65 protein-coding genes, 1 tRNA gene and 3 pseudogenes (2 of these 69 only partly in view) are annotated in these 53,358 nt (G+C 63.7%); 30 read left to right on the forward strand and 39 right to left on the reverse strand.

Translation table 11 applies throughout. The features are described 5' to 3' along the window. Positions 1-1,286 carry the 5' portion of a preprotein translocase subunit SecD gene (locus SVXhr_RS09500; protein WP_275736971.1) on the reverse strand. The gene continues 253 nt to the left of window position 1, outside the view, so only the first 1,286 of its 1,539 coding nucleotides appear in the window; it begins with the start codon at positions 1,284-1,286; its stop codon lies off the left edge, out of view. Beyond that, positions 1,283-2,146 (reverse strand): protein translocase subunit SecF, encoded by an 864-nt coding sequence (secF, locus tag SVXhr_RS09505; protein WP_275736972.1) that lies wholly within the window; start codon positions 2,144-2,146, stop codon positions 1,283-1,285. Before secF ends, SVXhr_RS09500 begins: the two co-directional genes overlap by 4 nt. 122 nt (positions 2,147-2,268) lie before the next feature. Here secF and SVXhr_RS09510 point away from each other — a divergent pair, with 122 nt between their 5' ends. Continuing rightward, positions 2,269-3,333 carry a guanosine monophosphate reductase gene (locus tag SVXhr_RS09510; protein WP_275736973.1) on the forward strand — a complete coding sequence of 355 codons (1,065 nt, stop codon included), beginning with the start codon at positions 2,269-2,271 and terminating at the stop codon, positions 3,331-3,333. 36 nt (positions 3,334-3,369) lie between these two features. On the opposite strand, the gene SVXhr_RS09515 is transcribed toward SVXhr_RS09510, so the two are convergent. Next, positions 3,370-3,834 carry a DUF5812 family protein gene (locus SVXhr_RS09515; protein WP_275736974.1) on the reverse strand — a complete coding sequence of 155 codons (465 nt, stop codon included), beginning with the start codon at positions 3,832-3,834 and terminating at the stop codon, positions 3,370-3,372. A gap of 31 nt (positions 3,835-3,865) precedes the next feature. Then, positions 3,866-4,411 (reverse strand): hypothetical protein, encoded by a 546-nt coding sequence (locus SVXhr_RS09520; RefSeq protein WP_275736975.1) that lies wholly within the window; start codon positions 4,409-4,411, stop codon positions 3,866-3,868. 77 nt (positions 4,412-4,488) lie between these two features. Here SVXhr_RS09520 and SVXhr_RS09525 point away from each other — a divergent pair, with 77 nt between their 5' ends. Both SVXhr_RS09525 and SVXhr_RS09530 read left to right on the forward strand, forming a co-directional pair. Further along, positions 4,489-5,289 (forward strand): type II CAAX endopeptidase family protein, encoded by an 801-nt coding sequence (locus tag SVXhr_RS09525; RefSeq protein WP_275736976.1) that lies wholly within the window; start codon positions 4,489-4,491, stop codon positions 5,287-5,289. Between the two features lie 107 nt (positions 5,290-5,396). After that, positions 5,397-5,594, forward strand: a complete 198-nt coding sequence (locus SVXhr_RS09530; protein WP_275740973.1) for a hypothetical protein — start codon at positions 5,397-5,399, stop codon at positions 5,592-5,594. Here the strand turns inward: SVXhr_RS09530 and SVXhr_RS09535 are convergent. Together SVXhr_RS09535 and SVXhr_RS09540 are read right to left on the reverse strand one after the other, a co-directional pair. Beyond that, positions 5,591-6,055 carry an NOB1 family endonuclease gene (locus SVXhr_RS09535; protein WP_275736977.1) on the reverse strand — a complete coding sequence of 155 codons (465 nt, stop codon included), beginning with the start codon at positions 6,053-6,055 and terminating at the stop codon, positions 5,591-5,593. The two genes, SVXhr_RS09530 and SVXhr_RS09535, sit on opposite strands and share 4 nt — an antisense overlap. Positions 6,056-6,064: 9 nt before the next feature. Further along, on the reverse strand, positions 6,065-6,304 hold the full coding sequence (locus tag SVXhr_RS09540) for a PRC-barrel domain-containing protein (protein WP_275736978.1): 240 nt from the start codon (positions 6,302-6,304) through the stop codon (positions 6,065-6,067). Between the two features lie 170 nt (positions 6,305-6,474). Between SVXhr_RS09540 and infB the strand changes: the two genes are divergently transcribed. Next, a complete protein-coding gene (infB, locus tag SVXhr_RS09545) occupies positions 6,475-8,283 on the forward strand; it encodes a translation initiation factor IF-2 (protein WP_275736979.1) in 1,809 nt (602 codons plus the stop codon). A 310-nt stretch (positions 8,284-8,593) separates the two neighbouring features. Here the strand turns inward: infB and SVXhr_RS09550 are convergent, their stop codons facing one another. After that, complete coding sequence (locus SVXhr_RS09550) at positions 8,594-9,004, reverse strand: winged helix-turn-helix domain-containing protein (protein ID WP_275736980.1); 411 nt, start codon at positions 9,002-9,004, stop codon at positions 8,594-8,596. Positions 9,005-9,151: 147 nt separating this feature from the next. On the opposite strand from SVXhr_RS09550, the gene SVXhr_RS09555 reads away from it, so the two are divergent. Beyond that, positions 9,152-9,403: a hypothetical protein gene (locus tag SVXhr_RS09555; protein ID WP_275736981.1), complete on the forward strand. Its 252-nt coding sequence runs from the start codon at positions 9,152-9,154 to the stop codon at positions 9,401-9,403. 33 nt (positions 9,404-9,436) lie between these two features. Here the strand turns inward: SVXhr_RS09555 and SVXhr_RS09560 are convergent, their stop codons facing one another. From SVXhr_RS09560 to SVXhr_RS09595, 8 genes are all read right to left on the reverse strand, one after another. Continuing rightward, positions 9,437-9,709: a DUF3194 domain-containing protein gene (locus SVXhr_RS09560; RefSeq protein WP_275736982.1), complete on the reverse strand. Its 273-nt coding sequence runs from the start codon at positions 9,707-9,709 to the stop codon at positions 9,437-9,439. After that, on the reverse strand, positions 9,706-10,104 hold the full coding sequence (locus SVXhr_RS09565) for a prefoldin subunit beta (RefSeq protein WP_275736983.1): 399 nt from the start codon (positions 10,102-10,104) through the stop codon (positions 9,706-9,708). Before SVXhr_RS09565 ends, SVXhr_RS09560 begins: the two co-directional genes overlap by 4 nt. A 124-nt stretch (positions 10,105-10,228) precedes the next feature. After that, positions 10,229-10,858, reverse strand: coding sequence for a hypothetical protein (locus SVXhr_RS09570; RefSeq protein ID WP_275736984.1), 630 nt, complete (start codon positions 10,856-10,858; stop codon positions 10,229-10,231). 45 nt (positions 10,859-10,903) lie between these two features. Further along, positions 10,904-11,143 carry a KEOPS complex subunit Pcc1 gene (locus SVXhr_RS09575; RefSeq protein ID WP_275736985.1) on the reverse strand — a complete coding sequence of 80 codons (240 nt, stop codon included), beginning with the start codon at positions 11,141-11,143 and terminating at the stop codon, positions 10,904-10,906. Then, positions 11,144-11,278, reverse strand: coding sequence for a DNA-directed RNA polymerase subunit P (locus SVXhr_RS09580; RefSeq protein ID WP_015790396.1), 135 nt, complete (start codon positions 11,276-11,278; stop codon positions 11,144-11,146). Between the two features lies 1 nt (position 11,279). Further along, positions 11,280-11,564, reverse strand: a complete 285-nt coding sequence (locus tag SVXhr_RS09585) for a 50S ribosomal protein L37ae (RefSeq protein ID WP_275736986.1) — start codon at positions 11,562-11,564, stop codon at positions 11,280-11,282. Between the two features lie 83 nt (positions 11,565-11,647). After that, positions 11,648-12,367: a DUF2103 domain-containing protein gene (locus SVXhr_RS09590; RefSeq protein ID WP_275736987.1), complete on the reverse strand. Its 720-nt coding sequence runs from the start codon at positions 12,365-12,367 to the stop codon at positions 11,648-11,650. Between the two features lie 65 nt (positions 12,368-12,432). Beyond that, positions 12,433-13,806, reverse strand: a complete 1,374-nt coding sequence (locus SVXhr_RS09595; RefSeq protein ID WP_275736988.1) for an MFS transporter — start codon at positions 13,804-13,806, stop codon at positions 12,433-12,435. 125 nt (positions 13,807-13,931) lie between these two features. Between SVXhr_RS09595 and SVXhr_RS09600 the strand changes: the two genes are divergently transcribed. Together SVXhr_RS09600 and SVXhr_RS14650 are read left to right on the forward strand one after the other, a co-directional pair. Next, entirely contained in the window at positions 13,932-14,198 is a 267-nt protein-coding gene (locus SVXhr_RS09600; protein ID WP_275736989.1) for a hypothetical protein, read from the forward strand. Between the two features lie 48 nt (positions 14,199-14,246). Next, positions 14,247-14,602, forward strand: a pseudogene (locus SVXhr_RS14650) (ThuA domain-containing protein); the annotation flags it as partial. Positions 14,603-14,647: 45 nt separating this feature from the next. Here SVXhr_RS14650 and SVXhr_RS09610 read toward each other — a convergent pair. Beyond that, positions 14,648-15,058, reverse strand: a complete 411-nt coding sequence (locus tag SVXhr_RS09610) for a helix-turn-helix domain-containing protein (protein ID WP_275736991.1) — start codon at positions 15,056-15,058, stop codon at positions 14,648-14,650. 136 nt (positions 15,059-15,194) lie between these two features. Between SVXhr_RS09610 and SVXhr_RS09615 the strand changes: the two genes are divergently transcribed. After that, positions 15,195-15,779, forward strand: coding sequence for a hypothetical protein (locus SVXhr_RS09615; RefSeq protein WP_275736992.1), 585 nt, complete (start codon positions 15,195-15,197; stop codon positions 15,777-15,779). Between the two features lie 9 nt (positions 15,780-15,788). Here the strand turns inward: SVXhr_RS09615 and truD are convergent, their stop codons facing one another. From truD to pth2, 4 genes are all read right to left on the reverse strand, one after another. After that, the gene (truD, locus tag SVXhr_RS09620; protein WP_275736993.1) at positions 15,789-17,147 is read right to left on the reverse strand and encodes a tRNA pseudouridine(13) synthase TruD; all 1,359 of its coding nucleotides are present in this window, start codon (positions 17,145-17,147) and stop codon (positions 15,789-15,791) included. Between the two features lie 91 nt (positions 17,148-17,238). Then, positions 17,239-17,925, reverse strand: coding sequence for an archaeal proteasome endopeptidase complex subunit beta (gene psmB / locus SVXhr_RS09625; protein ID WP_275740920.1), 687 nt, complete (start codon positions 17,923-17,925; stop codon positions 17,239-17,241). 14 nt (positions 17,926-17,939) lie between these two features. Then, a complete protein-coding gene (gene psmA / locus SVXhr_RS09630; protein ID WP_275736994.1) occupies positions 17,940-18,677 on the reverse strand; it encodes an archaeal proteasome endopeptidase complex subunit alpha in 738 nt (245 codons plus the stop codon). A gap of 123 nt (positions 18,678-18,800) precedes the next feature. Further along, positions 18,801-19,139 (reverse strand): peptidyl-tRNA hydrolase Pth2, encoded by a 339-nt coding sequence (gene pth2 / locus SVXhr_RS09635; protein ID WP_275736995.1) that lies wholly within the window; start codon positions 19,137-19,139, stop codon positions 18,801-18,803. A 98-nt stretch (positions 19,140-19,237) separates the two neighbouring features. On the opposite strand from pth2, the gene SVXhr_RS09640 reads away from it, so the two are divergent. Next, entirely contained in the window at positions 19,238-19,519 is a 282-nt protein-coding gene (locus SVXhr_RS09640) for a transcriptional regulator (RefSeq protein ID WP_275736996.1), read from the forward strand. Between the two features lie 11 nt (positions 19,520-19,530). Here the strand turns inward: SVXhr_RS09640 and SVXhr_RS09645 are convergent, their stop codons facing one another. Both SVXhr_RS09645 and SVXhr_RS09650 read right to left on the reverse strand, forming a co-directional pair. After that, positions 19,531-20,079: a hypothetical protein gene (locus SVXhr_RS09645; RefSeq protein WP_275736997.1), complete on the reverse strand. Its 549-nt coding sequence runs from the start codon at positions 20,077-20,079 to the stop codon at positions 19,531-19,533. Next, entirely contained in the window at positions 20,072-20,701 is a 630-nt protein-coding gene (locus tag SVXhr_RS09650) for a hypothetical protein (RefSeq protein ID WP_275736998.1), read from the reverse strand. The genes SVXhr_RS09645 and SVXhr_RS09650 overlap by 8 nt, the downstream gene beginning before the upstream one ends. A gap of 344 nt (positions 20,702-21,045) precedes the next feature. Here SVXhr_RS09650 and SVXhr_RS09655 point away from each other — a divergent pair, with 344 nt between their 5' ends. After that, the gene (locus SVXhr_RS09655) at positions 21,046-22,473 is read left to right on the forward strand and encodes a class II fumarate hydratase (protein ID WP_275736999.1); all 1,428 of its coding nucleotides are present in this window, start codon (positions 21,046-21,048) and stop codon (positions 22,471-22,473) included. Positions 22,474-22,538: 65 nt separating this feature from the next. On the opposite strand, the gene SVXhr_RS09660 is transcribed toward SVXhr_RS09655, so the two are convergent. Continuing rightward, positions 22,539-23,390, reverse strand: coding sequence for a hypothetical protein (locus SVXhr_RS09660; RefSeq protein ID WP_275737000.1), 852 nt, complete (start codon positions 23,388-23,390; stop codon positions 22,539-22,541). A gap of 115 nt (positions 23,391-23,505) precedes the next feature. On the opposite strand from SVXhr_RS09660, the gene gatE reads away from it, so the two are divergent. Further along, entirely contained in the window at positions 23,506-25,401 is a 1,896-nt protein-coding gene (gene gatE, locus SVXhr_RS09665; RefSeq protein WP_275737001.1) for a Glu-tRNA(Gln) amidotransferase subunit GatE, read from the forward strand. Between the two features lie 26 nt (positions 25,402-25,427). Further along, positions 25,428-25,859, forward strand: coding sequence for a hypothetical protein (locus SVXhr_RS09670; RefSeq protein ID WP_275737002.1), 432 nt, complete (start codon positions 25,428-25,430; stop codon positions 25,857-25,859). Here SVXhr_RS09670 and SVXhr_RS09675 read toward each other — a convergent pair. Continuing rightward, positions 25,856-26,569: an RNA methyltransferase gene (locus SVXhr_RS09675; protein WP_275737003.1), complete on the reverse strand. Its 714-nt coding sequence runs from the start codon at positions 26,567-26,569 to the stop codon at positions 25,856-25,858. The two genes, SVXhr_RS09670 and SVXhr_RS09675, sit on opposite strands and share 4 nt — an antisense overlap. Then, entirely contained in the window at positions 26,566-27,099 is a 534-nt protein-coding gene (locus tag SVXhr_RS09680; RefSeq protein ID WP_275737004.1) for a hypothetical protein, read from the reverse strand. Before SVXhr_RS09680 ends, SVXhr_RS09675 begins: the two co-directional genes overlap by 4 nt. A 107-nt stretch (positions 27,100-27,206) precedes the next feature. Between SVXhr_RS09680 and folP the strand changes: the two are divergent. Then, a pseudogene (gene folP / locus SVXhr_RS09685) lies at positions 27,207-28,046 on the forward strand (dihydropteroate synthase); the annotation flags it as partial. A gap of 35 nt (positions 28,047-28,081) precedes the next feature. Next, positions 28,082-28,780 carry a 6-hydroxymethylpterin diphosphokinase MptE-like protein gene (locus tag SVXhr_RS09690; protein WP_275737006.1) on the forward strand — a complete coding sequence of 233 codons (699 nt, stop codon included), beginning with the start codon at positions 28,082-28,084 and terminating at the stop codon, positions 28,778-28,780. On the opposite strand, the gene SVXhr_RS09695 is transcribed toward SVXhr_RS09690, so the two are convergent. From SVXhr_RS09695 to SVXhr_RS09715, 5 genes are all read right to left on the reverse strand, one after another. Next, entirely contained in the window at positions 28,777-29,400 is a 624-nt protein-coding gene (locus SVXhr_RS09695; protein WP_275737007.1) for a hypothetical protein, read from the reverse strand. The genes SVXhr_RS09690 and SVXhr_RS09695 overlap by 4 nt on opposite strands. Positions 29,401-29,444: 44 nt before the next feature. Beyond that, on the reverse strand, positions 29,445-29,858 hold the full coding sequence (msrB, locus tag SVXhr_RS09700) for a peptide-methionine (R)-S-oxide reductase MsrB (protein ID WP_275737008.1): 414 nt from the start codon (positions 29,856-29,858) through the stop codon (positions 29,445-29,447). 93 nt (positions 29,859-29,951) lie between these two features. Next, complete coding sequence (locus tag SVXhr_RS09705; protein ID WP_275737009.1) at positions 29,952-30,077, reverse strand: hypothetical protein; 126 nt, start codon at positions 30,075-30,077, stop codon at positions 29,952-29,954. A gap of 83 nt (positions 30,078-30,160) precedes the next feature. After that, positions 30,161-31,900 (reverse strand): excinuclease ABC subunit C, encoded by a 1,740-nt coding sequence (locus SVXhr_RS09710; protein WP_275737010.1) that lies wholly within the window; start codon positions 31,898-31,900, stop codon positions 30,161-30,163. A 74-nt stretch (positions 31,901-31,974) separates the two neighbouring features. Beyond that, positions 31,975-32,610, reverse strand: coding sequence for a hypothetical protein (locus tag SVXhr_RS09715; protein ID WP_275737011.1), 636 nt, complete (start codon positions 32,608-32,610; stop codon positions 31,975-31,977). A 109-nt stretch (positions 32,611-32,719) separates the two neighbouring features. Between SVXhr_RS09715 and SVXhr_RS09720 the strand changes: the two genes are divergently transcribed. The 7 genes from SVXhr_RS09720 (at position 32,720) to SVXhr_RS09750 (ending at position 35,555) form a co-directional block, all read left to right on the forward strand. Then, positions 32,720-32,983, forward strand: coding sequence for a hypothetical protein (locus SVXhr_RS09720; RefSeq protein WP_275737012.1), 264 nt, complete (start codon positions 32,720-32,722; stop codon positions 32,981-32,983). Between the two features lie 72 nt (positions 32,984-33,055). Further along, the gene (locus tag SVXhr_RS09725) at positions 33,056-33,328 is read left to right on the forward strand and encodes a hypothetical protein (protein WP_275737013.1); all 273 of its coding nucleotides are present in this window, start codon (positions 33,056-33,058) and stop codon (positions 33,326-33,328) included. Beyond that, positions 33,325-33,552, forward strand: coding sequence for a hypothetical protein (locus SVXhr_RS09730; RefSeq protein WP_275737014.1), 228 nt, complete (start codon positions 33,325-33,327; stop codon positions 33,550-33,552). Before SVXhr_RS09725 ends, SVXhr_RS09730 begins: the two co-directional genes overlap by 4 nt. 83 nt (positions 33,553-33,635) lie before the next feature. Beyond that, positions 33,636-33,830 carry a cold shock domain-containing protein gene (locus SVXhr_RS09735; protein WP_275737015.1) on the forward strand — a complete coding sequence of 65 codons (195 nt, stop codon included), beginning with the start codon at positions 33,636-33,638 and terminating at the stop codon, positions 33,828-33,830. Between the two features lie 210 nt (positions 33,831-34,040). Next, the gene (locus tag SVXhr_RS09740) at positions 34,041-34,340 is read left to right on the forward strand and encodes a DUF5779 family protein (protein WP_275737016.1); all 300 of its coding nucleotides are present in this window, start codon (positions 34,041-34,043) and stop codon (positions 34,338-34,340) included. Between the two features lie 112 nt (positions 34,341-34,452). Continuing rightward, on the forward strand, positions 34,453-35,127 hold the full coding sequence (locus SVXhr_RS09745) for a hypothetical protein (RefSeq protein WP_275737017.1): 675 nt from the start codon (positions 34,453-34,455) through the stop codon (positions 35,125-35,127). Next, positions 35,124-35,555, forward strand: a complete 432-nt coding sequence (locus tag SVXhr_RS09750) for a hypothetical protein (RefSeq protein WP_275737018.1) — start codon at positions 35,124-35,126, stop codon at positions 35,553-35,555. The genes SVXhr_RS09745 and SVXhr_RS09750 overlap by 4 nt, the downstream gene beginning before the upstream one ends. Here SVXhr_RS09750 and SVXhr_RS09755 read toward each other — a convergent pair whose 3' ends face one another. The 3 genes and pseudogenes from SVXhr_RS09755 to SVXhr_RS09765 form a co-directional block, all read right to left on the reverse strand. Beyond that, complete coding sequence (locus tag SVXhr_RS09755) at positions 35,556-35,765, reverse strand: ribbon-helix-helix domain-containing protein (RefSeq protein WP_275737019.1); 210 nt, start codon at positions 35,763-35,765, stop codon at positions 35,556-35,558. Between the two features lie 78 nt (positions 35,766-35,843). Next, positions 35,844-36,720 (reverse strand): annotated as a pseudogene (locus tag SVXhr_RS09760) (FAD-binding oxidoreductase). 295 nt (positions 36,721-37,015) lie between these two features. Next, a tRNA-Ser gene (locus SVXhr_RS09765) sits at positions 37,016-37,097 on the reverse strand. Positions 37,098-37,511: 414 nt separating this feature from the next. On the opposite strand from SVXhr_RS09765, the gene SVXhr_RS09770 reads away from it, so the two are divergent. The 9 genes from SVXhr_RS09770 to SVXhr_RS09810 all read left to right on the forward strand — a co-directional run bounded on the left by SVXhr_RS09770 (position 37,512) and on the right by SVXhr_RS09810 (position 46,697). Continuing rightward, a complete protein-coding gene (locus SVXhr_RS09770; protein WP_275737020.1) occupies positions 37,512-37,886 on the forward strand; it encodes a 2Fe-2S iron-sulfur cluster-binding protein in 375 nt (124 codons plus the stop codon). 71 nt (positions 37,887-37,957) lie between these two features. Then, entirely contained in the window at positions 37,958-38,158 is a 201-nt protein-coding gene (locus SVXhr_RS09775) for a hypothetical protein (RefSeq protein ID WP_275737021.1), read from the forward strand. 63 nt (positions 38,159-38,221) lie between these two features. After that, positions 38,222-39,604: an adenylosuccinate lyase gene (gene purB, locus SVXhr_RS09780; protein WP_275737022.1), complete on the forward strand. Its 1,383-nt coding sequence runs from the start codon at positions 38,222-38,224 to the stop codon at positions 39,602-39,604. A 102-nt stretch (positions 39,605-39,706) separates the two neighbouring features. Then, the gene (locus tag SVXhr_RS09785) at positions 39,707-40,687 is read left to right on the forward strand and encodes an isocitrate/isopropylmalate dehydrogenase family protein (protein WP_275737023.1); all 981 of its coding nucleotides are present in this window, start codon (positions 39,707-39,709) and stop codon (positions 40,685-40,687) included. Between the two features lie 142 nt (positions 40,688-40,829). Continuing rightward, positions 40,830-41,741, forward strand: coding sequence for a 1-phosphofructokinase (gene pfkB, locus SVXhr_RS09790; protein WP_275737024.1), 912 nt, complete (start codon positions 40,830-40,832; stop codon positions 41,739-41,741). A 109-nt stretch (positions 41,742-41,850) separates the two neighbouring features. Beyond that, positions 41,851-42,843: a class II fructose-bisphosphate aldolase gene (fba, locus tag SVXhr_RS09795; protein WP_275737025.1), complete on the forward strand. Its 993-nt coding sequence runs from the start codon at positions 41,851-41,853 to the stop codon at positions 42,841-42,843. A 78-nt stretch (positions 42,844-42,921) separates the two neighbouring features. Continuing rightward, positions 42,922-45,114 (forward strand): hypothetical protein, encoded by a 2,193-nt coding sequence (locus SVXhr_RS09800; RefSeq protein ID WP_275737026.1) that lies wholly within the window; start codon positions 42,922-42,924, stop codon positions 45,112-45,114. Between the two features lie 392 nt (positions 45,115-45,506). Next, positions 45,507-46,100, forward strand: a complete 594-nt coding sequence (locus tag SVXhr_RS09805; RefSeq protein ID WP_275737027.1) for a hypothetical protein — start codon at positions 45,507-45,509, stop codon at positions 46,098-46,100. A gap of 81 nt (positions 46,101-46,181) precedes the next feature. Continuing rightward, positions 46,182-46,697 carry a hypothetical protein gene (locus SVXhr_RS09810; RefSeq protein ID WP_275737028.1) on the forward strand — a complete coding sequence of 172 codons (516 nt, stop codon included), beginning with the start codon at positions 46,182-46,184 and terminating at the stop codon, positions 46,695-46,697. 28 nt (positions 46,698-46,725) lie between these two features. Here the strand turns inward: SVXhr_RS09810 and leuD are convergent, their stop codons facing one another. The 6 genes from leuD to SVXhr_RS09840 form a co-directional block, all read right to left on the reverse strand. Then, positions 46,726-47,337 carry a 3-isopropylmalate dehydratase small subunit gene (leuD, locus tag SVXhr_RS09815; protein ID WP_275737029.1) on the reverse strand — a complete coding sequence of 204 codons (612 nt, stop codon included), beginning with the start codon at positions 47,335-47,337 and terminating at the stop codon, positions 46,726-46,728. Beyond that, on the reverse strand, positions 47,334-48,755 hold the full coding sequence (gene leuC / locus SVXhr_RS09820; RefSeq protein WP_275737030.1) for a 3-isopropylmalate dehydratase large subunit: 1,422 nt from the start codon (positions 48,753-48,755) through the stop codon (positions 47,334-47,336). Before leuC ends, leuD begins: the two co-directional genes overlap by 4 nt. 56 nt (positions 48,756-48,811) lie before the next feature. Then, complete coding sequence (gene ilvC, locus SVXhr_RS09825) at positions 48,812-49,822, reverse strand: ketol-acid reductoisomerase (protein ID WP_275737031.1); 1,011 nt, start codon at positions 49,820-49,822, stop codon at positions 48,812-48,814. 72 nt (positions 49,823-49,894) lie between these two features. Beyond that, on the reverse strand, positions 49,895-50,512 hold the full coding sequence (ilvN, locus tag SVXhr_RS09830) for an acetolactate synthase small subunit (protein ID WP_275737032.1): 618 nt from the start codon (positions 50,510-50,512) through the stop codon (positions 49,895-49,897). Further along, a complete protein-coding gene (gene ilvB, locus SVXhr_RS09835; protein WP_275737033.1) occupies positions 50,513-52,294 on the reverse strand; it encodes a biosynthetic-type acetolactate synthase large subunit in 1,782 nt (593 codons plus the stop codon). Between the two features lie 369 nt (positions 52,295-52,663). Then, a protein-coding gene (locus tag SVXhr_RS09840) for a 2-isopropylmalate synthase (protein WP_275740922.1) crosses the window boundary here: on the reverse strand, positions 52,664-53,358 show its 3' portion. The gene runs 523 nt beyond the window's last position; only the last 695 of its 1,218 coding nucleotides appear in the window; its start codon lies off the right edge, out of view; the stop codon is at positions 52,664-52,666.

Raw genomic sequence — 53,358 nt, forward strand, 5'->3', positions numbered from 1 at the left:
ATGATGAGGTCGTCGGCCCCGGTCCCGATGACCGCGATGAACCCGGCGATGTGAGAGAGATTCAACGGATACTGGACGAGCGCGACGAAGCCGAGGAGGACGAACACCTCCGACATCGCGGTGACGATCATCGGCAGCGCGACGCGAACGTCCTGATACCGGAGGAAGATCATCCCACTGACGGCCAGAACGGCCATGATCCCCGTGATCAGGGAGTCAGTCCGGAACTGCTGGCCGAGCGCCGGTTCAAGTTCCTGATAGTTCGCGTTCTCGCTCCCGAAGTCGAGGGGTGCGGGGAGACGGCCGGCTCGAAGGCTGATTTCGAGGTCTTTCGCCTGGGTCATGTTCTCTCCGGTGGTCATTCTGAACGACGGATCGGTGGCGAACCCACCCGAAGCGAACGACCTGCCGAGATCGCCATCCACACCGCCAGAGAAGACGATTTCTCCGTTGAGTGTCGTAACCAGGCAATAGTCGTCGACCGCGGAAACGTTCGTGATCTGCGACCGATCGTAGCCACAGTTGCGATCCTGGTTGAACCCGTACTCGGTCATCTCCTGCTGGAACCGTTCGGCGACGTCATCGTTGATCGTCACCGGGACGAAAGCTTCTGTTCCATCGGCCACTTCCCGTTCCTGTGCTGTCCCGATCCGTCCGAACTCGTCCTGGCCCAGTACCTGTGACGGAACGAACGATCCGTTTTCGTCCGGATGAACCGCGTAGACACGGACGATCCCGCGCTCGTTGAGGAGTGACTGAAGTTCCTCCCGATCGCGATCCGGCGCAGTGATCGAGATGAGGTTCCCCTCGATCGCGTTGAGTCTCGAGACGCTGCCACCACTGAGCGCTGATTCACTGATCTTGTCTCGAATGACCTTCACCATGCGCTCGCGAGTCTCGGGCGTGACGCCGTCGCGAACCGTCCCGGGCTGGTAGCCCTCGGCGACGAGGGCGTCACGTAGTTGGTCGTGGGTGACGTTTTTGGTGAAGACTTCCACAGTCTTCGTCGCCGCTGAGACCCTGACATCAGCTGGATCAGCCGACAGCGACTCAGTGACGTTCACTGCGAGGGCGTTCTCGCGCTCGAAGGTGACGTTGACGTCCTCGGCCGTGATCCCGACGGCAGGGGCCTGAATGCTGGTCCCGCCGTCGAGTTGAATCCCGTACTGGAGGTTGGTGATACCGCCATCGTCTGCGCCACCGGTGACGGGAGCGAACAGGGCAACGGCACTCCCGAGGACGAACACGACCAGCAGGACGATCCGCCAGTTCTCGCGAACGTTCATCTGTTCACCCCGTGGAATTTATACCAGCGAAGCAGACTCAAGTTGAGCATGTAGGTGTTCATCAGGTCGACGCTCAGGCCCAAAACGAGCACGATGCCGATCTGAGCCATGATCTGGATGCCGAACAGCGTCGCCATAATGGCCATGACGGCCATGGCCACGATCGAGGTCAGCGTCATCGTCACACCGGTCTGCATCGCGGCGTACGTACTCTCGTAGAACTCCCCGCGCCGTCGGAGGATGTGGTTGTTCAACAGAATATCCGAGTCGACGCTGTACCCGATCAGCATGAGGAGGCCGGCCACCGTGCCAAGCGAGAGTTTGACCTGGAAGAGGCTTAACACGGCAAGGGGAATCACCAGGTCGGAGAACGCGGAAATGACGATCGCGATACTCGGGACGAACGTCCGAAAGAGTGCGAACGCCAGAACGCTCATGCCGAGGAAAGCAATGGCGATCCCGAAGAGGGCGACCCGCATGCTGTCAGCTCCAAAGGACGCCGGTGTCGACCCACTCGAGGTGACGTTCATCCCCGACGAAGTGGCTTGACCCTTTAGCTCGGTGATGTTCGCCCCGCTACCGAACGTGAGGCGGTAGGCGTTGTCTTCGAGCACGAGCCCCTGAACAGACTCAGGCTCGGGTGTGAAGTTCGTCTGAATGTCGGACGACGGCATATCCGTCTGGACGGTCATCTGTGACCCGCCGGTGAAATCGATCCCGAGTGCGACTGGCGACCCAGTCGCCGCCCACGCCCCGATCAACACGACGAGCGCGAGCGCCAGCACCGCCAGCGGGACAGCTGCGAGCTGACGGTTGGAATACTTCGTATAATCGACTTCCGGTACCTCGAACTCTACCATGACCATGCGTGTGGCACGGGCCTGAATAAGCCTTCCTAAAAGCCAGTAGCGTCACACCGGCCGGTCGAGTTAACCGAGACACGATGGGCTTTTAGGGCTGGTTCCCCTGTGATAGTGGCGGCATGAAAGACCTCACGACAGGGCGTTCCTACGGGGACGTGTTGCTCGTCCCACAGCGCTCGCCGGTCGACAGTCGCGACGACGTGGACCTCTCGACGCCGCTCACACCCGACATCGAACTCGAGCGCCCACTCCTGAGTGCGCCCATGGACACCGTGACCGAACGCGAGACGGCGACCGCCCTCTCGGCGGCCGGTGGGTTCGGGACGATCCACCGGTTCCTCGCGATCGACGAACAGGTGGCCGAAGTGCGGGCGGTCGTCGAAGCCGGCGAGCGCGTCGGTGCGGCCGTCGGCATCGCCGATGGCTACCTCGAACGGACCGAACGGGCGCTCGAAGCCGGGGCCGACGCGATCGTTCTGGATGTCGCCCACGCCCACCTCGAACGCGCGCTTGCGGCAGTCGAGACGCTCGTCGACGAATACGACCCCGCGAACCTTATCGTCGGCAACGTCGCGACACCCGAGGGCGTCCGTGATCTCTACGCGGCAGGAGCCGACACCGTCAAGGTCGGTATCGGCCCCGGCTCGCACTGTACGACCCGGCGCGTCGCTGGGGCTGGCGTCCCACAACTCACCGCAGTCGACCAATGTGCGGACGCCGCCGAGGACCTCGACGTGCCAGTCATCGCTGATGGCGGCATCCAGAGCTCCGGCGACGCAGTCAAGGCGCTGATGGCCGGCGCGGACACGGTCATGCTCGGACGATTGTTCGCCGGGACAGCCGAGGCCCCGGGCGACGTCGTCGAGATCGAGGGCGACCAGTACAAGCGCTCGCGGGGCATGGCGACGACGGCCGCCAACGAGGCCCGGACGGACAAGGACGGCGCAGCGGCGGACGCCGATGAGGGCGTCGAGGGACTGACGCCATACAGCGGCGACCTCGCTGACGTCGCCGACCGGTTCGCTGCCGGGATCCGATCAGGATTGAGTTACTGTGGCGGCCACACTATTCCGGAAGCGCGTGCATCGGCTGAATTCATGGAAGTCGCAGCCAGCGCCCGCGAGCGCGAGGGGGCACACTTCGATCACGACTGGGAGAGCGTCGTTGGAGACGGCAGCGATTGATGTAGCGGCTGCTCCGCGACGGTCGAAGAAAAGTGACTACGGCAGATAGCGAACACTGAGGACACCATCGTCAGCCCGAATCTCGACGCGGTCGACGCCGAGACGGGCCGCCCGCCTGACCGTCTCGTCGTCGTCGATGACGTCCGCGACGGCCTGCTCGGTTTGTTCCGCCGGAACAGTCAAAACGTGTACTTCACCCTCGCCGGCACGCTCCCGGCGTGTAACCTCTCCGACGGCCTGGTCTGTGGCGATGTCCCTTGCCTGTTTGGTCGGGGTCTCCGGACTCCGCTCGATCGGCACGGTCCGGCGGTCGTGGATCGCGGCCACCTCCCAGGTGACTTCCATCGGCGGTTCGGCCCGGATCGTCGCCTCGACCACTTCGTCGGTCTCGAAGTCCGGATGTGCCGAAAGTGTATGCACGTGGGAGTCGGTGACGTCCGTCAGGACCGCCGACTCGCCGTCGACGTGGGTAACCACAAACGTCCCCGTTTTCTCGCTCATACCCGAACGCAGGATTTCGTCCCTCTTTGATTCACCGGTAGCGGCGGTGTACAAGGGCCATGATCGTCACCGCGAGTGCCGGGACGACGGGTGCGGCTGGTTCGGGGATCGCGTAGAGGAGTTCGACGAGCGGACCGAAGACGCCATCAGCGGCGGGACGCGTGATCGTCTCCCCGTCGAGAACGAACGACGCCGGCATCGACGCCACGGCACCGAGGTACAGCGAGACGAGAAACAGAAAGCCGGTCGTCCCGAGAGCGCGGTCGTAGCGTCGATCGCCCGTCCCCCGGCGGTGGCGTCGGGCAACGAGCAACGTCGGCGCGAGTAGCGGCCCGACGATCAGCAACGCGATGAGGACGTAAAAGGCCCGCGCGCTCGTCAACAGGCCACCCGGCGTGCCGAGGGTCTCCCCGATCAGCGAGATCACCGCAAGCACGAACACTACCGTGGCGAGAGCGGCGAACAGTCCACCCACGACGATGTACACCCGGCAGAGCCGCGAATCGGTCGCACCGAAGGCGTAGGGGAACGCACCGAAAACCCCCTCGTAGGCGTCTTCGCTCGTGGGTTCAGCCATGCCGAACCCTTGTCACGGCTGGCGAATAAGCGCGATGGTTTGAACACCGGAAGGCAACCCCCGAAAGCGCAGGGCCTTTGGGGTTGCTGGCCGTTTATCCGGCCATGGTATCGGAACCCCGAGCAGATCGAACGCGCCTCCGTGCTATCGGTCTGGCAGCGGGTTGGGCACTCATCGGGTTTCTCGGGAGTCAGATATTCGCCGCTATGCTTTATATTCCGATCTCGCCCGCGCTTGGATCCATCCAGCCAACCATGGAGCAGGCGCTTCTTACTGCATTTTCGGGCATTGGCTTTGTTCTCGTCGCTATCGCGTACCTTCGCGTGAACGACCTGAATGTCGAATATATCGACGTTCGTTTTCCGTCCCTGCGCGATATTGGGTATACAATCCTCGGCGTGGTCGTCCTCCTGGTCGGCATCGTCCTGATCAGTCTCCTGTTCATCGAACTTGGTATCGAAAGTTCAGAGCACCAGATCTTCAAAGACGTGACGGAGAACAACAACCCGGAACTGCTACTTGCATTCGTGCCGCTATCGCTTCTGGTCATCGGACCGGCGGAAGAACTCATCTACCGAAACGTCGTCCAAAAGTCGCTCTACGACCAATTCGACCGACGGCTTGCGGTCATCATCGCGAGCGTGTTGTTTGCCCTCGTCCACTTTCCAGCGTACCTCACCTCGACACCGTTGGAAGCCGCGAGTTCAGTGGTAGCCGTATTTTTCCTGGCGCTCGTGCTGGGGGAATGGTACCGCCGGACGGACAACCTCGTCGTGCCGATTCTCGTCCACGGACTCATCAATGCAATCCAGTTCGCGTTGCAATACGTCCAGATTAGATACGAACTGGCCGAAGCGACACTGACTGCGCTCATGTGAGTACCGGGCAGTCCAAAGCCGATTGGAACGCGATGCGGCGAGGATCCCGACCGAGTCGGACGGCCGTCTGACGGGGGTTTTTATCACGACATCGATTACCATGATATATGCCGACCCGGTTTTCGGTCGTCGTCGACGACGACCAGGCCCGCGACATCGAGCAACTGGCCCGCGAGCACGATCTCACGGACGAGGAAGTGCTCCGACAGTTGCTGGCGCTGGGTCTGGATACACTCGACGGTGACCGGCCGGTCGAGGGACCGACCAGTCACGACGCGCCCGGGAAAACTGATGCCGACCCTTAAGCGCTGGATGGATTCTTCCGCGAGAGCGGGCTGCCACAGATCGGACAGCGGTCGTGATTCTCGTCGAACTCGCGGCCACACCCCTGACACTGGAAGTGCCAGTCGCGTTGGGCCTCGATCCCGTCCTGGGCGATCACTTCCACGTCGATCTCCAGTTTCTCCGCGACGTTCTGCATCGCGTAGTCGTCGGTGACCAGTTCGCCGTCGAGTTCGAAAGCAGCGGCGATCAGGCGGATGTCGGTCGTCGACAGTTCTTCGAGGTCGCCGGTCTCGTCGGCCGCCCGGCGGATGCGTTCGACGGTCTCCTCGTCAGGGATGTGGAGGTGCATCCCGGACCCCTCGAGGGCGTCGAAGCGATAGGCGCTCTCGTCTTCGAGTTCCTCGCGAACGAGAGGGATCGTGGCGAGTTGCTCGTCGGTGTGATACTCGTTGATGAAAGCCGAGGCGTCGAGAACGTTCATTTAGCTACCTTAGCGTTCGATGATCATGTGATCTTTGACTGCCTGTACACGACCCACAGGAACGCGAATGCGGCCGTTGTCGTCCCGCTTGAAGGCCGTCTCACCGAGCGTCTCGTCGGGTTCGATGATGAGGTCTTCGAGCCGCCCCGATTCGAGATCCATCGTGATGTTGTACAGCATGCCAAGCTCAGCCCCGTCCGAGCCCATGACGTCTTTCCCGGAGAGGTTCTCGGCGAGTATTTCGGCCATACAGTCGCTTACCCGGTCCTCTTACATAAACGCCACGGGCTGTCGGACGCGTGACTGACAACGCGATCGGCGACCTTCCCCAGTACGCGCGTGGCTTGCCGACAGCGATACGAACACCTTAAATGGCGAGAACGCCGAACTCGGACAAGGACTTCTCAGGGTGAGACGGGATGGCCGAAGACACACCAACTGATACGACCGAGTCGTCGTCGCTCCGGACGCCCATCGTCGCGGTCCTGGGCCACGTCGACCACGGCAAAACGACGCTACTGGACAAGATCCGCGGGTCAGCAGTGACCGAAGGCGAAGCGGGCGCGATCACACAGCACATCGGCTCGACCGCCGTGCCACTCGACGTGATCGGCGAGATGGCCGGCGATCTCGTCGATCCCGAGGACTTCGATCTGCCCGGCCTGCTGTTTATCGACACGCCGGGCCATCACTCCTTCTCGACGCTCCGTTCTCGGGGTGGGGCCCTGGCGGACATCGCCATCGTCGTCGTCGACGTCACCGACGGTTTCCAGCCACAGACCGAGGAAGCACTGGACATCCTCAAGCGAACCCAGACGCCGTTCATCGTCGCGGCCAACAAGGTCGATACGATCCCGGGCTGGAACCCGAACGACGACCAACCGATCCAGGCGAGCAAAGAGCGCCAGGCCGACCGCGTCCAGTCCGATCTGGACGAACGCCTGTACGAACTCATCGGCGAGTTGAGCGACGAGGGATTCTCGGCGGACTTTTACTGGCGAGTCCAGAACTTCCAGAACAACATCGGCGTCGTCCCGCTGTCGGCGATGACCGGCGAGGGCGTCCCCGACCTGCTGACTGTGCTGATGGGGCTCTCCCAGCGCTATCTCAAGGAGGAGATGGCGATCGATGTGACTGGCCCGGGCGCGGGAACAGTCCTCGAAGTCACCGACGAACGCGGGTTCGGCACGACGATCGATGCCGTCGTCTACGACGGGACGATCCGGGCGGACGATCAACTGGTCGTGGGCGGACTCGAAGAGCCGATCGTCACCGAGGTGCGGGCCTTACTCCAGCCGCGACCGCTGGCCGAGATCCGGACCGAAAAGGAGTTCGAGAAGGTCGACTCGGTGGCGGCCGCCGCCGGCGTGAAGATCGCCGCGCCGGACCTCGACGACGCGATGGCCGGCGCGCCCGTTCGCGTCGTGCGCGACCGTCCCGTCGAGGAAGTCATCGCCGAGGTCGAGGCCGAACTCGCGGAAGTCGAAGTCCAGACCGAGGAGGAAGGCATCGTCGTCAAGGCGGACACGCTCGGCAGCCTCGAAGCGATTTCGAGCACGCTCGCCGACGAGGAGATCCCGATCATGCGCGCGGAGGTCGGCGACGTCGCGCCACGCGACATCCGGGTCGCCGAGACCGCCAACGAACCGACCCACCGGGCGATCCTCGCCTTCGGCGTGGACGTCCTCGATGACACCGCCGCCCTCGCCGAACAGGAGGACGTCCGACTGTTCGAGAACGACGTCATCTACCAGCTCGTCGAGGAGTACGACGAGCACGTCACGGCGATCGAGGAGTCCCAGCAGGAACAGATCCTCGACAACATCACGCGCCCGGCACGGTTCCGGATCCTCGAGGACCACACCTTCCGGCAGTCCGATCCCGCCGTCGTCGGCGTCGAGATCCTCTCGGGGACGATCGTCCGTAATTCCAACGTCGCCCGATTCGAGGGGAGCGAACCCGAGCGCGTCGGCCAGCTCAAGGGCATCCAGGACGAGGGCGACGACGTTGATGAGGCACGGGCGGGCGAGCGCGTCGCCGTCTCGATCGACGGCCCGACGGTCGGCCGGGACATCGAGGAAGGCGACGAACTCTGGATCGAACTCCCCGAGAAGCACGCCAAGATCCTCGAACAGGAACTCACCGAGGAGATCCCCGCCGACGAGCGTGAGGCGCTGTCGATGTATCTGGACAAGCGGCGGAACAAGGATCCCTTCTGGGGGAAGTAGACTTTTTGTGTTGCAGTTTGACTACATATTCGAAGGTATTAGCTTACGGTCAGGGTCAACGGCGGTGTTCAGATAAGCGCCAATCAAAGAGCTACTTTCTGCCGACTAACTAGCCAAATCCTGGTGGACTGAAAGGGCGAGTCAGTTTCGGGAACCCCGACGAAGTAAGCACTGCAGGGCGCGAAGCGCCCGAAGCGCGCAGCGAGTCGCGGGACCGAAACTGGCGAGGGCTTTCAGAGCATGCTCACTCCGGACAGATCCTTATCTTAACACTGTCCAGTTGAGGGACCGTGTACTTATCCCGCAGGAACTAGCTGCTCGAGCTGTCGTACATCGCGTCGAACTCTCCTTCGCCGCGGATCAACGCCTCGACGCCGTCAGTGAGCGTCACTTCGCCGAAGACGGTGGCCCGGTAGTACGTGTACAGTCCGTCCTGGCCTCGCTCGGTACGCTGTCGTTTCTCGACGAGGCCGACGTCAAGTAGTTCGTTGAGGTGGTAATGGAGCGTGCTGTTGTCGACGTCGAGCGCCGCTTCGAGCTCTTTCGGGCTCATCTCGCCGCCGTGGACGAGCCGATAGAGGATTTCGTAGCGGGTTCGGTGGCCAACGGCGGCGTGCATGTCGAGGTACTCCTCGAGCGTGAGGACGCTATCCTCGGGCAGCAGGTCGCCCGGATCGTCCGGTGGGTCGCTGCCGGCCGTCCGCGTTTGATCCGTCACCATCGTAGCTCAGACTACGACCGAAGCGTGCTTAGTCGTTGTCGAGCCAGGATTTCTCGAAAACACCGACTTTTAAATATAATCTCCGATCACGAGGCAATTCCCCAGGTGAACGGCGCGCTTTTGGGTGCGTGCCCCCAACAGCTACCAATGACAGACCCCCGTCCGGATCCCGAATACGACCGCGTGCAGGCGCTGAAGGCGGTCACGCCGTTTCTCGCGCTCGGCCTCGCGGATCTCGTCCTGTTGCTCGGGTGGGGACTGGACCCGCTGTGGGGCTTCATGATTCTGCCGCCGATCCTGTTCATCAGCGGGCTCGCGTGGATCGGGTTCCGGACCGGGTTCATCAGCGATCGAACCGACGAGAGTCCGGGCACCTCGACTGTCGATCGTGGGCACTGAGACACGCGAAAAAAGCCGACGCCGACCGCCAGGTCAGGCGTCGAAAAGATCGTCGACCGCCGATCGAGCCGCGAGTGCGGCGTCGTCGGCGACCGTTTCGGGGTCGGCCCGCGCGTCAGGCGCGTTGAGGTAGACGTCGATCTCGAGTACCTTGTCTTCGAACGTCACCGTCACGTCGAGATCGTCGATCGCCGACCGGTCGAGGCGCGAAAACACGACGTCTTCGGCCGTCGCCGCGGCCGTCTCGACGACCGTTTCGTCCGCTGGTGTCTCCGCGTCAGTGGATGGTGTGGCGTCGTCGCTCATGCACCGCCAGCGCCCGGACCGACGTCCGGACCGCCGCCGAGCGCACCACCGCCACCGCCGAGCATCTCCTGGAGGTCACTCTGGAGTTCCTCGAACTGTTCTTCGACGCGCTCCTCCTGCTTTTCGAGGGAGTCGACGCGTACTTCGAGGTTGTCGACCGTCTCGCTGAGGTCGTCCTCGGCCTCGTCGTACTCGGTCTCGACGAGGAGTTCGCCGACTTCGCGATACATCGTCGCGTCGGGGTCGATGTCTTCGAGGGCCTCGAGGGCGTTCTCGGATTCGGTCAGCTGGTTTTGGGCCTGCTGTTTCTGCTGGGCGACCTGCTGGGCCGTCTCCTGGAGGTCCTGCAGTTCTTCGAGCTTCTCTTGTGCTTCAGGTGGCAGATTTCCCTGCATATCCGCTACGTTGGGACGAGCACAGAAAAACCCACCTTTTGTGGTCTCACCGCCGCCGAACGGCTACCCCACCGCTAGCTGGGACTCTCGTCATCATCGCCGTCCCTGCATAGAGAAAACACCGTTACCGACCGCGGATCGCGCCGGCGATCGATCCACCGATTCCGCCGACAACAAGAGGATAGATGAACCCCGCGACGAGCAGGGCAGGGAGGAGATCCGGACCGGCGGATGCTTCGAAACTCATGAAGGAGCCGTCCGACGCGGTCGACCAGCCGGTCACCACCGCACCGACGGCCACCACGGGGATGTACCCAAGCACGACTGAGCCGCCGGCCACGGCACCCGCCGTCGTGGACCGGGCAGCAGTCGCGTAGGCGACGACCGCCCCCGCGAGCGCCAGTGCGATCACCGGGACCGCAAAGAACCACGGCTCCCAGAACACCGTCTCGGTAAACGCGATGGGATTCGATGATTCCGTCCCTGAGCTCTCGAAGAGTATGTCGACGTTGTGTGCGCGGTAGAAAACCCAGCCAGCGAGCTTCCACCCTGTCGGGTAGTCAATCTGGCCGGCGAACTGACTAAGAATCCCAAATACTCCGGACGCACTATCGATGGCGTCAGACTTGGAGATGGCGATCACGCCATACCCCAGTACGTAGGCGATCACACCGGCCGCCAGTCCACCACCGATCGAGACCGACTCGAGGAGTGATCCGCTTCGGGTTCGATCCCTCTGTTCGCTCTTTGCCATATCTCACCGGATGGCGAGTCGGCCGATAAACATGCCGATGACGGCTCAGATCCCGCCGACTCGTTCAGCCACCTCGACGAGTGTGGTCCAGGTCGTCATGCCGGCCCGAAGTGCAACCGGATCCGCAGCGTCGATCGTCATCGAAAGCGTGGCGTCGTCCCGATCGAGTCGGGCGTGCGTGCGATCGCCGTCGATCTCATCGAGTTCCTGGGCGACGCTGGCCTCAACGAGTGTGGCACTGTCGGGATCGTCGTACACGAACTCCAGAACCGCCTGGTGGTCCATTTACTCGACGCCGATCTCTTTGACGTCGCGGGACCGTTCCTTCAACAGGACCCGGTGGCCACAGTACGGACAGCGGACGCCGCCGTACTCGTCGAGTTCGACGTCGCGTTTGCAGCGCGAGCACTTATACGCCATCTCAGGCCTCCGTCTCCTCGCCTTCCTCAGCGAGTGCCGCGCGGATCGAGCGCTTTGCGGCACGTCCACCGGGGGTCGTGGGGCTATAGGAGCCACCCGTGAAGGTGTATCCACAGTAGCCACACTCCCAGACGCCGGTTCCCTGCCGGGAGACGCGGTCGCGGCCGCACTCGGGGCACTCGTGGTCGTCGTTCATGTTCGCCTCGATCTCGGCGACGCGACGGCGGGAGACTCGCCCGTATCGCGCGCCGAACCGACCGGCACTGCCGGTACGATCGTCAGCCATAGTGGTGAAACATCACGCCAGCGGGCTGATAAACCTGTTGAGTTGCGGGCAGCCGACGGGGCCGGTGCCCACGACCGGGCCGCTCACTCCCCAAGATCGGCGTCCGCCAGCGCGTCGTTCAGGTCCGCCCGGACGTGCTCGCCGAGTTCGCGATCGTTGGCCGTCGTAACGACCCGGTTCTCCTGGACGCTGGAGCCGTCCCGGATCAGGAGTCGGACGTTGCCACCCTCGTCGGCACGGGTCGCCTTCGCGCGGACGCCGCCGCGTGCGCTCGACCCGCTCGCGTCGATCGGGCCGGGGATGATCTTCTTGACGTGAGGGTGGCCCGCGACCGTCTCGATCGCACGCATCCCGTCGCGATCACCGATCAACGTCGAGTGGGTGCCGCCGATCTTCTCGGCCGCGCTTGCCTCGACGACCTCCAGGGCGGGCTCCCCACGGCGCTCGAGGACCCGATCGACCGGATTCTCGCCCTCGACGCGGTAACACTCGTAGTGAAGTTGGGATCGGACGGCGTCGATAACCTCGCGATCGCCGGTGACGTAGACTTCCTCGGGGCGCTTGCGATGGACCTCGTCGGCGACCTGGCCGGCGAAGTTCCGCAACTCGACGCCGCTCAACTCGCCGTCCTCCGGCGTCGTCGTCACGACGCGCCGCCCCAGGATGTCCTCGTCGTCGATCGTCGTCACCCGGGCGCGCTCGCGATCGAGTTCCAGAACGACCACGTCGGCGTTCGCCGTGTGACACACCAGGCAGTAGTCGCCGGGTCGATCGAGGTCAGCGGCGCACTGCCGGCACTGCATCAGTGTCCTATCGGAACTCCCATCGAATAAGCAGGGCGATCCGCGAGTGCATGCAGTAGAGACGGCTATCGATAGGCTTCGAATTCCTCGCCGAAAACGAGGAAGTACCCGGTCCCGACGACGCCGATAGCGGCGGCGACCGTGAACGCGACCTCGGGGCTCACATAATCCCAGAGATACCCACCGATGGCAGCGCTCGGGATGACGATCGTGTTCCGCAGGAGGTAGTACGTCCCGGTGACGCGGCCGCCCGCGTCGGCCTCGGCGGGGCCGACGATCAGCGCCTTGTGCGAGGGGAGGCCGGCGAATCGGAGGCCGGAGAAAGCAAAGACGACGATCATCGCTGTCTCCGTCGCCGGGGCGTAGATGAGGACGACCGGGAAGATCGCGTAGACGGCGAATCCGACCGCAACGACCGGTTTGAGGCCGACGTACTCGGCGGCCTTCGCCGCGGGCGCCATCACCAACAGCGCGACCAGCATCTCGACTCCCAGGAGGATGCCGAAAAACGCCGCCGGTGAGAGGGTGACGCTGTAGGACGTTCCAAAGAGGGCGACGGAGGCGTCGAAGCCGACTTCGAGGAACTGGGTGACCACCAGCACGAAGAAGACGTACACCATCCCGTTGGCGAACCGGACCAACGTGTCGCCGACGAGCAGCGGTCGCAACTCGGCGGGCATCGCCTGAAGATCGGACCAGATCTGCTCGATCCCCGCGAAGGAGCCCCCGATCGTGTCTTCGCTCGCGTCGTACAGCCAGTGCTGGATCAACGTCCCGAGCGCGCCGAAAACCACCCCGACCAGCAGGACGTACTGGAAGTTCGTCGCGAACGAGTCGCCCATCCGTCCGAGAATCGGCGAGAGCAGCGGGACGTTCCACTGCAGTTCGAGCAGGACGGCCGCCAGCACCGGGCCGACGAGGAAGGCCACCCGGCGGAAGGTCTCCGTGCTCGCGAAGCCGGCCGCCAGCCGCGAGGGGTCGGTCGCCTGCTTGACCACAGCGAAGGAGGCTCCCAGGCCGAAGGATTTCCAGGCCTGGGCGAGGATCAGACCGACGAAGATCCACACCCAGGGTTCGATCGTCAGTCCGGCGAGCGTGACCGCGTCGAACTGTCCCGCGATCAGCCAGACTGCAAAGCCGAGGGTCGAGAGAAAGCCAAAGAGCGTCAGCGCGTACCGGGAGCCGATCCGGTCCGAGATAGCACCACCGGGATAGGGGAACACCGCCGAGATGACATTGCCGAAGGTGCCATAGAGGCCGACGACGACCCCCGAAGCACCCAGCGCGGTCATGTACTCCGGGAGGTAGCGGCTGGTCATCTGAAAGCCCAGGCTGAAGGCGAACATCGCGATCGAGAGGACGAGGACGTCCCGCCGGAGCGCGAAGAACGACCGGAAGGCGTCGATCGGACCTGCCGCTTCGGCCTGCTCCGCTGGCATGTGTCGACCCTCGACGGCGATCGCCTAAACCCTTGTCTCGGGGCGAAATTCAGACAGCCAAATAGTCAAAACAGACAACCAGTCTAGACAGAAGATTCAATGGGGTACCCATCGATCGGGAAGTCATGATGCATCCCTCACGCGCAGTCTCACTCGCATACCTCTGTCTCGGGGCCCTCGTGGTCGTGTGGGGAGCGATCACTGTCGCTGAGCAGATCACGTTCGGCGGCGCGTTGCTCCTCGTGGGCGGCGCCATGCTGTTGGGGGCTACGCTCTATAGACTCGCTCGCGATGAGTCGAGCCCGATCGTCACCGAATACGGGCCACTGACATACGCACTGCTCGGCGGGGCGACGCTCTTCGCGCTGGGTATCGTTGTACAACTGCTATAGGTCTGAGCGGCGGCCGATCGTGCGGAGAGTGACGATCTCGGTGCCGACGGGTGCGAGCGCGTCTGGGTCATCGATCCCGTCCACCCGATCGCCGACGGGCGCCCCGAGTCCCTCGAGATTCCCGAGGCGGAGATGTACGGCGAGCCCCACGACGTGACAGAGCCCGACCGGACGGAGCTCGTCTCGTGGTTCGGCGGCGGGGAGGGCTTGCCTCCGGGCTGTGCTACCGCCGCGGTCGCGGTCGGATCTTCGCGTTCCGGCCCGGCCACGAGAGCTATCCGATCTTCCATCACGAGGATGTGCGACAGGTCCTCAGGAATGCTGTGGCGTGGGCCGCGCCGACGGAAGGTAGCGAGGCGACCGACGGGGAAGCCGAGACGATCGAAGCGCTGGAAGACTCATAGAGTGGATAGATATGATACAGGGGCAAATATTGACCCCATGGACACTCACCGCTCGGGTCGCGGCGCGGACTCGTACCGTTCGATCTCGTCGGTCTTCTCCACGCGATCGTAGATCTCCCGCAGCGTGTCTTCGGCCCGGAGCAGTTTGTGCTCCTCTAAGAACGCCCGTCCGTCCTCGCTGAGGCCGTAGAACTTGTAGGGCCGGTCGTTGCGCCGCTGGTCCTCGGGAAGCAACACTTCCTCGACGATCCCGGCGTCGACGAGTTCCGCGAGATGCTGGCGGATCGTCGTCCGGCTCTTCGAGGGGTTGACGTAGTCGAGCTCCTTCAGCGTCGGCAGCCCCTCGGGATGGCCCAAAACGTCCTGCAGCAGCGAGAACCGCGTCTCCTGGGTGACGACGTTGAGCCGACTCCGGACGGTTTCGAGGGCGTTCGGCGGCGTTTCTGGCGTACTCATTATCACACTGTTCGGCCGCTTCGTGCAAAAGCGTTTCGCTCAAATACGAATCGGTTAGTGGCGAATCGTTTAAAGGCGAATCACAGAGGGAAGCAGTAGTTGGTTTGAAGTGTTCGCGTGCGGAACCGTTTCCCAGATGGACGAGCAATCGGTTTCTGTCGAAGAGGTCGCCGAGAAGGCCGAGTCGTATCTCCACGGGACCTCACTCACACCCGAGGAGTACGAATCGCTCAAGCAAAGCGTCGGGGAACTCATACCGATCTTCTCCGCCGAGCGGGCGTATTTCATTCTGGGCAGCTACGGCCAGCCGGAGATCGATCGCCTCCAGCTCGCCAAGGACCGACTCAACCAGCGGCCCGGCGCGTACGCGTTCCTGATGGTCGACGTCCGCAAAGAGTGGACGAACACCTACCTCAAGTTCCGGCTGCTGGCCGACTACACGGACGTCATCGTCGGCGTCGCCGAACACGCCCACGGCGGCTTTCTCGTCGAGCAGGGCTATTTCACCGCCCTGGAGGAGTACTTCGCGAAGACCCACGTGTTCAAACGCGAGTACGAGGCCCTCGATCTGGACGAACTCGACACCGAGGTCGACAGCGAGGATCCCTACAGCGCGATGCAGACGGGCATCTTCGAAATGCTCGACGACGCAGGCCGGCTTTGCCGATGGACCACCGAAGACGACCTCCTCACGTGCGTCGGGAATCTGCCCGACGAATGACCTGCGAGCTCAGAGGTCCACCGGATCGCTCTTGGTGATCTCCCGCAGGACAACTGTCGCGTACGAGCCTTTCGGGAGCGCAAACGAGAGCGTCAGTGGATCGTACTCGACGGAGAGGTCCGTCCGCAGGAGGATCGCCCGTCGCGTGCCTTCCGAGTCGAACTCCCCCGGAAGATCAAAGTCCGCCGGTTCGATCCCCAACTCGTCGAAGACCGCCCGTTCGAGCTCGCCCGGTTCACCATCTGCCAGTTCACTGTCGGCCCCGAGCAACGGCGCGGTCACGAACGCCCGCCCGCGCTCGCAGTGGCGGCGAACCGTCCCGACGTTGTCCTCGGTTACACGCTGCGTCCGGCCGGTGTCCGGCAGTTCGAGGCCATCGGGAGCACCGCTGTCGGCGAAGCAAACCACGTCGCCGGCCACCGGTTCGTCGAAGGGAAGCCCGCGCTCCAGCCGTGCCGAGAGAATCCGATTGAACGCGTAGGACTGGGCAGCGTTGACGAACAGTTGCTGGAGGTTCGTCGGGACTGCCTCCAGCGCTTCTTGGAAGTCTTCGGGCTCGTCGGCCCCGTTCTCGGCGAGACGATGGCACATCGACCGTTCGTAGCCCAGGCGCTTGGGGAGTCGATCGAGCGCGCCTTCCCAGTCTTCGGTTTCCGTGACGTACTTCCGGGCTTTGCGAGTATCCTCGCGCTCGCGTTCGTGTGGATTCCCGACGTACGCCAGGACGGCGTCCGTCCAGTCGCCGCGGGCGATGGCGAGGCCGACCTCGTGGGTGACCGGGCGCTGGCTGCCGAAGCGTTGCTGCCCGAAGTAGTTGGGGACGCCAATGCGGGTCGAGCCGTCGTCCTCGCCACCGCCGGACGCGCTGCCGGCGAACGCGGCGAGTTCGTCGAGAATGGCGTCGGTCCGGTCCGGGTCATCGGGTTCACTAACAACTATTTCGAACTCGTTGCCCGCCAGATCGCCAAAGAGGATCGGCCGGCCGCTCCGGCCCAGAACCTCGATCTCGACGTTCGAGAGGTCGATCGTTTCGAGATCGGCGGGGTCGACTTTCGCAACGGAGAACAGCTGAGTCGTCTTCGCGTATTTGTCCTTCGTCCCGGCCCAGGAGACGCGTTCGCGGCTGATCCCGAGGTGATCCGAGAGGACGCCGGCGAAGTCGTTGGTGTCCCAGCCCGCGAGCGTCGCCCGGAAGACAACGTGTGGGTACGCGCCCTGCTTGGCGTCAATGGGCTCGACCTGGAAGGCTTCGACCTCACGGACGCCGAAGGCCGCGGGCTCCCGACGAAGGTGCCCGCCGACGCCGTCGCTGTCGCTGACGTAGTACTCCATGCCGACCGCTTGCTCGACGGGGTGTGCCTGTCGCATATCGAGAGTTGAACGTCCTACACTGTCACCGGAAAAGAGCGTGCTGGTCGACGTGTGGAAGGCACGAAAATCGAAACCGAATTGTTGCCGTCTACAGCGCGTCCGCGAGGTCGTCGAACTCCTCGATCTCGACGCCTTCGTCGGTAATCTCGGCGATCACGAGGCCGTTGCCGGAACCGGTGTCGCGCTCGCTGGCTGCTTGGACCGCGTTCGTCGCGAGCTCTTTGGCCTCCTCGGTGGACATCTCGGCGTCGTACTCGCCCTCGATGGTCCCGTAGGCGACCTGCATTCCACTGCCGGTGACGGCGTAGTCGTCTTCCATGACGCCGCCGGCGGGGTCGATCGTGTAGACGTGACTGCCCTCGTCGTCGACGCCGCCGAGGATCGGGTGAATGGCGAGGAACGGACCACCGCGAGCGAAGTTGCCCGCGAGCGTCGCCAGCGCGTTGATACTCATCGGCTCGTCACGACGCGTCTCGTAGAGACTGGCCTCCGAGCGCAGCGTCCGGATGAACGACTGGGCACCGCCGACCGAGCCCACGAGCGTCATGGCTGCCGTCGGGTGGATCTCCTCGACCTTCACGACGTTCTTGTTCGAGACGAACCGACCGCCGAGGCTCGCCCGGCGGTCGGTCGCGATCACGACGCCATCCTCGGTCGCGAGGCCGACGGTCGTCGTCCCGGTCTTCGTCACGTTCTCGCCGTCTCCCTCGTCGGTCGCAATCGAGCCGAGTTCGGGTGCGTAGGGGTCTGTCCGTCCGCTGTCGTGGGGGTTCATGTTCAGATCAGGGTTCATTCGTCGTCACCTCCGAGCAGGTCGCGCTCTTCGAGGTGCTCCTCGATCACGTCTTGGCTCACACCGAGAACGCCTTCCTCGTCGACCGTCTGGAGGTCGACACCGTCGGGGTCGAGGCCATCGTCGTTCGGCTCCGCTAGCCCCTCCAGGGCGAGACCGACACCCTGCTCTAAGGTCATGCCGTCCTCGTAGTTGTCCTCGAAGTACTCCTGGATCTCCTCGCGACCGCCGCCGACCGCGAGTGCCGACCACTCGTAGGGCGTCCCCGAGGGGTCGGTCTCGAAGAGGCGGGGCTCGCCGTTCTCCATCCCGCCGACGATCAGCGCGACGCCGAAGGGGCGCGCGCCACCGGTCTGGGTGTACTCCTGGATCGTGTCGGTGATGGCCTTCGTCAGCGCCTCGACACCCATCGGCTGGTCGTATCGCAGATGCTCGACCTGCGACCGCCGGCGCGCAAAGTCGATGAGCTTGCGCGCGTCGGCGACGTGCCCGGCGCTCGCGATAGCGATGTGGTCGTCAATCTTGTGTGTCTTCTCGATGCTGTCGCGCTCGATGAGCGACGAGCGCGTCTGTCGGTCCGCCGCCAGGACGACGCCCTCGTCGGTCCGTACACCGACGCTTGCGCTCCCGCGTTTGACGGCTTCCCGTGCGTACTCGACCTGATAGAGCCGGCCGTCCGGCGAGAAGATCGTAATCCCGCGATCGTAGGCCTGCTGTTGTTGGTTTCCTTGCATACTGGTGTCCTCGTATTGTGTTCACCCCGAGTTAGGGCAGATCGTACATAAACCTTTCAGTAAGAGATAAATAGGTCGATTGAATGCGGTACATCGGTTCTGAGTCCCAGCGGCACATATACATCAGTATAGCGATAGGTCTCCCGTGACGCGATCGACGGCGTCTTCGTCCGCTGGACCGACCGCCAGCGCGGAGACGGTGCCGGGTTCGAGTTCGGTGTGACCGGCGTCCCGGACGATAGCGTGGGCCAATCCCTCGCGTTCGGCCTGGTCCGCGAGTTTGAACAGCGTTGCTTCGCCGTCGGCCTGGAGGACGACCTTCTTCTGGCCGCTGCCCTTCCAGGCTGACTGGCTTTGGCTGTCGGCGTCCTCATAGGCCATCAGGGCGGCGTGGGCGACCTGGGCCGCGAGTTTCCCCTCGCCCATGTTCAGATCCGCGCGTGCGACGATCGCCTGCTTCATGGCTACTCCTACACCGGAGTGGGTAAAGGCGTACTGTTCCGGCTGTGGTCGTGTCGGGAAAGCCGACGGTATATATTCCCGGCCCGGCAACGACGGCTATGCAGCGGACCACGCGCGAGCGAATCGCCGATCGATTACGGGGGGAATCGCTGTCCGCCACGGCGCTCGCCGCGGCGTTCGAACTCTCGACGACGACGGTGATCGAGCACGTCGAGCACATCGCGCGGTCGCTCGATGATAGTGACGAGCAGTTGCTGGTCGCGCCCCCGGCGTGTGAGGACTGTGGCTTCGACGGGTTCGACGACCGACTGAACGAGCCGAGTCGGTGCCCGGAGTGCCACAGCGAGAACCTTTCGCCGCCGATCTTCCGGATCGAGTGAGAAAGCGGCCCCTATTTATTGCGGGATTCGATGTAGTCGATCGTCTCCCAGATATTGAGTACGCGAATACGTCCTTCGTAGTATGTGTTTTTAATGACGCCCGAAATCGATCGTTCGGCATTCCGGTCGTCCATCACGATCCCGACAGATTCGTGCTGCGTCGACCCGAGCAGTGTCACGGCAACAGCAGGCAGTTCCGAGTCCGTCTTCCGCAATTCGTCCGGGTCCGTCTGCTCGTATTCTGCCAGCCGCTCGTGGACACGATCCATCAACTCGCCAGCACGGGGGCCATCATGAACCCTCACCCCTGGCTGGATGGAATCCACGATCGAAATCCAGGCTGTCGTCTCCGCGCGGTCGACCCAGTCGATGCTGAGGTAACCCTGCTGTTCGGTGAGTTCTTCGACGACCCGTTCACTCAGATACAACTCGACACCGTTGTCCCGAACATACTGAACGAAGGTCTGGTATGGATCGCTGTCAGTGCCCCCGATCGTTCGAAGAAAGCTGGTATCGAGTACGAGAGCGCTCGGAAACGGTGAGACGTGTCCGTCAGTCATCGGCGCGCTGGTACGGTGTTTGCTCCAGGGCACGTTCGTGTACTGGTACCTCGAACGAGATGTCATCAAGCGTCGGATCGTGATCTTTGACCAGTGCGACGATCCCCTCGATTGCCTGCGTGACGGCGATCCCCTCGACAGCCGAGACGTTCAGTTCCTCGGCAACGCCACGACGTGTCGTCTTCCCCAGCAGGTACTCGATGGTTCCCATGACTGCCGGGGCAAGCGCTGCTTTACCGTGCCGCTGGACGAACAACTGGAGGTCGTCGTTGGCGGTGGTTGCGCCAAAGACCGCGATCAGGACTGGGCCGAATTCAACCGTAGCTTCCCCACTCCAGACACCACTCACAGCGTCTGCCCGCCAGAGTGCTGACCCATCCTCGTAGGCATCGAGTTCTTCCGCGATGCGAAGCTCTGCCAGTTTGTTGGCGTACTTATACGCCGTACTTTTCGAAAGCCCCCGGCGTTCGCGTACTGCAGTGATGGTCGTCGGCGAGTTGAGCAATACATCCGTATAAAACTGCGCGAGCTCGGGCGTAGTCAGCAGTTCTTGCACCACGAAAAACCGCCGGGCTGTATCTCCAGTCGCCCGTGATGCATTGTTGGCGGATGCGTTCGACATAGTCCATAGTACGCGAACTATAGTCTAAAGCGTTTCGACAGCGTTGTATCCAGACCGGGAGTGTCCTGTGTGGATATATTCGGTCCGGGCCGTGTATACGACCGGTCATCACAGAGGAAGACTTCCTTGAGCAGAGTAATCCTGGTTTCTCCTGCAGTAGCTGTCTTTCAAAGTCGGTCTGGGGTCTCCATCTCGGTCTCCGGGAGGCCACTGTATTTCGATTCGGAGCGGGCCGCTCGTGGAATCTACTAGCATTCACCTGCTGAGGGGTGGCTCCGAGCAGGCGTTGGGCCGTCACCGCCACGCGGACACTTAAATTCCTGGCGTGAGTGTCCCCGGACGCAATGACCGACAGCAGGGACTACGGCAACGAGGACTACCGCATCGAGGCGGACAGCCTCGGCGAGATGGAAGTACCAGCCGACGCCTACTGGGGGGCACAGACCCAGCGCGCGATCGAGAACTTCCCGATCAGCGATCGGCGCTTCGGACGACGGTTCATCCGGGCGCTCGGCGTCGTCAAAAAGGGCGCGGCACAGGCCAACCGCGATCTCGGCCTCTTGGACGAGGAGAAAGCCGACGCCATCGTCGCGGCCGCCGACGAGGTGATCGCCGGCGATCACGACGACCAGTTCCCGGTCGACATCTTCCAGACGGGCTCTGGTACCTCGACGAACATGAACGCCAACGAGGTGATCGCCAATCGCGCCACCGAGATCGTCGGCGGCGAGATCGGGTCGAAGGAGATCCACCCGAACGATCACGTCAACTACGGCCAATCGAGCAACGACGTCATCCCGACGGCGATGCACGTCGCCGTTTTGGAGGCGATCGAGCGTGACGTCCTCCCCGGACTGGAGACGCTCCGTGAGGAACTCGAACGCAAGGAGGAAGCATTCGACGACGTGGTCAAGACCGGGCGGACCCACCTCCAGGACGCGACGCCGGTGATGCTGGGCCAGGAGTTCTCGGGCTACCGGACCCAGATCGAGAAGGGGATCGCCCGCGTCGAGGAGACGCGCGAGCGGGCGGCCGAACTGGCGCTCGGCGGGACAGCCGTCGGGACCGGGCTGAACACCCACCCCGAATTCCCCGAGTTGGCGGCCGAATACATCAGCGAGGAGACGCTGCTCACCTTCCGGGAGGCCGACAACCACTTCGAGGCCCAGGCCGCCCACGACGCGATGAGCGAGGTCCACGGCGCGCTTCGGACCGTGGCGGGATCGCTTCAGAAGATTGCCAACGACCTCCGGCTGCTGGCCTCCGGGCCGCGCAACGGCCTCGGCGAACTCGATCAGCCAGAGAACCAGCCCGGCTCCTCGATCATGCCGGGAAAGATCAATCCCGTCGTCGCGGAGTCGGTCAACCAGGTGTACGCCCAGGTCGTCGGCAACGACGCGGCTGTCTCGACCGGCGCGGCCAACGGCCAGATCGATCTCAATCTCTACAAGCCAGTGATTGCGAGCAACGTCCTGGAGTCCGCGCGGCTGATCGCCAACGTCAGCGGTGCCTTCGCGACGAAGTTCGTCGCAAAGCTGGAAGCCGACCGCGAACACTGCGAGGCGCGCGTCGAACAAAGTATGGCCCTCGCGACGGCACTCAATCCCGCGATCGGCTACGACAAGGCCAGCGAGGTCGCCAAGGAGGCGATGAAAACCGGACAGACCATCCGAGAAGTCGCCGTCGAGAAAGGCTACCTCACCGAGGACGAAGCCGACGAGGTGCTCGACCCGGCGACGATGACCGAGCGCGTCATTCTCGGTGACGAGTGAGCGGCCGGCGACGGGCATAGAGCCGAGTAGCTACTCCGGCAGCGGCCACGGTGCCGTCGCCCCCGTCACGGCGACGACAGGCTCGTCCCGTTCGCGAGACGACGATGGGCCTCCGGGAGCCACGCGGGCGAAGAAACGGTCACGTTTCCAACGTCGGTGATATTTGAGGTATACCGGTGGGTGAACGTGATCGTCTCGGAGCGTGTTCGGCGCTCGGTCGTATACATGGCCGTCAAATTTTGAACGAGTCCGCGTCGAGTCACAACGACTGAAACCCGGTAGTCCTCGACCAGTGGCGCGAGTGTCTCGGAGGGTTGGGTCGACGTGAGCCGATACCGCACTCCAGCGGTCGACTCGATCCGTTCGATACTGGCGGATCCGACAGGGAGATAGCGTTCGACCGCGTTCGTCGCTGACCGGACGAACCGACTCCGGCTCCCGTCGGCCGTGATACGGTCGTAGCGGTAGGCGGCCCACGATGTCGACAATGCGCGGATGTAGACGTCCTCGCCGTCTGCGTATTCGTTGTACACCGGATAATAAACCCGCCGACCCTGATAGCGGTCCGTGCGACCGTTCGTCTCGAAGTAGTAGCGGGTCGCGTTCGCGAAGGCGACGGTCCGATAAGACATCGTACTGTCGGTGACGTTTGCGACCCGCCCGGTTCGGTTGTCGGTCTCCGTCCATACGAACGATGTCTCTCGAAGGGCATCCCGATGTGCGTCAGCGAGCAAGTCCGGCTCAAGTTCACCGTCAGCGTAGACTCCTGGCACGATCATCGCCCCCGGGCCTGTGTCTGGAGGGTCCGTGGGAACCGGCGCGGGCGTAACGGTCGGGACGGGTTCGTCACCGCTCAAAAAGCCAGTACACCCGGACAGGGCGAACAGGGTAACGACCGCCAGGACTCGCCACCGCATTGTCGACTGTTCGGCTGCCACACACATAAAGACGCGGCAAGCGGTAGCATACACCGTTCGGCGGTGGCCACACACAACGGAGCGTTTTTCCCCGAAGCGGCGCCAGTGCCCAGTAATGACTGCCGACTTCGACTACGCGGCCCTCGGGCTGGTCGCCGGACTGGAGATCCACCAGCAACTCGACACCGAGAGCAAGCTGTTCTGTGAGTGCCCGACGACGCTCAGAGAGCCCGCCGAATCGACGACGACGATGACGCGGTACCTCCACCCCACAAAGAGCGAACTGGGCGAACTCGACGAGGCCGCCCTCGAGGAGAGCCAGGTCGAACGCGAGTTCGAATATCTGACCTACGACTCGACCTGTCTGGTCGAGGCCGACGACGAACCGCCACACCGGGTCGACGAGGAGGCGATGGCCGTCGCCCTCGAGATCGGACAGCTGCTCGACATGGACGCGATCGACCAGGTCCACGTCATGCGCAAACTCGTCATCGACGGGTCGAACACCTCCGGGTTCCAGCGCACCATGATGGTCGCGACCGACGGCGAGATCGAGACCAGCGAGGGGCCGGTCGGCGTCGAGGACCTCATGCTCGAAGAGGAGAGTGCCCAGCGCGTCGCGGAGACTGACTCGGGCGTCCGTTACAGCCTCGATCGCCTCGGCATCCCCCTGGTCGAAATCGGCACTGACCCGGACATCCGCTCGCCGGCACAGGCCCAGGAGGCCGCCGAACGCATCGGGATGCTGCTGCGCTCGACCGGACAGGTCCGGCGCGGCCTGGGCACCATCCGCCAGGACGTCAACGTCTCGATCGCCGAGGGCGCACGCGTCGAGATCAAGGGCGTCCAGAGCCTCGAGGACATCGAGGACATCGTCCGCAACGAGGTCGGCCGGCAGGTCGAACTGCTCGACATCGCCGAGGAACTCGCCGACCGGGACGCCACGGTCGGCGACCCGCAGGACGTGACCGGAGTCTTCGAAGACACCGACAGCGGCGTGATCCGGGGCGCACTCGACGACGGCGGCGACGTGTGGGCCGTCCCGCTACCCGGCTTCGGCGGCCTCGTCGGCCGCGAGATCCAGCCCGACCGTCGCCTGGGAACCGAGTTCTCCGATCACGCCAAGCGCCACGGCGCTGGCGGGATCTTCCACACCGACGAACTCCCGGCCTACGGCGTTACCGAGGCTGAAGTCGAAGCGCTGGCCGAGGCTGTCGATCTCGATCCCGACGCCGTCACTGGTGAGGAGAGCGAGGATGCGGTCGCGATCGTCGCCGACGCGCCCGAGATCGCCGAGCAGTCGATCGAAGCAGTCGCCGAACGGGCCGAAACCGCGATGGACGGCGTCCCCGAGGAAACCCGCGACGCAACCGAGGAGGCGACGACGCGGTACCTTCGACCCCTGCCCGGCGCGGCGCGGATGTACCCCGAAACGGACGTGCCGCCGGTCGAACCCGATCCCGCCGAGGTCGAAACGCCGGAACTTCTCACTGCAAAGACCGAGCGCTATCAGGCGGAGTACGACCTCGACGCCGGCTTGGCCGAGCAGGTCGCCTACGGGAAGCGATGGGAACTGTTCGAGGACGCTGTCGAATCCGGCGTCGACGCCACGCTGGCCGCCCAGACGGTCGAATCGACCGTGACCGAGATCCGGCGGGACGGCGCGCCGGTCGAGCACCTCACCGACGAGCACTTCCTGGCGGTCTTCGACCTGCTCGCAGAGGGGGAACTCGCCAAGGAGGGCGTCCCGGAGTTGCTGGCCGCCCTCGCGGAGAACCCCGACCTGAGTGCGGAGGAGGCAGCCGACCAGGAGGACCTCGGCAGTGCTGGCGAGGACGAGGTCCGGGAGGCCGTCGTCACCGTCGTCGAACGCAACGCAACCCAGATCGAGGACGAGGGGATGGGTGCCTTCTCCGGGCTGATGGGCGAGTGCATGGGCGAACTCCGGGGGAAGGCTGACGGCGACGTCGTCAGCGACGTGCTCCGCGAAGAGATCCAGAAGCGCGCCTGATGGACTCGGCCGGACGACTACCACCCATGTACTCACGCGCTCACGCTGCCATCTCGCTGGTCGTCGCTGGCGGGGTCGTTCTGGCCGGTGAACCGACGGTCGATCCCGCGCTCGCGGTGGGCTATGGCGTGGCGCTTGGGGTGCTGATCGACCTCGATCACTTCGTGCTCGCGTGGCTGCTTGCAGGGAGTACCACCCCGCTCCGACGCGTGCTCCGGGCACCCTGGATCGTCGTCACCGATCCCGCGACGATTTTCGATACGGACGACCTCGGGCCCTACCACCGGCTTATCAGTCACGTCGTGATCGCCGGGGTCCTCGTGCCCGGCGTCTGGCTGGCCGTCGATCCCTTTCTCGGTGTCCTCTCGGCGGCAGTCCTCTGGGCGCACCTGCTCGCCGATCTGATCGCCGACGTTCGGAACTTCGAGACAATTCCAAGAGACGGACGCCAGCCCTAATCCTCCAGTTTCTGCTCGACCCGTCGGAAGAGCCCCCGCAGTGTCCGAACCTCCCGGCCCGTCGGATGGGCACGGCCGATCACCCGCCGGAAGAGACGCCCGGCCTTCGCCCGTTTCTCCTCGGGGTGGTCGATCGCCGCGAGGAAGCCCTCGAACTGATCGTGCAATCCCTCTATCGCTGGCTGATCGGCCCGATCAGTGATGTCGGGCAGCTGGGTCTCCTCGACGGTCAGCGCCCGGAGTTCGTAGAGGACGATCGTGGCGGCCTGGCCCAGGTTCAGAACGGGATAGTCCTCGCTGGCGGGGATCGAACAGATCTGATCTACTTCGGCGAGTTCCTCGTTGGAGAGGCCGACGTCCTCGCGGCCGAAGACCAGACACACGTCGCTGTCGATTCCCTGAAGTTCGTCAGCGAGTTCCCGCGGCGTCACGAACGGATACCGGACGTGCTTGGTCGCGTCCTCGTTGGTGATCGCCGTCGTCGCGACGGTATGGTAGTTGTTGACTATCTCCTCGAAGGTGACCACGTCGGCGCTGGGCATGATGTCATCGCGGGCCTGGCCGGCGTAGCCGTAGGCCTCGCCGTCGGGATCGAGTTCGGGCGGGTCGACCAGTTTGAGATCCGAGAGGCCGAAGTTCTTCATCGCGCGGGCGATCGTCCCGACGTTGCCCGGCGTCTGGGCATCGACGACGGCGACGCTCACGTTCATTCGTCGATATCGAGGTCGAGGTCCTCGACGTCGGCGTCGAGTTCTTCGCGCTCTGCCTCGTCCATCGCACAGAGTTCGTTCTCCAGGGAATCGAGCGCGCCCGAACTCACGTCGGGGAGTTCCTCGCGGTCCTCCTCGACGTGCTCCAGGCCGCCGTAGCCCGCCGGGGCGCGCCCGCCGCTGTCGAACCACTCCTGGAAGGCGTTGGCGAGTTCCGGCTCGCCGGCGAGGTCGCTGCCCCCCTCTTCGCGATACCAGTAGAGGAAGTCCGACTCGTGGGGGCCACACAGCAACACGGTCCCGGTCGGCTCGCCGTAGACGATGCTGCCGACGTTGCACTCGGCGACGTTTGCCTCGCCGTGCTCGAGGTAGCAGGCGTCACACGGTTCCCCGACCAGCGCGGTGAGTCGGAGAATCCGACTCCGGGTGTCCGGCGGCATCTCGACGAGTGTCTTGAGCGACCCATCGTCGTCGAACACGTCGTCCTCCTCGAAGCGCCAGCCGCGCAACCCGATCGAAACCTTGGCCATACGCGGGGTACTCGCCTGGCGACCAAAAAGAGCGCGCTGTCGGTCAACCGGAAAGCGCCTTCGCCGGGGACCAACCGTTTTTGGCCGTCCCGGTCGTCGCACCCACTATGCACAACGTGGACGCCGCAGGGCTCGGGATCGGCGACGACCACCCACCCCGGATCATGGGCGTGCTTAACGTGAGCCGGGAGTCGCCGTACGACCCCAGCGTCTTCGCCGACCCGGACGAGGCGGCCGCTTACGTCGAGGACATGATCGACGCCGGCGCTGACATCGTCGACGTCGGCCTCGAATCGGCCAACAAACGCCTGGAGGTGCTCTCGGCCGAGGAGGAACGCGAGCGCCTCGACACCGCGATCGAGACCATCGACGCCGTCGACGGTGACGCCGTCTTCTCGATCGAAACACGCTACAGCGAGGTCGCCGACGAGGCCCTCTCACGTGGCTTCGACATGGTCAACGACGTCTGTGGCTTCGCCGACCCGGAGATGCCCGCCGTCTGTGCGGCCCACGACGCCGCCGTCGTGAAGATGGCGAGCCCACCGGACCTCGAACGGCCGGGAGCCGTCGGCGAGACGGACTGGACCGAACGCTGCGATGCCGAGTGGGCGGCCGATGCCGACTACGTCGATCAGGTCTACGAAGCGCTCAAACAGGGCGGGTTCACCGAGAAGACGATCGTCGACCCGGCCTTTGGCGGGTGGAGCGAGGCCCAGACCCTCGAAGACGACCGCGAGACGTTCCGGCGGCTGGGAGAGTTCCGCGAACTCGGCCGGCCGATGCTGGTCTCGATCAACCGCAAGAACTTCCTCCGGGAATTCGTCGGGCGGTCGACCGAGGAAGCGCTGCCGGTCAGCCTCGCCGCGACCGCGCTGGCCGTCGAACGCGGGGCGCACGTGATCCGGACCCACGATGTGGCCGAGACGCGAGACGCGGCGATAATCGGCCACGAGTTGGGCGTCGGTCCCGAGGCGTTCGAGTGATGGACTTTGCCACCTGGGAGCCGGTCTACGAGGCCATCCTCGCGGACTTCGGCTACGACCGGGCGGGCGACGAGCGGGCGCGGGACTGGCTGGCGTCGGTGTTCGAGCGCCGCGAAGTCGAGCCATACGAACCAGCGCCGGATGCGTTCGCAGGCGACACCGTCGCCGTCGCCGGTGCCGGGCCGTCGCTGCTTGAGGACGCTGACGTGGTTCGCGAGGCGGACCGCATCGTCGCCGCCTCGACGGCCGCCGATAGCCTCCGCGATATCGGATTCGAGCTCGATTTCGTGGTGACCGACCTGGACAAACACGCCGAGGGAGTGCATGAGTTCACTAAAGAGGGGGTCCCAGTGGCCGTCCACGCTCACGGCGACAACGTGGACGCACTTCGGCAGTACGTCCCGACGTTCGACCTGGCGAGCGTCGTCCCGACGACCCAGGCCGAGCCGACCGGGCCAGTCGCGAACTACGGTGGCTTCACGGACGGTGACCGGGCGGCGTTTCTGGCCGATCATCTGGGAGCCGAGGAGCTCGTCTTCCCCGGGTGGGACTTCGAGGACGACTCGCTGGGGGAGGAGAAGCGGCGGAAACTCCAGTGGGCAAAGCGATTGCTGGTCTGGCTGGAACAGCGTCGAAACGAGCGGTTCGGCATCCTCGACGGGCGGCGCGACGGGATTGACACGCAGATGCTCCCCTAGCGATCGAGACGGGTTCCGAGAAAAGCGCCGATTGCACCGAGCACAAATGCATACGCAAACGAAAAGGCGACCGTTTCGAGCGGTGCAGGTGTCAGGACAACAATTCCCAGTCTCCACCGGACGGCTAGTTCTGCCAGGAAGATCCCCGGGATCGCAAGAAGGACGTATCCGCCAGCCAGCGCCACACCGACCAGCCCGAACGTGACGTGTTCTGTCTCTGAATCGAGAAGGGACTGTCCAACCAGGAGGCCAGCGACAGCCAGTACGAGGACCGGAATCGAGAAATAGACGACATCCGGTATCGTGGAACCGGATTGTTCGAGGATCATGTTGAACCGAACCGTTTCCTGCATCTCACCGTTCGATAACGTTTCGAGGGCGTCCACAAAGTGCGCATTGTAGAAGATCACGCCGATCCCCTTGAGTTTTTGAACATGAGACTCGACGGTCAATGATGCCGGACCCACGTAGAACAGCGCGGTTGTGAGAGCGTAGCCGACGATCCAGGCCACACCACCGGTGACGATTCCTTCTAACCACGGGAACCCACGGACACCTGCCACGCGGTCGTCCGATAACAGCGAACGCTCGGTCTCGTCTACGGAATCGTTTCGTGACACACTCGCATTGACTTCGAATACGGGCAAAAAACCTCCGGCCGGTCTCACTCGTCGTCGGTCTCGAAATCCAGCGCCGCGGAGTTGATACAGTAGCGCTTGCCCGTCGGCTCCGGGCCGTCGTCGAAGACGTGCCCGAGGTGGCCGCCACACTCGGCACACAGCACTTCGGTCCGCTCGCGCCCGTGGCGGGTGTCGAGTTCGGTCTCGACGTTGCCCTCGGCGACCACGTCGGTGAAACTCGGCCAGCCGTGGCCGGACTCGAACTGTGAATCCGTATCGAACAGCGCCGCGCCACAGCCGGCACACCGGAAGACGCCGTCGTCGTCGACGTCGAGGTACTCGCCGCTGAACTTGGGTTCGGTCCCGCGTTCGCGGAGAATGTGGTACTCCTCTTCAGTCAAAACCTCACGCCACTCGTCGTCGGACGCCGGAACGCCGTCGGATTCGGACTTTCCCATACCCAACGAACGTACTCCGGGGGTAAAGACCCACTGAATACGGGAACCCATACCGCCATCGGCGACGGCTCGGTCACTGGTCAGTGGCATCTGTCAGTTCGCCGCCGGGCTGATCTCTTTGCGTTCCCACGGGCGATCGCCGGCGTCCTCTTCCTGTGGCTGTTCGTCTGGGGGCTGTACATGCTCGCCCTCAGCCTCGGTGTCAACGCCGGAGTTCACGTCCCGCTCGGTTGACCCGCGTCGGCATGGCTCGGCGTCGGATCGGACGGCAGTTCGATCCCCGGAGCGCCCGCGAGCGGCGATTAAAGTTGCCGTCGGATCGTTTTCGCCGTCGCTTCACCGACGCCCGGGACGTCTCGGAGTTCCGTCGTCGAGGCCGCCCGGACCCCGTCGACGCCCCCGAACCGCCCCAGCAGCCGCGTCCGAAGTTCGGGACCGACGCCCGGGACGTCGTCGAGTGCCGTCGACACGTCGTCCCTGAGTGTCGTGTGATACTGAACGGCAAAGCGGTGAGCCTCGTCGCGGACGCGCTGGAGCAAGCGCAACTGTGGTGTGTCGTCATCCCAGTCGAACGTCCGCTCGGGAGTGATCACCCGCTCTTCGGCCTTCGCCAGCCCGACCGCAGGGACGTCCCAGCCGACGGCGTCGAGGGCCTCGCGAGCGGCCGCGAGCTGTCCCTCGCCGCCATCGATCAGGAGCAGATCGGGATCCGGCCGGTCGTCCCGCCCTTCGATGGCCCGCTCGGCCCGCCAGCCGATCAGCGACCGCATGGCCGCGTAGTCGTCGTTGCCTTCGGCGAGTTTCTTGCGTCGATAGTCGGGTTTCTCGGGCGACCCGTCGACGAAACAGACGTCACTGCCGACGACCCCCGCGCCGCCGGTATGGCTCACGTCGAACCCCTCGATGCGGGCGGCGGCGTCGAGCCCCAGGACGTCGGCCAGCGCGGCCACGCCGTCGTCCCGCCCCGCCCCCCGTCTGGCGTTCTTCAGCGCCAGGTCGACGAGCGTCGCTTCCCGACCGGCCCCCGGAACGCGAACGTCGACGCCAGCGTCGGATAGCCAGGATTGCACGTCGTCGTCACTCAGTCGGTCGGAGACCAGAAGACGGTCGGGGAGCTCCCGCTCGGCGTAGTACTGGGGGACGAAGGCGGCGAGGACGTCACCGGCCCGCTGGCCATCGGGAGTCTTGACGGCGTGACGCTCCCGGTCGACCAGCGACCCCTCATTGCTGTGGAGGCGCGCGACCGTCGCCGAGTCACCCTCCAGGGCGACCGCCAGCACGTCGGTCGTCCGGTCTTCGGTCGACTCGATGGCCTTCGCGCCACCCGCGTGGAAGGACTCGACGACGTCGAGGCGGTCCCGGAGGTTCGCCGCTCGTTCGAACGCCGCTTCGTCGGCGGCCCGGTCCATCTCCTCGCGGATCGGCTCCGCGAGGACGCCAGTCTCCCCGCGGAAGAACCGGCGGATTGCCGCGACGTCCTCGCGGTAGGCCGCCGGGCTAACCTCGCCGGTACACGGGGCCGAGCAGAGCCCGATGTCGTAGTCCAGACAGGGGCGATCGCGATTGGCGTACTTGTGATCCGAACAGCCACGGAGGCCGAAGGTCTCCCGAATCGCCTTGACGACGGTCTCGACGTCACTCTTGTCGGTGAACGGGCCAAAGACGTCTGCACCTTCGGCTGGATCACGCGTGATCTCGATCCGTGGCGCGGGGTGATCGGTCAGTTGCACGAGCGGATAGGACTTGTCGTCGCGCAGCCGGACGTTGTACCGTGGCTGGTGGCGTTTGATGAGATTCGCTTCGAGGAGGAGCGCCTGCGTCTCGGTGTCGGTGACGACAACGTCGATATCGGCGGCGCGCTCGACCATCCGCCGGATGCGCTCACCCCGGGGATCGGCATACGAACGGACGCGGTCCCGGAGAGCCACGGCTTTGCCGACGTAGAGAACAGTGGCGTCCTCGTCCGAACTATCTACGAACTGATAGACGCCGGGCTCAGTCGGGAGATCGCCAGCACGTGATCGAACCTCGGCCGAGTCCATCGACTCGGGGTACGGCCCAGAGCAAATTGAACGTGGCGTCCTCCCCCCTCGATCGGGGGAGGATCGATCACCGGTCACCCGAGACGATCCAGCGGATCGAGCGATCGTCGATCGTCACTTGCCGAGGAGACGCCGTCCGGGAAGATTGCGTCCCGAAGCCGCCCAACGGTTTCCCCGGCGTCCTCAGTCGAGGCCGCGATCGGGAGGTCCTCGCCGCCGGCGATCGAAAGCACCAGGCGGGTTTCCCGGGAGTAAAGGTAGACCGCGATGGGGACTAGCCCGGCCAGCAGCAACAGCGCGCCGATCATGGCCATATAGTCGTCGAGGCTGTAGATGATCGAGATCATCCCCTGAACCATCCCGAGAATGCCGCCGATGCCGAGTTGGCCGGTACTACCGGTGTCCGTGAGATCGATGTCGCCCATCAGCGCCCCGAAGTCGACGAGCAACCCGACGCCAAGCAGGACGACACCGAACAGACCCGCCCTGAGTCCCGCCAGCAGAAAGCGCGTCTCGCCGTCGGACCTGACGGCGACGTCGGTGACGTTGGGCCGCTCGACCTGCCGGAAGTTCTCGCCGTCCATCTGCGGGGTGAACGCCAGCACGCGGTGAGTCGTGACGACAACGTGGGCGTCACCGGCGGCGACGCGTTCGCTCACGGCTTCACCCTCGTAGAGCAACTCCTCGACGCGATCACTCCAGTCAGCCATCAGTGTCGCTTCGTGATCCGGTTACAAGAAATCACTGGCCGGTAGGCCGACATCGAAGTGGCAGCTATCGGTCGGTGGATACAACCCGCCACCCGTCTAACAATCTTCCATGGCCGAAGAGACCGTCCAGTGCTGGCTCGTCGAACGGGACTTCTACGACGAGGACCTGGTGACACTCGTCTACGCCACGCCCGACGGGTCCCGAGCCGTCACGCAGCAGCGATCGACGGCGCTACTCATGAAAGAACAGGTGACAGCTGCGATCGAGATCGAGCCCGATCGGCTTGAACCCGTCGACGGGGACGAACAGGAGCGATACGCCCGCGAGGCCGAACGGATGGCCGAACAGAACGAGCCTGACGACCCGGTATAGGCGCTCGCCGACGCTCAAAGAACGCTTTGACCGTCCGTGAGGTTTTGAAAGGTACCGTCCGTTGGTATCGATATGGCCTGGATTGGTCTCCATTCCGACGCCCGAACCGGTGACATCGAATCGACGCTCCGGCGTGGGGTACTGGCGATCGGGTTCTGGGGCGCGATCACGCTTCCGCTGATCGGCATACCGCTGCTCGCCGTCGTCCCGGCATCTGCCGACGTCGTCGCGATCGTCCTCGGCGCAAACGTGGTCTGTCTCCTCGTCGGCCAGCACCACAATCCTTCGAATGGGTGGCTTGCCGGATCGATTGAGCATCCCACCGTCAGGGAGGGAGCCCGATGACGGCCACAACGGACACGAAGCGGCAACGATTCAGGGAGTACCTCCGCGAGCAGACGGCCGATGGGGAGTGCTATCTCAAGAGCAAGTTCGTCGCCCGCGATCTCGAACTCGGGACCCGAGAGATCGGACAGCTGTTTGCCGATCTCAGCGACGAGGCGGACGAACTCGACGTCGAGCGGTGGGCCTACTCGAACGCGACGACCTGGCGAGTGGCCCGTCGGTGAGCGGTACATCGATTTTGGAAGGGACTCGTGGTATCGTCACTCTCGGAAGGGTTATGCCCATGCCAGGTGAACATTTGTTTGCAATGGTACACGGAAAAGTGGATTTCTTCCACGACACTGGCGGTTACGGTTTCATTACGACTGAGGACACCGAGGATGACGTATTCTTCCACATGGAGGACGTTGGCGGCCCGGACCTCGAAGAAGGAGCGGACATCGAGTTCGATATCGAGCAGGCCCCCAAAGGCCCGCGCGCGACGAACGTCGTCCGCGCATAGAGCGAATCGCTGTCTCACGGCAGCGCCGTGAGTGCAATTTCGATTTTTGATCATTACGTCAGTAGCGGCCGGTTTGTGACCAACAAATGTCGAGATCGGACCGCCCGGATCGTCCACCCCATGCTTTCATGGGGTCCTATTTCGGGGACGAGTCAGACGGAATCTATCGGAGCGCGTGGATTTTTATTATCCCCTCACCCACAGATGCACATGGGCGAATTCGATCTTGACTTGGGAGCTGTCGAATCGCAGTTGCCCGACGAGGACGACGAGTCACCTCACGGTCGTATCGTCCTCGGCGTTCTCGACGGGACGACTCCGGACGAGGAGTGGATCAGTCTCGTCGACGACGGTGCAGTGCTGGTATTGAATGTCGAGGGGGACGTCAACGAACGGGCGGCCGGCTTTGCCCGGAGGATCCAGGACAGTGGCGGCAGTCTGATGCACTTTCGTGGGTTCCTCGTCGTTTCGCCGCCCGGCGTCGAGATCGACACCGATCGACTGGAATGAATGGTCGGCTGCCGTGACGACCGACGTTGCGTGCAATGGCCGGAGAAACGCTCGCTCGGCACGATTGTCCGCGGACTGACGATTTATACGCGCAGAGCCCGTACGGGTATATATGCCATTGAAGGCCACGGGGCAAGCGATCTTCGATCCGGACGACGGCTGGGCGGGCGGGACGACCTGGATTGCCCACCCCGAGGAGTCGATGCAACGTGCGAGCCACGCACTCTTCGTGGACGATGCGGTGTGGCTCGTCGATCCCGTCGATGCCGACGGGCTGGACGATCACCTCGCCGATCTCGGCGACGTTGCGGGCGTCGTTGTGCTCCTCGACCGTCACAAGCGGGACGCCGATGCGATCGCGCTCCGACACGACGTCCCGGTGTACGTCCCCGAATGGATGGACGGCGTCGCGACGGAGATGACGGCGCCGGTCGAGCGCTTCGGGACGACGCTGGCGGACACCTACACCGTCTATCCGATCAAAGACTCGCGTTTCTGGCAGGAAGCGGCGCTGTACGACGAAGACGAGGGAACGCTCGTGATCCCCGAAGCAGTCGGGACGGCGTCGTACTTCCGGACAGGCGACGAACGCATCGGCGTCCATCCCATGTTGCGGCTCAAACCGCCCCGCCGGCTCCGGGAGTTCAGTCCCGAACGGATCCTCGTCGGCCACGGCGACCCCGTCGTCACGGAGGCGAGTGATGCACTCGCCGACGCGATCGACGGAGCGCGGCGGCGAATCCCGGCGCTGTATGTCGACGCCGCGAAGGACTTCATCTTCGGATGAATCCGGACGCCGACCCGATCTACGCAACCGAGGGGCTGATCGACGTCCTGTTGGAGCAAGCAGCGGAGCGTGCGCCCGATCCAGTCACGATCTCGGTGTCAGTGACGCCCGCCGGCGACTTCGGGGCGCTCGATCTACCCGCCGAGACACCCGTGTTCACCCACCTGTATCTCCCGGATGCCGGCAGTTCCCTGAACTTCGTCTTCGGCGTCGATCTGGGGACACCCGCGGGCCAGACTCAGGGCCGGTTCGTCTCTCACCCCGACGGGCGGCTCGAACTCACCCAGGCCGATGACTTTCACGCAGTGGTATTCGTAGCGGTGCCGCCGTGGGATCGGGATGCAATCGCCGTCTTCGATCGGGACAGTACACCACGCGAGCTTCGGCTGCTCGATGCCGAACCGCCCGAAGAGCGCTTTGGAGAGTGACTATTCCAGATACCCGAGGTCCTGTAGCTGGCTGGTTATCTCCTCGAATTCCGCCTCGGTGAGTTCGTCCGTGCGCTGGTGCTGGATCACGATACTCCGAAGTAGGAATCTGACGAGGTCGCTCGTCGAGGAGAAACTCGTCCCCTCGATCGTGTGTTCGACGCGATCTGCGAGTTCTTTCGGGATCGACACTGTCGTGTATTCGGTCATGTCCACATGGAGGGCTGCAACCGGGTTAGGCGTTTATGTCGTATCCGCATCGGCCTGTCCGACCGGCGGCGTCGACGCTCACCCGAACCCCTCGGATTCGATCCGGTTCGCCGGGACCCCCAGTCGTTCGATCGCCGCGACGAGACTGTACACCATCGCGTTGATGCCACAGGCGTAGACGTCCACGTGGTTCCCGGCTAAGACAAGGCACGAAGTGGAAGTTCTCGCGTTCGCGGGCCAGCTCCCGGAAGGCCGTCCGGTACGGCAGGTCGTCGGCCCACGCCGCGCCGAGGAACAGCCAGACGTCGCGTTGTTTCCCCTGGTACTCGTCGCGACCACTCTCGAACAGATAGTCGATCATGCTCTTGAACGGGGCCACGCCGGTACCCGTCGCGAGAAAGACCATATCCCGTGATGAGGTATCAGCCAGAACGAGTTCCCCATAGGGTCCGCGGACAGTCACCTCGTCGCCGACAGCGATATCGTCACAGATCCGGGGTGAGAGCCGCCCGCCCGGTACCCGCCGCACGCAGATTTCGAGGGTGTCACGCGTGGGTGAACTCGCTAGCGAGTACGCCCGTGACGTTCCATCGTAACGGAGTCCGATGTACTGACCGGCGACGAAATCGACATCGGACTCAGTAACCAACTCGACGCGGGCGAGCATCGGCTTCGGCCGATCGTATCGCTCTGCCAGCGTCGCCACGCGTCGGGCCACGGGCTGATGCCCGTCGGCGACGAGGCGTTCGCGCAAGCCATCCCAGTCGGCCGGCCCCTCGATCGGGCTGTATTCCGGAGCGGACTCGGCGACCCAGCGATTGATCGCCCGCGTGACCTCCGGCCGCCGGTCCTGATCCATCTTCGTGACCCGCGTCACGCGAGCGGATTCCGTGACCAGCGGGAGGTCGGCGATCGCGTCGTGCTGGGATGCGTGGTCCCTGACCTGAGCATCCATACCGGACGCATGAGGCACCGATGGAAATGCATACCGGCCCCGTCAAACGATTCTTCCGCCGGCTCTCCACGTTGACCGGCATCTGCGCACGAAAATGCTCGCTCGGCTGTGCGCGTCTGGCGTGATGCAAATGCCAGTTACATCCGTTGCTCCTCGCGAGATTGCTCGGAGCAAAGCGGTGGGGCTGGGATTTGAACCGAGCCAAGACGGTCCTGCTCACTTCGTTGCGCGGGCTGCGACTTGTCGGCTTCAAATCCAGTTGCACCGCTCAGCGCTCACGTCGTTCGCGCAGAAGCGGTGGGGCTGGGATTTGAACCCAGGAGGCTTGCGCCACCGGTTTTCAAGACCGGCGCAATGGGCCGCTCTGCCACCCCACCACGATAGCCTGGACGACCATGTCTCGGTATGGCCACACCGGCGATCACTCAGGTGCGTTTGCCAGCACCAACACGTGCCAAACCGGATCCGAGCGGTCGCGTGTGCGATTGGCTGTGGCATCTAAACGAATGAACACACTGAATTTCAAGCTGTCGTTCTCAGTCGTGGCCTGACGGGTTGCCGTGACGCCCCGAACGGGACCTGACGACCACGATCAGAGGGATAGCTGTCGTACTCGTGGTCCGCTACTGCAGCGACATGGGCAACACAGCAACGGGCCAAACGCGTTTGGTGATCCAGGTCCTCCCTATGAGCATGTCTACTGTCGAGTTTTGGGGCCACGTCGACCAATCGCGCGACGGAACTGACCACGTGGAAACAGGCACCGCTGTCCATACCACCAGACACTGCTGATGAGTGACGAATCGACGGCCGAAACAGGAGAAAACGACACAGTGACTGTGACGGTCTTTGACGGCGAGACTCGGACCGAGGTATCAGTCACGCGCGGCCGGACACTTCGTGACGTGCTCCTCGAACAGGGATTCTCTCCGTACACACGGCTGACAGCGTCAGCGAACTGCGGCGGCCGTGGGCTCTGTGCGACCTGTGGCGTGCGGTTGCATGATGGGCCGCCGCCGAAGCACTGGCACGATCGACTGGCAGCCCGGTTTGGCTACCCCCGCCTGTCCTGTCAGGTGACCGTCGAGGCCGATCTCACCGTCGAACTGGTCGCGGACAAACGCATCTGGGGATCTCGGAACGCCACCGAAAACGATTCCCGGTGACGGCCGGCCCACGGCTCGAAACTTCGCGCCCACAGCCCTGACCTTTTGATGGTTGAGTCCGAGTATCCCCTATGGATCGTGAACTCTCCTTGCCGGTGGCTGTGGGGGTCATCCTCGCAGTTATCGCCGCCGGCACTGGTGGACTGATCGTGGCACCGATCGGGATGACGGCCGAGACGACGCTGATGATGGTACTGCCATCGATGGTCGGGTTCGCCGCTCTCGTGTTCGTCGTCGGTGTCATGCATGGCCAGTACCGCGCGAACATGTAGTCCGACTTCGGTCGCTGCCGGCCGACCGGCAAGTTTTTTCGCCGCCTGCACCGAGCCAGGGACATGACTGATCGCGATCCGCTGTCGGCGGTCTCGCCGCTCGATGGCCGCTACGCCCGCTACACCGACCCGCTGGTGCCCTACGCCAGCGAATCGGGACTGATCCGCGCCCGCGTTCGCGTGGAAGTCGAGTACCTGCTCGCGCTCGCCGACCTCGACGCGACGCCCCTCGAAATCGACGACGACCAGCGCGCGACACTTCGGGCCGTCTACGAGGACTTCGACGACGAGGACGCCGCCCTGGTCAAGCAGATCGAAACCGAAGGGACCGAGACGTACGACGCGACCAACCACGACGTTAAGGCCGTCGAGTACTTCCTCCGGGAGCGACTGCCCGCCGATCTCGACGCCGAACAGTGGCTGCACTTCGGGCTCACCAGCGAGGACGTCAACAACCTGGCCCAGCGAATCCTGGTGAAGCCTACTGTCGAGGACGTCCTCCTGCCTGCCCTGCGGGACGTCCGCGATGCACTCGTCGAACTTGCCCAGACCTATCGGGACACGCCGATGCTCGCCCGGACCCACGGCCAGCCGGCCACGCCGACGACCTTCGGCAAAGAGATGGCCGTCTACGCCTCGCGACTCGGCCGTGCACTCGGGCGAATTCAGTGGGCGACGGATGGGCTCTCCGGGAAACTCGCCGGCGCGTCGGGGACCTACGCCGCCCACCACGCGGCCTACCCCGATGTCGACTGGCCGGCCTTCGCGCTGGGGTTCGTCGACTCGCTCGGGCTCGACCACGAACCACTCACGACGCAGGTCAACCCGTGCGATGATCTCGCGACGCTGTTCGGCGCACTCCAGGGCGCGAACCGGATCTTGCTTGACCTCGACCTCGACGCCTGGCTGTACGTTTCGGATCGCTATCTCGGCCAGCGATCCGTCGACGGTGAAACCGGTTCCTCGACGATGCCACACAAGGTCAACCCGATCGACTTCGAGAACAGCGAGGGCAACCTCTCGAAGGCCAACAGCGATCTGGACTTTCTGGCGGGGTACGTCACCAACTCCCGACTCCAGCGTGACCTCTCCGACTCGACGGTCAAGCGCAACATCGGCGGCGCGCTCGCTCACTGTCTGATCGGCTACGAGAAACTTCAGCAGGGGCTCGGGAAGGTCGTCCCCAACGAGACAGTCATGCGTGAGGACCTCGAGGCGACCCCCGCCGTCATCGGCGAGGCTGTCCAGACGATCCTCCGACGGGAGGGCTACACCGACGCCTACGAGCGCGTCAAAGAACACACCCGCGGTGAGTCGATCACGATGGCAGACTTCGAGGCGTTGTTTGCGGATCTCGATGTCGATCCGGCGGTCAGGGATGAACTCGAAGCCTTGACGCCGGCATCGTATACGGGTATCGCCGACGAACTGGCTGACGTTCAGTAGCCGGGAGCCGACGCGTTCGCTCTCCCGTTGGGACACGCCGTCTTCGACCTATCGCTCAGGCATATCGATACCCTCTTTTCCCCGCCTGTGGGATCTATCGCCATGACGAAACAGATCGCCGCCATTCCGGGCGACGGCATCGGTCAGGAAGTGCTCCCCGCGGCCATCGACGTCCTCGAAGCGCTCGATCGTGATTTCGAGTTCGTCGAGGGACGCGCGGGCAACGCCGTCTACGAACGTGAGGGCACGCCCCTGCCTGAAGAAACGCGTGAACTCGCCCGCGAGGCCGACGCGACGCTGTTCGGTGCCGCAGGGGAACTCGCGGCCGACATCATCCTCCCGCTCCGCCAGGACGTCGAGTCCTTCGCCAACATCCGCCCGGCTCGCGCGTACCCGGGTGTCGACGCTGTCAAACCCGAGACCGATCTGGTTTTCGTCCGGGAGAACACCCAGGGCGTCTACGCCGGCTTCGAATCCGATCTCACTGACGACGTCGCGACGTTGACGCGTCTCATCACCAAAGACGCCTCCCGGAAGATCGCCGAGTACGGCTTCGAGTACGCCGACGAGCACGACGCCGACCGGATCACCGTCGCCCACAAAGCCAACGTGATGCGAAAGACCGACGGGCTGTTCGTCGACACCGCCGCCGAGGTCGCCGAGGAGATGGACGTCGAATACGACGAGGCGCTGATCGACGCGCTGGCGATGCACCTCGTCTTGCACCCCGAGGATTACGACGTGATCGTGACGCCGAACCTCGCCGGCGACGTGCTCTCGGACCTCGCAGCGGGCCTCGTCGGCGGGCTCGGCATGCTGCCAAGCGCCAACGTCGGCGAGGACAACGCGCTGTTCGAACCCGTCCATGGCTCGGCCCCCGACATCGCCGGTGAGGGCGTTGCCAACCCGTCGGCGATGATCCTCTCGGCCGCCATGATGCTCGAGTACTTCGACTACGACGAGGACGGCCAGCGTGTCCGCAACGCCGTCGAGACCGTGCTCGAAGACGGACCGCGGACCCCTGACCTCGGTGGGGACGCCTCCACCGAGGAGTTCACCGACGCCGTTCTCGAACAGCTTTGAACGGCTGATAGTGCCTCCCTGGCGGCTTGCGGGCCGGCAATCGCACTCGGTACGTCGAGACCGACCTTCTTAAGGCGGAGTAGTGCAACGCTCAGAGGGAAAACGGGACTGTCGGCACGCCGACGGCCCGGAGGAGATCACCATGATACTGACAGTCACACCGAATCCGGCGGTCGATCAGACGATCGAGATGGACGAAGAGGTTCAAGCCGATACCGTCCAGCGAAGTACAGACGCACAGTTCAACTCCGGCGGGAACGGCATCAACGTATCACAGTTCGTCCGCGCTTTGGGGTCGGAAACAGTCGCAACGGGTTTCATCGGCGGCTTCACCGGCTACTTCATCGAGCAGGATCTCGTCGAGTACGACGTACCGACCGATTTCGTCGAGGTCGACGGCGAAACCCGGATCAATACGACACTGCTGACGCCCGAAAGCGAGTACCACATCAATCAGTCCGGCCCGTCGGCTGACCGAGACGCCGTCGACGAACTGATCGAAACGCTCCAGGATCACGAGCCCTCGGTGATCAACATCGGCGGCAGCCTGCCGCCGGAGATGGACGCTGCTGACGTCGACCGGATCGCGTCGGCCGGCGACTGGGACACGGCCCTCGACGTTCACGGCGAACTGATGATCGAACTCGACGGGGAGTACGAATACTGCAAACCCAACCGCGAGGAACTGACGGCCGCGACCGGGATCGAGGTCGAGACCATCGACGACTGTGCGGAGGCGGCCGGCCAGCTTCAGGAGCGGGGCTACGAGCGCGTCATCGCGTCGATGGGCGGCGACGGGGCAGTGCTGGTCACGCCCGAGGAGACGCTGTATGCGCCGCCGCTCGACGTCGACGTTGTCGACACCATCGGTGCCGGTGACTCGATGTTCGCCGCCGTGCTGTGGGCCTACGAGCAGGGCTGGGACGACGAACGCGCGCTCCGTGCCGGGGTCGCGACCTCGGCCCAACTCGTCAGCGTCAAGGGGCCGAGCGTCCACGAACTCGATCCCGAAGCGACGATGGACGAGGTTCGCGTCTGGTCGATGCGAGCGTGAGTGTCACCGTCCGGGAGTGAGCGGGTGGGGTCGCGAGTAAAATCAGTCGGCAGGAAATTCCGCATACGTTATTACGACGGCACCGAAACGACGACTCGGTGACCTACTGATGCCGTTTTACGGCGGAGACGAACTCGGAAACGTGTACGACGAGGCTCTCGACGGAGGGTTCGGACTCGTCGCGAGTAACGTCGCGGAACCGAACACGATGATGGGGCTCATGGAGGGAGCCGACCAGGCCGATTCGGACCTGCTCATCCAGATGAGCGCCGGTGCCTGCCGCTTTGCGGGCAACGGGGACGCCGAGGCGGGCCTGCGCTCGATGGGGACGTATATCGACACCATCGCCGAGCAGTACGACATCGGCGTCTTCCTCAACATGGACCACCAGACGGACATGGACTTCATCGACATGCAGGTCGAGACGGCCATCCCCTCCTCGATCATGATCGACGCCTCCCACGAGGACTTCGAGGAGAACGTCGCCCGCTCGAAGAAGGTCGTCGAAAAGACCGAGCAGGCCGACGAGGAGATCCTCGTCGAGGCCGAACTCGGCCAGATCAAGGGTGTCGAGGACGAGATCGTCGCCGAGGAGGCGTTCTATACGGACCCCGAGCAGGCCGTCGAGTTCGTCGATCGGACGGGCTGTGACCTGCTGGCGATCTCGGTGGGGACCCAGCACGGCGTCGCCAAAGGAAAAGACCTCGATCTCAAGCCCGACCTCGCGACGGAGATCCGGGAGGCCCTCTCGGATCACGGCCTGGATACGCCGCTGGTCCTGCACGGCTCGTCCGGCCTGCAGCCCGATCAGCTGTCTGACTTCATGAACCGTGGGATCTGCAAGGTCAACAAGGACACCCGGTACCAGTACGAGTACACGCGGACGCTCTATGACCTCTACCGGGAGGAACCGAACGACATCGTCCCGCCGGAGGGCATCGAGGACCAGCGGGATTCGTTCTTCAACGACGTCGACTGGTCGCCCAACAAGGACCGCTTCGATCCCCGCGTCGGCGGTCGCGACGTCCGCGAGCGGATCGCCGAAGTCTATGCCGGCCTCGCGGACGTCTCGGGCAGCGCCGGTCGAAGCCTCTACAAGTAGCACTCTACCGGTAGTTTCTCGACGTAACCGTTTTACAACCGGCGTTCGGATGGAGGGCCTCCAGAACGCTTTTTGCCGATGTCGTCGTCTATCTACGTAAGCGGCGACGCTATCGTCACGAATCACGACACCATGGAAACCCTGCCACTGTCCTCAACACCGCGGTTCGAACCCCTCGTTGCACCGGCAGGTATCCAAGTCGTCGATCCGATCGACGGCGGGCAGTTTACGTTTCTGACGCCCGAGCCCGTCGAGACGGACCCCGCACCCGAGGACGCGTTACCGGTTCCGGTCGACGGCGCAGTCTCGGTCGATACCGACGTGATCCGAACCCCGTATCTCGTCGGCGTCTGGATCAGAAACGGGGAGTTCGATCTCGTCGAGCAATGTACCGGGGGCGATCAGGTGTCACTTCCCGACGGACGATACGTCGTCGAGTTTTCGTCCGTCCAGCTCAAACTCTATCTCGGGATCGACGGGCCTGCAACCGTCGATGCGACGGGTGATCTCGTCGAATTTTCGACGCCGGGACAGTCCGACGTGGTGATCGGGCTCCGTTCGTATCACGAACAACCCGCACGGACGATCACGACGACAGAGAGCCCACATGACGTCATGAAGGCGATTTCACAGTTCCGTGGTGCGCTGAAGACCACGTCACCGGAGCGGTCGTTTCCAACGCTTCGCGGTCATCCCCCGCTGGTGGAGTTCGGCGAGGAGTTTTCCGCACCTGGTGGTACTCGGCTGTCTCCGGCGTCGCTGTCGATCGAATTGCCACCCCGCTGGGATCGCATCTTGCCAGCCGCGCCGCTGTCGTACTATCTCGATGCGGAACTCGTCCCCGGTGAACAGGCACAGTTGCATATCGACGGGCAGACGGTTCCGCTCGTGGGGCCGGACGGCTACGAACAGCGGCTTGCCAAGATCCTCAAGCACGTGTTCACGCTTGATTGCGTAGTCCGGACGGAAGGGCTGTACAACGTTGATCTCCACGAGCGGTCGGTGATCGAGGAACACACCGATCTGGATCTCGACCGACTGTACGACCTGTCACTTGCGGAGCGAACGCAGGCGTACCTTGAGGTTCCCTTCGAGGCCGTCGAACCTGCCACACCGGAGTGGAAGCTGACGGCTGACGTCCAGCCGGATCCCGAGAACGTTCCCGTGTTACCGTTCCTGGCTTCGGACCTTGCCATGATTCGGGCGACGGGAGACGACGACATCGAACCGGAAGACCTCTCTGAGGCCTCACCGGATGTCGAATCGTTCTTCCGAGACGGTCCGACGATGCCTGACCGGCCGGTATTGCTTCGCGGGGCTGCCGACGTGCGATCAAAGACCACGTCAGAGGACTCGACGGTGGCAGAACGAGTCTTCCGGCCGGATCCCACTGACAGCCTGATGCACACGTTCGTCGGTGACGGGATCCCGCTGGGTGCCACCAAGATGACGCCCGAGATGTTCCGCCGCCGTCTGGAGTACGAACCAGTCGAGTCCGACCGGGTTCGGGTCGACGTCATCGTCAACGAGGAAGCGATGAGCGACGAAACAGCCGTCTCGGACGTCTACGGAACGCGCGACTGGATCGACTTCGACGTCACGATCCACTCGGATCTCACGCAGGGCGAACTCGCCGATGTCTTCCAGCGCGATACTGACTTTCTCCACTATATCGGCCACGTCGACGACAACGGATTCAAGTGCAGTGACGGATATCTCGATGTCCGATCGCTGTCGTCAGTCAATCTTAGCGGGTTCCTACTCAATGCCTGCCAGTCCTACGAGCAGGGCAAAGCACTGGTTGACGCGGGCGCAGTCGGCGGGATCGTCACGCTGGCGAACATTCCGAATCCGACCGCGACGCGGATTGGGAAGGCTATCGCCCGGCTTTTGAATACAGGATTCTCGATAGCGACGGCGCGTTCACTGCTCGAAAACGATGAGCAACTTGCAAGTCGGTATATGGTGATCGGTGACGGCCACACAAACATTGTGGAGAACCAATCTGGTGCCCCATACGTGATAAATATACAAGAGAAGATAAATGGCGAAATATCGCTCGACATCTGGGGCTATCCAATTGCAAGGATTTCGATCGGTGGTTTGAGAAGTTGGCACTCAAATCTGTTTGATGCAAACTATATCAACCCTACCGTCATTGAGGATACACAAATTAGTATCGAACAATTCAATGAGTTTATGGATAGTGAGAACAATCCTCTCTTATTTAACGGCGAGCTCAGCTGGAAGAGCTCAATCGATGTCGATTAAGGACCAACCGTAACAGACGCATTTACGCCTGCCGCTGCTCCCATCTGCGTCAGCAGAACGAGGAGCATGAACAGGACGCCGATCATTCGCGGGTGCTGTGCCAGGAAGCTCGTTTCCTCCGAGTCTGAGTGGCTCATAGCCACTTACGCATTTATTCCATTGATAAAAATATATTTCTAAAATGATCTAATACAACTATATTTAATACAAATAAGGATAATTTTAAATGTATAATAGCGGCAGTACGATCCTTTCCACGAATGGGTGCTATCATCACCCAAGCCGCGATATCTCGGTTTCTGCCGTAACTTACTTAATTGTTAATATTGTAATCGGAACCAGGCAACACAGATGAGTCAACTGAGCATTACACACCAGGGGTGTGACTTGGCGTGAGTTTTGATGTCCCTGACGCCGACGGCCCACCGCAAGAAGCAGCGAACGTCCTGTGTATCTCGCCCGAGATCAGCACGTCCAAAGAGGAGTGCTGCGAGGAATTGTTGACGCGGCGCGGCGCACCTGACCGAATCGTGGGCGTCACCGTCGCCTCGTCGCCCGGGAGTCGGATGGCTGAGTGGGGCAACGCGATCAACCCCATGACGACCGATCTGACCTTCATCGATGTCTCCCACGGCGGCCGTTCGGCCGCGATGTCCGCCGACGGGTTCGGCGGTCAAAACGGCGCACTCGTCGACATCGTCGAAGTGCAGGACGTCGACCTCCGCCAGATCGGCAAGGAACTCACCAACCAACTCGACAGCGATAGTGACGAAACGGTCGTGGTCTGTCTCGATTCGTTGACGGACCTGTTGCAGTTCGATTCCGAAGAGACGCTGACTCGGTTTCTCCACGTGCTCACCACGCGTGTGAGCGAGGCGGGAGCCTCCGCCCACTACCACATCGACGCCCACGGGCATCCTGAACGCGTCTTCGAGACGCTTTCGCCGTTGTTCGATGCGACTGTTCGGGCTGAGTCGGACCTCTAGCGCGTCACAAGATTGAGTCCCCGGGGCCCTGCGAACGGAAGCCGTTCATTTTTATTCGTCCCGTCGAAATTCGTCGATACGATGGCCCCGACCCAGGCCGTGTTGGTCAGTGCCCCTGACGAAGCAGTGTCGTCGTTGATCGCTCCGCTCCGGGATCGATGGTCGACACGGACTGCAACGACGCCGGCTGAAACCAAGACGAGCCTCGACGAACGAGTCGCCGTCGTTATCATTGATCCGGCAGTTGAGTCGCTATCAATCGACGATCTCGCGACCATGATCAACGATCGGGTCCCGGACGCTCAAATTCTCCAGTTCGGCCAGAGCAACGGTCCGAGTGCGGGGACCGCTGACGCGGTTCTCACTCGTGGTGCCGACGAAGAAACGCTTTGTTCGACTGTCGATCGTCTCCAGCGTAGAGCCCGATACAAGAGATTGCTCTCGCGGTTTTATGCGAAATCCCGATCCCGGGGCGAACAGCCTCCAGAAGAGCAAACTGACGAAGGTGCCCTGAAAATCGCCGATCTCAAGTCCGAACTCGACGAAGTTGCGGCTGAGTTGGACGATGAAGATCTCTTCGATGCTGCCTTGGAATGACAACGAAGTGGTTCGGTAACTCCGGGTTCTAGACGTACGGCAGCGACTGTGCGGTCCGGTCGATCTCGTTTTCGTTAGCGCTCATCAGTGCCGTCGTGTCCCAGATCCCTTCGACCAAGGCCTGACGCTGTGCGTCGTCGACTGTGACCTCGACGGTCCGGTCGCCGTAGGTAACCGTCTCACTCTCGACGTCGATGTCGATCTCGGCGTCGGGATTGTTCTCGATCCAGTCCTGGAGGTCGGCGATCGTCTCGTGATCGGCCGTTACGGTCGGCATCCCGAGCGCGAGGCAGTTGCCCGCGAAGATTTCGGCGAAGGACTCGCCGATGAACGCGTCGATCCCCCAGCGCATCAGCGCCTGGGGGGCGTGTTCCCGCGAGGAGCCACACCCGAAGTTGTCGTTGACGACCATGACTGAGGCATCGCGGAACCGATCCTCGTTCATCGGATGGTCCTTCTGGTTGTCTTCGTCATCGTAGCGGACGTCGAAAAAGGCAAACTGCCCCAGGCCGTCGAAGGTGACGACCTTCATGAACCGGGCGGGGATGATCTGGTCGGTGTCGATGTCGTTGCCCCGGATGGGCACGCCCGTTCCCGTCACTTCGCGCACTTCGGGGATGTCGGCATCGAAGTCGCTCATGCGGGGGTCACCTCCGGCAGTTCGCGCACGTCAGTCACTTCGCCCGTCACGGCCGCGGCGGCGACCATCTGGGGGTTCATCAGGACCGTCCGGCCGTCCTTGGACCCCTGGCGACCGACGAAGTTCCGGTTCGAGGAGGACGCGGAGGCCTCGTCGCCCTCCAACTGGTCCTCGTTCATGCCCAGACACATCGAACAGCCGGCGTTGCGCCACTCGAAGCCGGCCTCGCGGAAAATATCCGCCAGGCCTTCCTCTTCGGCGGCTTGCTGGACGCGCTGGCTGCCGGGGACGACCATCGCCCGGACGCTGTCGTCGACCTGGCGGCCCTCGACGATGTCCGCGGCCCGACGCAGGTCGGGCAGGCGGGCGTTCGTACACGAGCCCAGGAAGACCACGTCGATGTCGTAGCCCGCCATGGGCTCACCGGGCTCGACGCGCATGTGCTCCTGGGCGCGACGCGCGGTGTCCTGCTTGTCCTCGGGCAGATCCTCGGGGTGGGGGATCGGCTCCGAAATGCCGATGCCCTGGCCCGGCGTCGTGCCCCACGTGACGACCGGTTCGAGTTCGCTCGCGTCGATGTGAACCACGTCGTCGTACTCGGCGTCCGCGTCGCTCCGGATCGACTCCCAGTAGGGCTTCAACTCGTCGAAGGCCTCGGGGTTCTCCTGGAAGTAATCGGTGTTCCGCATCCACTCGTAGGTGGTCTCGTCGGGGTTGACGTAGCCCGCGCGAGCGCCGCCCTCGATGGACATGTTACAGATCGACATGCGGCCTTCCATGTCGAGGTTCTCGATGGCCTCGCCGGCGTACTCATAGACGTAGCCGACGCCGCCATCAGTTCCGAGGCGACGGATGATCTCCAGGATGATGTCCTTGGCCTCGACGCCCGGCCCCAGTTCGCCGTCGACCTGGATCTTTCGGACTTTCTGTTTCTCCATGGCGATACACTGGGTGGCCAGGACGTCCCGGATCTGGGAGGTCCCGATGCCGAAGGCCAGCGCGCCAAAGGCGCCGTGGGTCGAGGTGTGGCTGTCGCCACAGACGATGGTCTTGCCGGGCTGGGTGATGCCCTGCTCCGGGCCGATGACGTGGACGATGCCCTGATCGCCCGTCGTCGGATCGGAAAATTCGATGCCCGCGTCGCGGGCGTTTTCCTCCAACTCGCTCATCATCTCCTCGGCCGCGTCATCGCTGTAGGGCCGGGACTGGTCGCTCGTCGGGACGATGTGATCGACCGTCGCGTGGGTCAGATCCGGCCGGGCGACCTCGATATCGCGCTCCCGGAGCATCCCGAAGGCCTGCGGGCTGGTGACCTCGTGGATGAGGTGCAGCCCGACGAACAGTTGATCCTGTCCGTTGGGGAGTTGCGTTACCTTGTGCTCGTCCCATACCTTGTCGTACAGCGTTCCCTGACTCATACTCGTCCTCTGTCTGTCGTGTGCGTTCGATAACGTGATTGCATTGTCTCAGTCGCTCACTCGGCGGCCTCGTCCCAGGAGAACAGCTCCCGGAGGGGCTCGCCGACTTCCTCGATTTCGTGGTTCTGCTCGGCCTCGCGCAGCTGCTTGTAGCTGGGCCGGTTGGTCTGGTTCTCGGAGATCCACTCCTTGGCGAAGGTGCCGTCCTGGACCTCTTCGAGGATCTGCTCCATGCCCTCGCGGGCGGAGTCGTCGATGACGTACTCCCCGCGGGTCAGCCCGCCATACTCGGCGGTATCGGAGACGGAGTTCCACATTTCCATCAGCCCGCCCTCGTAGACCAGGTCGACGATCAGCTTCAGCTCGTTGAGGACCTCGAAGTAGGCCATCTCGGGGCTGTAGCCCGCGTCGACCAGGGTCTCGTAGCCGACCTTCATCATCTCGGTGACGCCGCCACAGAGGACGGCCTGCTCGCCGAAGAGGTCGGTCTCGGTCTCCTCGCGGAAGGTCGTCTCGATGACGCCCGCCCGCGTACAGCCGATCGCCTTCGCGTACGCGAGGGCCTGTTCCTTGGCCTCGCCACTCTCGTCCTGGTAGACGGCGACGAGCCCAGGGGTACCTTCACCGCGCTGGTAGGTCCGCCGGACCAGGTGGCCCGGTGACTTCGGGGCGACCATCGCTACGTCGACGCCTTCCGGGGGTTCGATCTGGCCGTAGTGGATGTTGAACCCGTGGGCGAACTGCAGTGTGTCCCCCGGTTCCAGGCTGTCCTCGATCTGGTCGTAGACGACCGGCTGGACGTTGTCCGGGACGAGCATGACGACGATGTCGCCCTCGGCCGCTGCCTCGGGGGGCGTCTCGACCTGCATGCCGGCGTCCTCGGCGACCGGGCGGTCCTCGTTGCCCTCGGGCAGGCCAACGACCACGTCGACGCCGCTGTCGTCGAGATTCTGGGCGTGGGCGTGGCCCTGGCTGCCAAAGCCAAGGACCGCTACCGTCGCGTCTTCGAGATACGATTCGTCCGCGTCGTCGTCGTAGTAGACAGTCGTGTCGAATTCGTCAGTCATCGGTAGTGTGTCGTCTTCGTTTCCGGATGGGTCAGTGTTCAATCTATCGTGTCGGCGTGCTCGGTCGTCGAACTACTCCTCGCTCATGTGCCCGTTGGCGTCCATCGTCTCCGCGCCGCGTTCCAGCGCCGCCGCGCCGGTGCGGACGACCTCCTCGACCTCGAACTGCTCGAAGGCCTCGACCGCGGCGTCGATCTTCTGCTTGCTGCCCGTAATCTCGACCGTCACGGCGTTCGTCGAGGCGTCGACGGCCTGGCCGCCGTACATCTCCGCGACCGACTGGATGTCGTCGGGCTTCTCGCCGCGAACCTTCACGAGGGCGAGTTCCCGCCGCATCGCCTCGGGCTTCAGTTCCTCGACGGCGATCGTGGGGACGAGCTTCTCGAGTTGCTTCTTGGCCTGCTCGATGCCCGGTTCGGCCTCCTCGATGACGATCGTCATCCGGGCGATGTCGTCGTCGGTCGTCGGCCCGACGGTGAGGCTCTCGATGTTGAACTGCCGGCGACTGAACAGCCCCGACACTTCGGCGAGGACGCCGGGCTCGTGTTCGACCAGCGCCGACAGCACGGCCATCCGGGGCTGGTGGGTCGCCTCCGCTTCCGGATCGATACGAATACCTTGCTCGTTGCGCCGCCCCTCGGGTCGCATCCGCTCGTCGGGGGCCGGCCCTGGGAGTTCGCCACTGCTCATTTACAGTCCCTCCAGTTGTTTCTCCGAGAGTGCAAACAGTCCGTTGTCGCCGCCGCTCGGGACCATGGGATAGACGTTCTCGCCGGGATCGATGATCGCGTCGATCACCGCCGGGCCGTCGTACTCGCGTGCTTCCTTGATGACTTCCTCAACCTCGTCGTGGTCCTCCAGTCTGAACCCGCGTGCGCCGAAGGACTCCGCCAGCAGATCGAACTCCGGCACCCACTGGTACTCGCTGGCCATCCGTCGACCCTCGTAGAAGCCGTCCTGCCACTGGCGGACCATCCCGATCGCCTCGTTGTTGAGGATGACGTACGTGATGTCCAGATCCTCGCGGACCGCCACGGACAACTCCTGCATCGTCATCAGGAACGAGCCGTCGCCGTCGAAGGCGACGACCTCCCGGTCGGGGGCGGCCAGCTTCGCGCCGATGGCCGAGGGGACACCGTAGCCCATCGTCCCCAGGCCATTCGAGGAGACCCAGGTCCGGGGTTCGGTGTAGGTCCAGAACTGGCAGGCCCACATCTGGTGTTGGCCGACGCCCGTGGTGACGATCGCGTCGTCGTCGGCCATCTCGGCGAAGCGCTCGACGACGTGCTGGGGTTTGATCGGCTCGTCCTCGGGTGCTTCGTAGTCCAGCGGGTATTCGTCCTTCCAGGTCTGGCACTGCTCGCGCCACTCGTCGGCGTCGGGCGCGTCCGTTAGCTCGTCCTCGAGCTGTTCGAGGACGCGCTCGGCGTCGCCCAAAAGCGGGTAGTCGGCGTAGATGTTCTTGTTGATCTCGGCGGCATCGATCTCGACGTGGATGACCTCGGCGTCGGGCGCGAAACTGTCGACACCACCAGTCAGCCGATCGTCAAAGCGCGTCCCGACGCCGATCAACAGGTCCGTGTTCGTGATCGCCAGGTTTGCCGCGCCGGTGCCGTGCATCCCCGCCATCCCCAGCGAGAGGTCATCCGTCTCCGGGAAGCTTCCCAGCCCCGGCATGGTCGTGATCACCGGGATGTCGTACTTCCGGGCGAACGCGCGCAACTCGTCGCTGGCTTCGCCCTTGATGACGCCGCCGCCCGAGAGGATGACCGGCCGATCGGCGTCCTCGATCGTTTCGGCCGCGGCCTCGATGACAGCCTCGTCGGCAGTCTCCGGCGGGTGATAGGTATCGGGCGTCTCCGGGGAGACCGGCTGGACGTCGGTCTCTGCCTTGCTTGCGTCCTTCGGGAGATCGACCAGCGTCGGCCCCTGGCGACCGGACTCGGCCAGGGCGAACGCCTCGCTGACGTCAGCACCTAGCGTGTCCGGGTCGCCGGCGAAGTAGTTGTTCTTGGTGATGGGCTGGGTGATCCCCACCGTATCGACTTCCTGGAAGGCGTCGTTGCCGACGAAGTCAGTCGCGACCTGGCCGGTCAGCGCGATCATCGGATCGGAGTCCATCGAGGCGTCGGCGATGCCCGTCACGAGGTTCGTCGCGCCCGGGCCGGAGGTCGCCATCGCGACGCCCGGTTCGCCCGAGACGATGCCGTAGGCGTCGGCGGCGTGGGCCGCACCCTGCTCGTGGGCCATCGTGATGTGCTCGATGTCCGAGTCGTACAGGGCGTCGTAGACGGGCATGATCGCCCCGCCCTGGACGCCGAAGGCCATGTCGACGCCGGCCTCTTCGAGGGCGATGATCGCCGCTTCCGCGCCCGTCGTTACCTCGCGCGCGTCGTCGGCTTCGTCCTCGTCATCGGCAGCATCTGTCGAGGGATCCGGCTCGCGGTCCTGGTGGAACGCGCGTTCGCTCATGGTCGATACCTCCGTGTCGTGGCCGGTCGTGAGCGCGTGGCTCGCGGACGCGGCGTCGGTGAATCCTGGGATGTCATGGTTCGCTTGTGTGTCATGGCTGGCGTCGAGTCGCTAGTAGCTGCAGCGCCGTCCGATCGTCGTGGAAATGGGGTACTGTCGGGGCTATGCCGCCCCTACAATACCGACAAGAAGCAGGTCGGCCGCGTCGCTGTCGCCGGATCGAACGCCGGATGTGGACAGCGGACGCATCAGTATCGGAACATCGCCGTCGTTCATTATAAACGTTCCGTGAGACGATTTCCCGAACGCCCGAGCGAGCGCCGTACAGCGGCCGCTGATCGATCCGGGCGAGCGACGTGGACGACATGGTCAGGCGCGGACCTCCTCGCGCGCCCGGTCGACGTCCACGTCGCGGGCGAACCGTTCGAGGACGTCCATCGTGATGCGGTTTTGCTCCGCGCCGTACTCCTTGACGCGGCGAGTCACCGTCCGGACCTCTTGCTCGGTCGGCTCGAAGCCGGCCTCGACGAGGCGCTCCCGGACCGAGTGCTGGCCGGTGTGTTTTCCGAGGACGAGTTCGCGCTCGGCACCGACCATCTCGGGAGTCATCACGCCAGGCTCGAACGTATCGCTGTTTTCGATGACGCCGGCGGCGTGGATGCCCGACTCGTGGGAGAAGGCGTTCGCCCCAACGACGGGCTTGTTGCCCGGCGTGTCGACGCCGCTTTTCTCCTCGATGAGCCGGGAGAGCTCCGTGATCCGGGTCGTGTCGATGCCCGTATCCACGTCATACAAGCTCTCCAACGCCATGACGACTTCTTCGTAGGCGGCGTTGCCGGCCCGCTCGCCGATGCCGTTGACGCTGACCTGGGCCTGTGCGCCGCCGGCCTCGAAGCCCGAGAGGGCGTTGGCCGTCGCCAGCCCGAAGTCGTCGTGTGTGTGCACGTCGACGCGTGCGTCCGTGTGGGCGACGACCGTGCCAACCATCTCCTGGAATCGACCGGGCGTCGCGACCCCGGTCGTGTCGGGGATGTTGATCCAGTCGGTGCCCGCCTCGGTGACGG

Origin of the sequence: Halorhabdus sp. SVX81 (genome assembly GCF_029207715.1) — an archaeon.
Lineage (GTDB): Archaea > Halobacteriota > Halobacteria > Halobacteriales > Haloarculaceae > Halorhabdus.

Coding starts and splice junctions, on each gene's coding strand:
- secF (WP_275736972.1), bottom strand. CDS start 2,146: ATGGTAGAGTTCGAGGTACCGGAAGTCGATTATACGAAGTATTCCAAC.
- SVXhr_RS09510 (WP_275736973.1), top strand. CDS start 2,269: ATGAAAGACCTCACGACAGGGCGTTCCTACGGGGACGTGTTGCTCGTC.
- SVXhr_RS09515 (WP_275736974.1), bottom strand. CDS start 3,834: ATGAGCGAGAAAACGGGGACGTTTGTGGTTACCCACGTCGACGGCGAG.
- SVXhr_RS09520 (WP_275736975.1), bottom strand. CDS start 4,411: ATGGCTGAACCCACGAGCGAAGACGCCTACGAGGGGGTTTTCGGTGCG.
- SVXhr_RS09530 (WP_275740973.1), top strand. CDS start 5,397: ATGCCGACCCGGTTTTCGGTCGTCGTCGACGACGACCAGGCCCGCGAC.
- SVXhr_RS09535 (WP_275736977.1), bottom strand. CDS start 6,055: ATGAACGTTCTCGACGCCTCGGCTTTCATCAACGAGTATCACACCGAC.
- SVXhr_RS09540 (WP_275736978.1), bottom strand. CDS start 6,304: ATGGCCGAAATACTCGCCGAGAACCTCTCCGGGAAAGACGTCATGGGC.
- infB (WP_275736979.1), top strand. CDS start 6,475: ATGGCCGAAGACACACCAACTGATACGACCGAGTCGTCGTCGCTCCGG.
- SVXhr_RS09550 (WP_275736980.1), bottom strand. CDS start 9,004: ATGGTGACGGATCAAACGCGGACGGCCGGCAGCGACCCACCGGACGAT.
- SVXhr_RS09555 (WP_275736981.1), top strand. CDS start 9,152: ATGACAGACCCCCGTCCGGATCCCGAATACGACCGCGTGCAGGCGCTG.
- SVXhr_RS09560 (WP_275736982.1), bottom strand. CDS start 9,709: ATGAGCGACGACGCCACACCATCCACTGACGCGGAGACACCAGCGGAC.
- SVXhr_RS09565 (WP_275736983.1), bottom strand. CDS start 10,104: ATGCAGGGAAATCTGCCACCTGAAGCACAAGAGAAGCTCGAAGAACTG.
- SVXhr_RS09570 (WP_275736984.1), bottom strand. CDS start 10,858: ATGGCAAAGAGCGAACAGAGGGATCGAACCCGAAGCGGATCACTCCTC.
- SVXhr_RS09575 (WP_275736985.1), bottom strand. CDS start 11,143: ATGGACCACCAGGCGGTTCTGGAGTTCGTGTACGACGATCCCGACAGT.
- SVXhr_RS09580 (WP_015790396.1), bottom strand. CDS start 11,278: ATGGCGTATAAGTGCTCGCGCTGCAAACGCGACGTCGAACTCGACGAG.
- SVXhr_RS09585 (WP_275736986.1), bottom strand. CDS start 11,564: ATGGCTGACGATCGTACCGGCAGTGCCGGTCGGTTCGGCGCGCGATAC.
- SVXhr_RS09590 (WP_275736987.1), bottom strand. CDS start 12,367: ATGCAGTGCCGGCAGTGCGCCGCTGACCTCGATCGACCCGGCGACTAC.
- SVXhr_RS09595 (WP_275736988.1), bottom strand. CDS start 13,806: ATGCCAGCGGAGCAGGCCGAAGCGGCAGGTCCGATCGACGCCTTCCGG.
- SVXhr_RS09600 (WP_275736989.1), top strand. CDS start 13,932: ATGATGCATCCCTCACGCGCAGTCTCACTCGCATACCTCTGTCTCGGG.
- SVXhr_RS09610 (WP_275736991.1), bottom strand. CDS start 15,058: ATGAGTACGCCAGAAACGCCGCCGAACGCCCTCGAAACCGTCCGGAGT.
- SVXhr_RS09615 (WP_275736992.1), top strand. CDS start 15,195: ATGGACGAGCAATCGGTTTCTGTCGAAGAGGTCGCCGAGAAGGCCGAG.
- truD (WP_275736993.1), bottom strand. CDS start 17,147: ATGCGACAGGCACACCCCGTCGAGCAAGCGGTCGGCATGGAGTACTAC.
- psmB (WP_275740920.1), bottom strand. CDS start 17,925: ATGAACCCCCACGACAGCGGACGGACAGACCCCTACGCACCCGAACTC.
- psmA (WP_275736994.1), bottom strand. CDS start 18,677: ATGCAAGGAAACCAACAACAGCAGGCCTACGATCGCGGGATTACGATC.
- pth2 (WP_275736995.1), bottom strand. CDS start 19,139: ATGAAGCAGGCGATCGTCGCACGCGCGGATCTGAACATGGGCGAGGGG.
- SVXhr_RS09640 (WP_275736996.1), top strand. CDS start 19,238: ATGCAGCGGACCACGCGCGAGCGAATCGCCGATCGATTACGGGGGGAA.
- SVXhr_RS09645 (WP_275736997.1), bottom strand. CDS start 20,079: ATGACTGACGGACACGTCTCACCGTTTCCGAGCGCTCTCGTACTCGAT.
- SVXhr_RS09650 (WP_275736998.1), bottom strand. CDS start 20,701: ATGTCGAACGCATCCGCCAACAATGCATCACGGGCGACTGGAGATACA.
- SVXhr_RS09655 (WP_275736999.1), top strand. CDS start 21,046: ATGACCGACAGCAGGGACTACGGCAACGAGGACTACCGCATCGAGGCG.
- SVXhr_RS09660 (WP_275737000.1), bottom strand. CDS start 23,390: ATGCGGTGGCGAGTCCTGGCGGTCGTTACCCTGTTCGCCCTGTCCGGG.
- gatE (WP_275737001.1), top strand. CDS start 23,506: ATGACTGCCGACTTCGACTACGCGGCCCTCGGGCTGGTCGCCGGACTG.
- SVXhr_RS09670 (WP_275737002.1), top strand. CDS start 25,428: ATGTACTCACGCGCTCACGCTGCCATCTCGCTGGTCGTCGCTGGCGGG.
- SVXhr_RS09675 (WP_275737003.1), bottom strand. CDS start 26,569: ATGAACGTGAGCGTCGCCGTCGTCGATGCCCAGACGCCGGGCAACGTC.
- SVXhr_RS09680 (WP_275737004.1), bottom strand. CDS start 27,099: ATGGCCAAGGTTTCGATCGGGTTGCGCGGCTGGCGCTTCGAGGAGGAC.
- SVXhr_RS09690 (WP_275737006.1), top strand. CDS start 28,082: ATGGACTTTGCCACCTGGGAGCCGGTCTACGAGGCCATCCTCGCGGAC.
- msrB (WP_275737008.1), bottom strand. CDS start 29,858: ATGGGAAAGTCCGAATCCGACGGCGTTCCGGCGTCCGACGACGAGTGG.
- SVXhr_RS09710 (WP_275737010.1), bottom strand. CDS start 31,900: ATGGACTCGGCCGAGGTTCGATCACGTGCTGGCGATCTCCCGACTGAG.
- SVXhr_RS09715 (WP_275737011.1), bottom strand. CDS start 32,610: ATGGCTGACTGGAGTGATCGCGTCGAGGAGTTGCTCTACGAGGGTGAA.
- SVXhr_RS09720 (WP_275737012.1), top strand. CDS start 32,720: ATGGCCGAAGAGACCGTCCAGTGCTGGCTCGTCGAACGGGACTTCTAC.
- SVXhr_RS09725 (WP_275737013.1), top strand. CDS start 33,056: ATGGCCTGGATTGGTCTCCATTCCGACGCCCGAACCGGTGACATCGAA.
- SVXhr_RS09730 (WP_275737014.1), top strand. CDS start 33,325: ATGACGGCCACAACGGACACGAAGCGGCAACGATTCAGGGAGTACCTC.
- SVXhr_RS09735 (WP_275737015.1), top strand. CDS start 33,636: ATGGTACACGGAAAAGTGGATTTCTTCCACGACACTGGCGGTTACGGT.
- SVXhr_RS09740 (WP_275737016.1), top strand. CDS start 34,041: ATGGGCGAATTCGATCTTGACTTGGGAGCTGTCGAATCGCAGTTGCCC.
- SVXhr_RS09745 (WP_275737017.1), top strand. CDS start 34,453: ATGCCATTGAAGGCCACGGGGCAAGCGATCTTCGATCCGGACGACGGC.
- SVXhr_RS09750 (WP_275737018.1), top strand. CDS start 35,124: ATGAATCCGGACGCCGACCCGATCTACGCAACCGAGGGGCTGATCGAC.
- SVXhr_RS09755 (WP_275737019.1), bottom strand. CDS start 35,765: ATGACCGAATACACGACAGTGTCGATCCCGAAAGAACTCGCAGATCGC.
- SVXhr_RS09770 (WP_275737020.1), top strand. CDS start 37,512: ATGAGTGACGAATCGACGGCCGAAACAGGAGAAAACGACACAGTGACT.
- SVXhr_RS09775 (WP_275737021.1), top strand. CDS start 37,958: ATGGATCGTGAACTCTCCTTGCCGGTGGCTGTGGGGGTCATCCTCGCA.
- purB (WP_275737022.1), top strand. CDS start 38,222: ATGACTGATCGCGATCCGCTGTCGGCGGTCTCGCCGCTCGATGGCCGC.
- SVXhr_RS09785 (WP_275737023.1), top strand. CDS start 39,707: ATGACGAAACAGATCGCCGCCATTCCGGGCGACGGCATCGGTCAGGAA.
- pfkB (WP_275737024.1), top strand. CDS start 40,830: ATGATACTGACAGTCACACCGAATCCGGCGGTCGATCAGACGATCGAG.
- fba (WP_275737025.1), top strand. CDS start 41,851: ATGCCGTTTTACGGCGGAGACGAACTCGGAAACGTGTACGACGAGGCT.
- SVXhr_RS09800 (WP_275737026.1), top strand. CDS start 42,922: ATGTCGTCGTCTATCTACGTAAGCGGCGACGCTATCGTCACGAATCAC.
- SVXhr_RS09810 (WP_275737028.1), top strand. CDS start 46,182: ATGGCCCCGACCCAGGCCGTGTTGGTCAGTGCCCCTGACGAAGCAGTG.
- leuD (WP_275737029.1), bottom strand. CDS start 47,337: ATGAGCGACTTCGATGCCGACATCCCCGAAGTGCGCGAAGTGACGGGA.
- leuC (WP_275737030.1), bottom strand. CDS start 48,755: ATGAGTCAGGGAACGCTGTACGACAAGGTATGGGACGAGCACAAGGTA.
- ilvC (WP_275737031.1), bottom strand. CDS start 49,822: ATGACTGACGAATTCGACACGACTGTCTACTACGACGACGACGCGGAC.
- ilvN (WP_275737032.1), bottom strand. CDS start 50,512: ATGAGCAGTGGCGAACTCCCAGGGCCGGCCCCCGACGAGCGGATGCGA.
- ilvB (WP_275737033.1), bottom strand. CDS start 52,294: ATGAGCGAACGCGCGTTCCACCAGGACCGCGAGCCGGATCCCTCGACA.